Raw genomic sequence first — 56,475 nt, forward strand, 5'->3', positions numbered from 1 at the left:
CCCGAAGCCCGAAGCCCGAAGCCCGAAGCCCGAAGCCGCTCTTCATAGCGCCCCGAACCTGGCGCTCGAAGCCCGAAGCTAGAACTGCTGCAACGCCTGTCGATAGTCCAGGTAGTCCTTGCGGCGCTCCTGAAGGCGGCTGGCCATGCCGAAATCGCCCTCGCGCTTGGCGTTGTCCTCGGCGATATCGAGCTGCTTGATGGCGCGGTCGATGTGCCCGGTCAACTGCAGTTCCTCGGCGCGGGCCAGCAGCCCCCATGTCTTGTGACCGCTGCGCCCCGCGGCCTCGGCGAGCAGTGAGTAGACGCGCGGATTCTCGGGCTGGCGACGACTCAGGTCGCGCAGCGCGGCGAAGGCTTCGCCGGGGTCGCGCTGCAACAGCGCGCGGGCGTGTATCAACTGCGCCGGCAGGTAGCCGGGCGTCAGCCGCAGGATGCGCTCGCCGCGGGTCAGGGCGGCCTCGTAGCGGCCGGCGTCGAGGGCGATCTGCGCGGCGCTTGTGGGGATCAGCGTCAGGTCGGGCCACGCGTCGGCCAGGCTGTCGAGCTGGGCGAGGGCGGTATCGATGCGGTTGCCGTGGGCGTCGGTCAGCGCCTGAAGATAGTCGAGCGCCGCCTGGGGCGGGTCGTCCTGGCGCAATTCGCTCATCGCCTGGGCCGGGTTGTCGCTGTTCAGCGCGAGCAGGGCGCGGGCGCGGATCATCGCATAGCTGGGGTCCCGGGAGTCGCGGCGCGCGGTCCGCGAGGCCGTCAACTGATCGGCCCGCGCCTGGGTATCGCTGATGCGCGATTCGGTGACCGGGTGGGTGAGCAGGAATTCCGGCGGGTTGCCGCCCTGCAGGCTGGTCAGGCGCTGCATGGCACGGAACATCGCCGGCATCGCCTCGGGATCGAAGCCGGCCTCGTCCAGGGCCTCGAGGCCGACCCGGTCGGCTTCCTGCTCGAAGCGCCGCGAGTAGGCCAACTGGTCCTGAATGAAGGCCGCCTGCGACCCCATCATCGCCGCTACCCCGGCATTGCCGGCGCCACCGGCGGCGAGCACCATGCCGGCGAGCATCGCCGCCATGGTCGGTAACTGGGTTTCCTCGGCGCGCTCCATGCGTCGCGCGTAGTGGCGCTGCGACAGATGGCCGAGTTCGTGGGCGAGTACCGAGGCGAAGGCGTCCTCGCCACTGGCGAAGGCGAACAGCCCCTGATTGACGCCGATCACGCCGCCCGGCACGGCGAAGGCGTTGAGCATCCGGCTGTCGACGAGGGTGACCGTCCAGTCGAGATCGCCGATATCGCTGTAGGGCAGCAGCCGGGCGATCAGCGATTCGACGTAGGTTTCGGCGATCGGGTCCTGCCAGGTGTGGGTCTGGGCGCGGAACTGGCGCAGCCAGGCGCGCCCCAGGCGATATTCCTCGCCGCCCGAGACGCTGGCTCCGCCGCTGCCCAGCGCGGGCAGCGAATCGCCGCCGGCGGCCTGGGCAACCGGTAACGGCGTGAGGACCAGCAGTCCCGCCAGCAACCCTGACTTCACGACACTCGACATGGCCTTCCTCGTCATCTTCACGCGTTCATGTCCGACATTGATTCACCGGACAAAGTGCCTTTAAATCGAGGCGGTTTTTCATTTTCCCGGGAGGTGGCATGGCCCTGCAACCCACTGATCGACTCGATGCGCGCGGCCTGGCCTGTCCGCTGCCGTTGCTCAAGGCCAAGCAAGCGTTGGCGCGCCTGACGGTGGGTGACATTCTCCACGTGGTGGCGAGCGACCCGGGATCGTGGCGCGACTTCGAGGCCTTCGCCGCGCACAGCGATCACGAACTGCTGGAGCGCGACACGCGCGATACAGACTATCACTACTGGATACGCAAGGGCGGTACCCAAGCATGACCATGAAGGAGGTCTTCAAGACCTGGCTCGAACGCTACTTCTCCGACGAGGAGGCGGTCGTCCTGTTGCTGTTGCTGGTGCTGGGCTTTGCCGCGGTGTTCTGGCTGGGCAAGATGCTGGCACCGTTCTTTACCGCGCTGGTGCTGGCCTTTCTGCTGCAGGGGATCGTCAGCTGGCTCGAGCGGCGCGGCCTGCCGCGGCTGCTGTCGGTGCTGCTGGTGTTCCTGATATTCGTCGGCGCGCTGCTGGCGCTGGCGTTGATCGTGCTGCCGCTGGTGTGGAACCAGCTGCTCGAACTGGTCCAGGAAAGTCCGCGAATGTTCGCCAGCGTACAGGGCCTGCTCGACGACATGCAGGCGCGCTACCCGACGGTGATCACCCCGGCGCAGATCGACGACTGGATCGCCACCGCCGGGCGCGAGGCGACCCAGCTCGGCCAGCGGGCGCTGACCCTGTCGCTGGCCTCGCTGGGCAACCTGCTGGGACTGATCATCTACCTGGTGCTGGTGCCGATCCTGGTGTTCTTCCTGCTCAAGGATCGCGAGCCGCTGATCCGCTTCATGCTCTCGCTGCTGCCGCAGAAGCGCACCCTGATGACGCGCATCTGGTACGAGATGGACGACCAGATCGCCAACTACATCCGCGGCAAGGCGATCGAGATCGCCATCGTCGGCGGTGCGGCATACATCACCTTCTGGTGCTTCGGCCTGCCCTATGCGGCGCTGCTGGGGCTGATGGTCGGGTTGTCGGTGCTGGTGCCCTACATCGGCGCGGCGGTGGCGACACTCCCGGTGGCCGCGGTGGCCGGCTTCCACTTCGGGCTGAGCGACCAGTTCCTCTACGTGATCGTCGCCTACGGCGTGCTGCAGGCCCTCGACGGCAACGTGCTGGTGCCGGTGCTGTTCTCCGAGGCGGTCAACCTGCATCCGGTGTCGATCATCCTCGCGGTGCTGTTCTTCGGCGGCATCTGGGGGTTCTGGGGGGTGTTCTTCGCGATCCCGCTGGCGACCCTGCTCAAGGCGCTGGCGCGTGCCTGGCCGCGCAGCGTCGCGCAGCGCGACCGGCCGTTGCACCAGGTCGACCTTCAGGACTGAACCTTGCCCTGGGCATGCAGCTCGCGGGCCGCGTCGAGCACCTCGGCGACGTGGCCCGGTACCTTGACCTTGCGCCATTCGCGGGCCAGCTTGCCCTCGGCGTCGATCAGGAAAGTGCTGCGCTCGATGCCCAGATGCTCCTTGCCGTAGAGCTTCTTGAGCTTGATGACGTCGAACTGGCGGCACAGCGCCTCGTCCTTGTCGGAAATCAGCTCGAAGTTGAAGTCTTGCTTGGCCTTGAAGTTCTCGTGGGCGCGCAGGCCATCGCGGGAGACGCCGAGTATCACCGTGTCGGCGGCGTCGAAATCGGCCTTGTGGTCGCGGAAGTCGCCGCCCTCGGTGGTGCACCCCGGCGTGCTGTCCTTGGGGTAGAAGTAGATCACCACCTGCTTGCCGCGCAGCTGCGAGAGGGTCACGGTGGTATCGCTGGTGGCCTGGGCGGTGAAATCCGCGACCGGCTGGCCGACGCTGACGCTCATGGCTGGACTCCTGTATGAATGGGCGTCGTCGATTACACGCAAGCACGGGATCGCTGTAAAGCCCCGGCGGCGGTAACAAGCATCTGTACAGGCTTTCGTCGCCTGAGTACCATTTGGTGCCTGGACCGGGCATTGATCACGTGGGTTATCGGCGGGTGGGGCTTAAGGACCGACTCGGCCGCTTCACAGGAGAGCATCGCAGGATGATCACAGGCAGCATCGTCGCGCTGGCGACCCCGATGAAAACATCCGGTGAGATCGACTGGGAGGCGCTGCGCCGCCTGGTGGGCTTTCATCTCGAAAACGGCACCGACGGCATCGTCGCCGCCGGTACCACTGGCGAGCCCACCACCATGTCGTTCGCCGAACACTTCGACGTCATCCGCACCGTGGTCGAGGAGGTCGACGGGCGCATCCCGGTGATCGCCGGCACCGGCGCCAACGCCACCTCCGAGGCCGTCGAGCTGGCGCGCTACGCCAAGGAGGTCGGCGCCGACTATTGCCTGTCGGTGTGCCCCTACTACAACAAGCCGACCCAGGAAGGCCTGTTCCAGCACTTCAAGGCGGTCGCCGAGGGCGGCGACCTGCCGGTCATCCTCTACAACGTGCCGGGGCGCACCTGCTCGGATCTCTACAACGAGACGGTGTTCCGGCTTGCCGAGGTCGACAATATCGTCGGCCTCAAGGACGCCACCGGCAATCTCGAGCGTGCCGAGGAACTGGTCGAGCGCCTGCGTGGCAGCGGCTTCGCGCTCTACTCCGGCGACGACCCCACCGCCTGCGAGTTCATGCTGATGGGCGGGCACGGCGATATTTCGGTGACCGCCAACGTCGCGCCGCACGCCATGCACGAACTGTGTCGGGCCGCGGTGGCCGGCGATACCGAGCGCGCTCACCAGATCAATACGCGGCTGATGCCGTTGCACACCGCGCTGGGCGTCGAGGCCAACCCGATTCCGGTGAAGTGGGGGCTCAACCGCATGGGCTATGCCGACCCCGGGATCCGTCTGCCGCTGACCTGGCTGTCCGAGAAATACCACTCCACCGTCGGCGAGGCCCTGCAGCTGGCCGGTGTGCTGGACGATTGAGGCCATCCCTGGCCCGCACCCACAAGAAGGTAGAAGCATGAACCCCGTCTTCACATGGATGCCGCTGATCGTGGCCGCCGCCGTTGCCCTGAGCGGTTGCGGTCGCGATGGCTACTATTACGACCGTAGCGACGAGTACCAGGCCGCCGATATGAGCCAGCCGCTGGAGCTGCCCGATTCGCGCCGTTCCAGCCGCTATCAGGACGCCATGCCGGTGCCGGACGCCAGCAACGACTTCGTCGCCGAAGGCGATTTCGAGGTACCGCGCCCGCAGCCGCTGGCGGGCAGCCGCGACGAGGAGCTGCCCTATGTCGAGCTGCGCGAGGCCGGCGGCGACCGCTGGCTGTTGGTCAACACGTCGCCGGGCGGTGTGTGGCCGCAACTGCAGGGGTTCGTCGAAAGCCGCGGTCTGACGATTGCCAGCATGGATGCGTCGCAGGGGCGCATAGCCACCGAGGAAGCCGATTTCCGAGTCCGCCAGGGGCTGCGCAGCGGTACCAGCGAAGTGCGCTGCAGCGCGGCGGACGCGGCAGGGCAATGCCTGACAGCGCTGCAGGGCTATCTCGATAGCCGCAGCGAGCAGGCCGGCGGTGTCTCGCTGGCCGCCCAGAGCCTGTCCCAGGAGGAGCGGGTACGCCTGCTCAAGCGTGACGACCGCTGGCAGTTGCAGCTGGCGCTGGGCATCGATCGGGCCTGGTCCGAGCTGCATTATCAACTGTCCAACAACTTTACCGGCGAGGGGCGCAAGCTGGTCGACCAGAATCGCAGCGCCGGCGACTTCCTCGTCGATTACACGCCGCGCGAGGACGACGGCGGCTGGTTCGACTGGTTCGGCGACGATGCCGAGCCGCGCCGCTACCGCCTGCATGTCGCTCCGGCGGGGGCCGGCGAGAGCCGCGTGACGGTCGCCGCGGCGGACGATCGCGCGCTCGCCGACAGCGAGGCTCGCGCGGTTCTCGATGCCCTGGCCTCGACGCTGCGCTGATGACCGAGCGGGTGCACGAAGCGGCCCGCTTGCCCGGCGGGCAAGCCCTGAGCTTCGCCTCGCTGGGCAGTGGCAGCAAGGGCAACGCCACCCTGGTCAGCGACGGCGAGACCCACGTGCTGGTCGACTGCGGCTTCGGCCTGCGCGAGACCGAGAAGCGCCTGGCGCGCCATGGCCTGCACCCCCGTCAGCTGGCCGCGGTGCTTGTGACCCACGAGCACGGCGACCACATCAGTGGCGTCGGTGCCCTGGCGCGGCGCCACGGCCTGCCGGTCTACCTGACCGCCGGCACGCTGCTGTCGCGGCGTCTCGGCGAGGTACCTCGGCATCGCTTGATCGTGCCCCAGGCACGCTTCGCCATCGCCGGGCTCGAGATCGACCCGATAACGGTGCCGCACGATGCCCGCGAGCCGGTACAGTTTCGCTTTCATGCGCGCCAGCGCACGCTCGGCGTGCTCACCGATCTGGGTCACCCCACCGAGCATGTGATCGCCAGCTTCCAGCACTGCGATGCGCTGCTGCTGGAGTGCAACCACGACCCGCGAATGCTCGTCGAGGGGCCCTACCCGCCGCATCTCAAGCGGCGCGTCGGGGGCAACTGGGGGCACCTGGCCAATGCCCAGGCCCGGGCGCTGCTCACGTGTATCGGCCTCGACCGCCTGCAGCGCATCGTCTGCTCGCACCTTTCGGAGCACAACAACCGCCCGGAGCTTGCCCGCGAGGCCTTGGCGGGGCTGCTCGACGGCGACGAATCGCGGCTGGTGGTGTCCGCCCAGGATCGCGGTTTCGACTGGCAGGTCGTCGCGTGAACGTGGCCATGGGTCAGGTGGGCGGCGACTCCTTCAATGACGCTTTCAGAGAAACTCCCCATGGAAAAACGTGACGCGCTGTACGCCGGCAAGGCCAAATCCGTCTACCGTACCGACGACCCCGAGCGCCTGATCCTGCATTTTCGCGACGACACCAGCGCCTTCGACGGCGAGCGCGTGGAGTCGCTGGCCCGCAAGGGGATGGTCAACAACAAGTTCAACGCCTTCATCATGGGCAAGCTCGAGGCCGCGGGCATTCCCACCCACTTCGACGGCCTGGTGTCGGATACCGAGTGCGTGGTCAAGAAGCTCGAGATGATCCCGGTCGAGTGCGTGGTGCGCAACCTGGCCGCCGGCGGTCTGGTCAAGCGCCTGGGGGTCGAGGAGGGGCGCGAGCTCGATCCGCCGACCTTCGAGCTGTTCCTCAAGAACGATGCCCAGCACGACCCAATGATCAACGAGTCGCTGGCCGAGACCTTCGGCTGGGCGACCCCCGAGCAGCTGGCCCGCATGAAGACGCTGACCTTCCAGGTCAACGATGTGCTCAAGCAGCTGTTCCTCGATGGCGGCATGCTGCTGGTCGACTACAAGCTCGAGTTCGGGATGTTCGACGGCGAGATCGTGCTCGGAGACGAGTTCTCGCCGGACGGCTGCCGGCTTTGGGACGCCGAGACCCGCGAGAAGATGGACAAGGACCGCTTCCGCCAGGGCCTCGGCGGGGTGATCGAGGCCTACGAGGAAGTGGGCCGGCGGCTGGGCATCGCCTTCGACTGAGCGACGTCCCGCAGCGCGTTCAAAAGCGGCCCGCGGGCCGCTTTCACCGTTTAGGGCACCGTCTGGACGCATGGCTCAGCGAACGTCGGCCGCTGCCAGCGGAACGATCTCGACGACCTCGAAAGCGATCTCCCGCGTTGTGTCGTGCTGAACCCGGAAGCGTACGTCCACATCCCGCAGCGCCACGCCGTAGCGGCGTGCATCGTGACCGCCCCGGTAAGCCGGGCGCGGGTCCTGGGCGAGCACCTGTTCGATCAGCCGGCGCAGCGAGGCGCCGTCCTCGCGCCGGGCCAGATGGCCCTCGGCGGCATCATTGAAGTTCACGCGGTACCGAGTCGGCGGCGCGGGAGCGAAGCCGGCCCCGGCGTCGGGGCGCGATTCGGCCCACGGCAGGTAGGGCTTGATATCGAGCACCGGGGTACCATCGACCAGATCGTGACCGCGCAGGTGCAGCCGCACGCCGCCCCGGGTCTCGATCTTCACCAGTTCGACCAGCGACAGGCCCAGGCGATTGGGCCGATGGGTGCTGCGGGTGGCGAACACCCCGAGCCTGGCGTTGCCGCCCAGGCGTGGCGGGCGCACCAGCGGTGTCCAGCGCTCGGGGCTGCGATGGAAGACGAAGGTCAGCCAGAGATGACTGACGCCCTCCAGGCCACGCACTGCGTGCGGTTCGTCGAAGGGCGGCAGCATCCGCAGCACCGCGCGTGCCTCGTCGGCCAGGCCGGGCTGGCGGGGGATGCCGAACTTGTCGGGATAATCGCTGGCGATGCGGCCGATGGCCTGCATCGTGAAGGTGGCGTCGGGCGCCGAGTCGGTGTCTTGCATCGGCTCATTATGCCGGCCGGGCGCTCGCCCGGCGAGCCTGGCTTTCGTCCGGTTGGTTAGTACACTGAGCGAGCCGGCGGTGGTACGCCAGTCTTGCTTGCTTGCCAAGGAGGCAGCCATGTCGCAGCGGATACGTTACCGGGCGGCCTTGAGTCGCGATGCCGCGGATCAGGCCGAGGTGTTTCACCACGCGGTCATGCAGGGCGCAGCGGGTCGCTACACGCTGGCGCAACGCGAGGCCTGGGCCGGCGCCCTGCCGCGCGAGGCCAGCGCCTGGGTCGCCCGCCAGGCGCTATATACTACCCTGGTGGCCGACTGCGATGGGCGCTGTGTGGGGTTCGTGGAGCTCGACGTGACCGAGGGGCGCATCGAAACGCTGTATGTCTGGCCGTCGCTGGGGCGTCGCGGCATCGCCACCCAACTGGTGGCGCTTGCCGAGCAGGGCCTGCGCGAGCGGGGGGTGGCGCGGCTGCGCATCGAGGCCAGTCTGATGCTTGCCGACGCGCTTGAGCGGCGCGGCTGGCAACGCGTCGGCGACGAGTGGGTCGAGCGCGGGGGCGAGTCGTTGCCGCGGATCAGGCTCGAGAAGGCATTCGACGAAGCCTAGTTCGGCGGGATTCCGCTCGGCGGGATTCCGCTCGGCGGGACTCCGCTCGGCGGGACTCCGCTCGGCGGGACTCCGCTCGGCGGGACTCCGCTCGGCGGGACTCCGCTCGGCGAGTGACGCGGCTGTCTGCACTCAGCGGGTCTCCACGTGCTCGATGCGCATCGACAGATCGATCGCCTTGACGTCCTTGGTCAGCGCGCCGATCGAGATGCAGTCGATGCCGGTGGCGGCGATCGATTCCAGCGTGGTTTCGCTGACGTTGCCCGAGGCTTCGAGGGTCGCCTTGCCGGCGGTGAAACGTACCGCTTCGCGCAGGTCGCCGAGCGAGAAGTTGTCGAGCATCACCACATCGGCACGCGCCTCGAGCGCCTGGGCCAGCTCGTCGAGGTTTTCGACCTCGACTTCCACCGGCAGGTCGCGGGCAATGTCGCGTGCCTCGCGCACGGCCGCGGCGATTCCACCACAGGCGGCGATGTGGTTCTCCTTTATCAGGAAGGCGTCGTAGAGGCCGATGCGGTGGTTGTAGCAACCGCCGCAGGTCACGGCGTATTTCTGCGCCAGGCGCAGCCCGGGCAGCGTCTTGCGGGTGTCGAGCAGACGCACGCCGGTATCGGCGACGCGATCGGCATAGTGACGGGCGCGGGTGGCGGTGCCCGACAATGTCTGCAACAGGTTGAGCGCCGGACGTTCGCCGGTCAGCAGGCTGCGCGCGGGGCCGGCCAGCTCGAGAAAGCACTGGCCGGCCTGCAGGGCGTCGCCGTCGGCGGCATGCCAGGCGAGATCGACGCGATGGTCGAGCCGCCGGAACAGCTCGTCGACCCAGGCCACCCCACAGAGCACCGCGTCCTCGCGGGTGATCACCCGGGCGGACGCCCATTGGCGCTCGGGGATCAACTGGGCGGTGATGTCGCCGGGGCCGACGTCTTCGGCCAGCAGCCGGGCGGCGCTGGTGCGGATCTCTTCGGCGAGGGCCTCGTAGTAGCGCATGGCTTTCCTTGCTCGGTGGTGTGCGACAATGCGTTCATTATAGGGAATGCAAAGCGCTTACGGCAGGGGAGGCAGCGTGCAGGTAATCCAGGGTTGGCTTCGTGGAGCGCGTCGCGTCGCGTCACCCAACTGCAACGAGCGCCCGCAAGGCGAGATATCGGCGCTGGTGATCCATGCCATCAGCCTGCCGCCGGGCGAGTTCGGCGGCGATGCGATCGAGCGGTTGTTCACCAATCGCCTGGATGGCGCGGCGCACGCCTACTTTCGAACGCTCGAGGGGTTGCGTGTTTCGGCTCACCTGTTGATCCGCCGCGACGGCGAGCTGGTGCAGTTCGTGCCCTTCGAGCGGCGTGCCTGGCACGCCGGGCGTTCGCGCTGGTTCGATGGCGAGCGCGAACGCATCGAGCTCAACGACTTCACTATCGGCATCGAGCTCGAGGGCGACGATGTCCAGCCCTACCGCGAGGCCCAGTACCGGGCGCTGGCCCGGGTGGTGGCGAGCCTGATGAAACGTTACCCGCGATTGACCGCGCAGCGCATCACCGGCCATGCGCGAATCGCCCCGTTGCGCAAGAGCGACCCCGGCCCGAGCTTCGATTGGGCCTATTTTCGTCAATGTTTGGCCGCGGAAAGTGGATTTTGTAGCTAGGCTACACTCAATGCTCGAAGGACGAGGCCATCGGTAAGTGGCTAATGTTGCTATGCAATATGCAGGGGTGGAAAGCGTTTCCAAAGTGCCGCCAATTGGCAGACAGGCACGTTTGCGGTATCTTCGGGCCGGCATTTGTGACTATCGCCTGCATATCTGTAAAGCGATTACATACCCTGTTTGACGGAGACACGACCCCCAGAAAGGTCGGCTCGCACTGAAGAGCGCCCAATGTCGCCACATGTCGTGTGGGGGCAGACTGACACCTTATCTTCATTCGGAGACACGTCTTATGAGTCTGGAGGCAAGAGAAGATATCGATCCGACCGAAACCTCGGAATGGGTTGATTCCCTGGTATCGGTCGTCGATCGGGAAGGCGAGGAGCGTGCTCAGTATCTGTTGAGTCGTCTGGCCGACCGGCTGCGCCGCGACGGCAGGGTCCCGCCGTTCTCTGTGACTACGCCCCATCGCAATACCATTCCGGTTCATCGCGAGGCGAAGATCCCCGGCGACATGTTCATCGAGCGCAAGCTGCGCTCGGCGATTCGCTGGAACGCCATGGCACAGGTCCTGCGTGCCAACAAGAAGCACAAGGGGCTGGGCGGTCACCTTGCCAGCTATCAATCCTGCGCGACGCTCTACGAAGTCGGCTTCAATCACTTCTTCCGCGCCGACGACGGCGAGCACAAGGGCGATCTCATCTATATCCAGGGCCACGTGACGCCGGGTATCTATGCGCGCTCCTTCCTCGAGGGCCGTCTCACCGAAGAGCAGATGGATGGCTTTCGCCAGGAAGCCGACGGCGAGGGGCTGCCGTCCTATCCGCACCCCTATCTGATGCCGGACTACTGGCAGTTCCCCACCGTATCCATGGGGCTTGGGCCGATCCAGGCGATCTACCAGGCGCACGTCATGAAGTACATGGACTCGCGCGAGCTGACCGACATGCGCGACCGCAAGGTCTGGGCGTTCCTCGGCGACGGCGAGTGCGACGAGCCTGAATCGCTGGGCGCGCTGCACCTGGCGAGCCGCGAGCAGCTGGGCAACCTGATCTTCGTGATCAACTGCAACCTGCAGCGGCTCGACGGCCCGGTGCGCGGCAACTCGCGGATCATGGACGAGCTCGAGGGTGTGTTCCGCGGTGCCGGCTGGAATGTCATCAAGGTAGTCTGGGGCGGCCTGTGGGACCCGCTGCTCGAGCGCGACAAGCACGACATGCTGCAAAAGCGCATGGACGAGGCGGTCGACGGCGAGTACCAGAACTACAAGGCCAACGGTGGCGCCTATACCCGCGAACATTTCTTCGGCAAGTACGAAGAGACCCGCAAACTGGTCGAGGACTACTCCGACGAGGATATCTTCCGGCTCAATCGCGGCGGTCACGATCCGCAGAAGGTCTACGCGGCCTATCATGAGGCGGTCAACAACGCCGGCGATCGACCCACCGTTGTGCTGGCGCATACCGTCAAGGGCTACGGCATGGGCGGCGGCAGCGGCGAAGCCGACATGGAAGCCCACCAGATCAAGTCCATGGAGCACGAGGCCCTCAAGGCATTCCGCGATCGCTTCGGCGTGCCGATCTCCGACAAGCAGCTCGAAGATGGCAATGTCCCTTACTATCGGCCGGATGAAGACAGCCCGGAGATGAAGTACCTGCATCTCCAGCGCGAGAAGCTCGGCGGCTTCCTGCCCAAGCGGCGTACCGACTACGAGGCCCTCGAGATTCCGGGGCTGGACGACAAGATGTTCGCCACCCAGACCAAGGGCTCGGGCGAGCGCGAAGTCTCGACCACCATGTCGTTCGTGCGCGTGCTCAACGGGCTGGTCAAGCACAAGCAGCTGGGCTCGCGGGTGGTGCCGATCATTCCCGACGAGGCGCGTACCTTCGGCATGGAGGGCATGTTCCGCCAGCTGGGCATCTACGCGTCCGGCGGCCAGAAGTATGATCCGGTCGATGCCGGGCAGATCATGTACTACCGCGAGGACAAGAAGGGTCAGATCCTCGAGGAGGGCATCACCGAGGCCGGCTCGATGTCCGCCTGGCTGGCCGCGGCGACAGCCTATGCCAACCATGACCTGACGCTGATCCCGTTCTTCATCTACTACTCGATGTTCGGCTACCAGCGCGTCGGCGATCTGGTCTGGGCCGCCGGCGACCTGCAGGCTCGCGGCTTCATGATCGGCGGCACCGCCGGGCGCACCACCATCAACGGCGAAGGCCTGCAGCACCAGGACGGCCATAGCCATATCCTGATGTCGACGGTGCCGACCTGCCGCTGCTACGACCCCTGCTATGGTCACGAAGTCGCGGTGATCCTGCAGGACGGCATGAAGCGGATGTTCCAGGACCGTGAGAACTGCTTCTACTATCTGACGGTGATGAACGAGAACTACTCGCACCCCGAAATGCCGGAAGGCTGCGAAGAGGGGATCGTGCGCGGCATGTATCTGCTCCGCGAGGGCGAGGCGGGCAAGAAGAAGGCGCCGCGGGTGCAGCTGCTGGGCAGTGGCACCATCCTGCGCGAGGTCGAGGCCGCCGCCGAGATGCTGGCCGACGAGCATGGCGTCGTCGCCGACGTGTGGAGCGTGACCAGCTTCAACGAGCTGCGCCGCGAAGCCCTCGACTACGATCGCAATGAGTTCCTGTCGCCGGACGACAAGCGTGAAAAGCCCTGGGTCGTGCAGCAACTGGAGGGTCGCGAAGGCCCGGTGGTCGCCTCGACTGACTACATGAAGCTCTATGCCGATCAGATCCGGGCCTGGGTGCCCGGCGATTTCCACGTACTGGGGACCGATGGCTACGGCCGTTCGGACACGCGCGAGGCGCTGCGGCGTTTCTTCGAGGTGGATCGCTACTACGTCACGGTAGCCGCGCTCCGCGCCTTGGCCGAGCGCGGCGAAGTCGACCGCAAGGTCGTTGTGGATGCCATGAAGAAGTATGGCATCGATCCGAGCAAGCCGAACCCGGTGAACTCCTGAGGCGCCTGCGAACGGCTGGACAGGTGTCGGGCGCGCTACGCTGAAGAGAAGTTGTCGAGCGTAGCCCGCCTGGCCTGCACGATTTGCGCCTGCGGCGAGCATGATTAGAAAGGAGCGCGACCTTGAGTAGCGAAATCATCAAAGTCCCCGACATCGGTGGCAGCACCGACGTCGAAATCATCGAGATCGCGGTGTCCGAAGGTGACCAGATCGCCGCCGAAGACACCATGATCACCCTCGAGTCCGACAAGGCCAGCATGGACGTACCGGCGCCCAAGGGCGGCAAGGTGGTCAAGGTACTGGTCAAGGAGGGCGATACCGTCTCCGAGGGCGACGACATCCTCGAGCTCGAGGCCGAGGGTGGCGGCGATAGCGACGAAGCGGAATCGAAAGACGCGAGCGATGCCGGCGAGAAGCAAGAGTCATCGGCCAAGCAGGATGAGAAGAGCGCCGATTCCGGTTCGTCCAGGAGCGACGCCCAACCGGCCAAGAAGTCGGGCGGCAAGCGTACCGTCGAGGTCAAGGTACCCGATATCGGCGGCAGCGAGGATGTGCCGATCATCGAGCTGGCGGTTGCCGAGGGCGACGAGGTCAGTGAGGAAGATCCGCTGATCACGCTGGAATCCGACAAGGCCTCGATGGATGTGCCCAGTCCCTACAGCGGCAAGCTCGTCTCTCTGGCGGTCAAGGAGGGCGACACCGTCTCCGAGGGCGACCTGATCGGTACCATGGAGATCGCCGGCGACGCGGACGGCGAAGACGAGCCCGAGCAACCCAGCGCTGAAGAGACGGCCGACGAGACCGACGAATCTCAGAGCGACGAGGGCGAAGAGTCAGAAGAGTCGGAGGAAGAAGGCGAATCCCAGCGCAAGGAGATCCGCGTCCCCGATATCGGCGGCAGCGAGAACGTGCCGATCATCGAGCTGGCGGTCGCCGAGGGCGACGAGATCAACGAGGAAGACCCGTTGATCACGCTGGAATCCGACAAGGCCTCGATGGACGTGCCGAGCCCCTTCAAGGGCAAGCTGGTCGAGCTCGCCGTGAAGGAGGGCGACACCGTCTCCGAGGGCGACCTGATCGGTTATATCGAGGTGGCCGGCACTCCGGTGGCGGGCAGCAAGCCGGCCAAGCCCAAGCAGAGCGAGTCGCCCAAGAAGGAAGCGACTTCCGACAAGGGCAGCGACAAGAGCGAGGCCAAGTCGCAGCCCAGGGCCGATTCCAGCGCCAAGGAGCAGGCCGCGCCGGCCGAACAGCCGCGCGACGGCAAGCTGGTGCATGCCGGCCCGGCGGTGCGCATGCTGGCGCGCGAACTGGGCGTCGACCTGGCGCGGGTCAAGCCCAGCGGTCCCAAGGACCGTGTGCTCAAGGAAGACGTCCACGCCTACGTCAAGCAGGCGATGAAAGCCCAGCAGGAGGGCGGCGCTGCGGCTCCGGGCGCAGCACCGGCTGCCGGCGGCTCGGGCATCCCGCCGATCCCCGATGTCGACTTCAGCCAGTTCGGCGAGGTCGAAGAGAAGGCGATGGGCCGGCTGATGAAGATGGGCGCGACCAACCTGCATCGCAGTTGGGTCAACCTGCCCCACGTCACCCAGTTCGACGAGGCCGACATCACCGAGCTGGAAGCCTTCCGCAAGTCGATGAAGGCCGAGGCCGAGGCCCAGGGCGCCAAGCTCACGCCGCTGCCGTTCTTGATCAAGGCCTGCGCCTACGCGCTGCGTCAGTATCCGCAGTTCAACGTCAGCCTCAAGAGCGACGGTGAGACGGTGGTGTGGAAGAAGTACGTGCACATCGGCATCGCCGTGGACACGCCGGACGGCCTGATGGTGCCGGTGATCCGCAACGCCGACCAGAAATCGCTGATCGAGCTGGCCAAGGAGTCCGTCGAGCTGGCCGGCAAGGCGCAGAAGAAAAAGCTCAAGCGCGAGGAGATGCAGGGCGGCTGCTTCACCATCTCCAGCCTCGGCTCGATCGGCGGCACCGCCTTCACGCCGATCGTCAACGCGCCGGAAGTGGCGATCCTGGGGATCTCCAAGTCGCAGATGAAGCCGGTCTGGAACGGGGCCGAGTTCGCGCCGCGGCTGATGATGCCGCTGTGCCTCTCCTATGACCACCGTGCGGTCAATGGCGCCGATGCGGCACGCTTCACGGCGTTCCTGTCGCAGGCATTGACCGATATCCGGCGCATGCTGATGTGATCGGCTGACACCGCTCGGATCCTGCTGGCACGCAGCGGACATAAACGGCGCTCCATCGGGGCGCCGTTTTTTTTCCGCCCGGCTCGATGCCTCGCCGACGGCCATCGGACGAGGGGCGGTGGTTCAGTGTCATCGCGCGGTTCGCTATGCTAGGAGGAGCAAAGACAAGGGCTTGCCAAAAGAGCTGCGGTCCGGTCATTCACCGTTTCAGGATCTACCCATGGCGCTTCCCCAAGGCTTCCTGCCATTGACCGACATCCCCGCGGCGCTGCATCCGCGGCTGGCCCATCTCGAGCGGCGGCTGAACGAGTCGCTCCGCGAGGCCGACGCTCGTGCCGAGCGCGACGGGGAGGAGCCTCCGGGCGAGGCCTGGGCGGCACTGGCGGAGGCGCGCCGGGGCGAGCTGGCCCGGGTACTGGCGGTTTCCAACCTGGTCGCCGAGAGCCTGATCCGCTTCCCCGGCTGGCTGGCTTATCTGGACGCCGAGGGCGAGCTGGACCGTGCTCCGGACCGCGAGCAGTGCGACCGGCTGCTGGCCGACGCCCTCGAAGGCGCTGCCGACGAGAGTCAGCTGCACGCCGTGCTGCGGCGCTTTCGACGCGCACGCATGCTGGGCATCGTCTGGCGCGATCTGACACGCCCCGAGGATGTCGACATGTGGCTGACCGCGGCCAGTGTCTCGCGGCTCGCCGAAAGCGTCCTCGAGGGCGCCCTCGGCTGGCTGGAGACGCATTTCGCGCCGCGCTGGGGCCTGCCGGCGCCGACCGCCGACGGCGAGACCCAACGCCTGGTGGTGCTGGGCATGGGCAAGCTGGGGGCCGGCGAGCTCAACCTGTCGTCGGATATCGACCTGATCTTCGCCTACCCCGAGAAGGGGGTCACCCGGGGCGGCAAGCGCGAGTACGACCACCAGGAATACTTCACCCGCCTGGGGCAGAAGTTGATCGGCGCCCTCGACGCCGTCACCGCCGAAGGCTTTGCGTTTCGCGTCGACATGCGGCTGCGCCCGCTGGGCGATGGCGGCCCGCTGGTCGGCAGCTTCAACATGCTAGCCAGCTACTATCAGGACCAGGGCCGCGAATGGGAGCGCTACGCCATGCTCAAGGCGCGCCCGGTGGCCGGCGACATCGATGCCGGCCGTGCACTGCTCGCCGAACTGCGGCCGTTCGTGTATCGCAAGTATCTGGACTTCGGAGCGATCGAATCGCTGCGCGAGATGAAATCGCTGATCAACCGCGAAGTGCGGCGCAAGGGCATGGCCGGCAATATCAAGCTGGGGCCCGGTGGCATCCGTGAAGCCGAGTTCGTGGTCCAGGCCTTCCAGTTGATTCGCGGCGGCCGCGACACCGAGCTGCAGGTTGCCTCGCTGAAGGCGGCACTCGAGTGCCTGGCGCCGCTCGAGCTGCTGCCCCAGGCGGTGGTCGATGAGCTCCTCCCGGACTACGCGTTTCTGCGCGATCTCGAGCATGTCCTGCAGGCGCTCGACGACCGCCAGACCCAGACGCTGCCCGACGACACGGGCGAACGCGAGCGGGTGGCGCTGGGGATGAGTCGTGGCGATGTGCTGTTCGACGACTGGCCGGCGCTGGTCGCCCGGCTCGACGAGGTACGCGAGCGCATCCGCGGGCACTTCGACGCGGTGATCGCCGACCCCGAAGAGGACGCCGAGACGCCGGTGACGGACGAAGAGGCTGACGAATCGACCGTGCCGCTCGACGAGTGGCGCGCCTTGTGGCGCGGCGAGCTGCCCGAGGGCGAGGCGCAGACGCTGCTCGACAGGGTGGGCTTCGACGCGCCGACGTCGCTGCGCCGGATCGCCGGGCTGCGCGAGTCGCGCGCCGTGCAGGGCATGCAACGGATCGGCTTCGAACGCCTCGATGCGCTGATGCCCCTGCTGATCGATGCCGCGGCCGGCAGCGAGGCGCCGAGCACCGCGCTGGAGCGTGCCCTGCCCCTGGTCGAAGCGGTACTGCGGCGTACCGCCTATCTGGCCCTGTTGCGCGAGAACCCCGAGGCGCTGGGCCATCTGATGCGGCTCTGCGGCGCGAGCCCGTGGATCGCCGAGCAACTGGCGCGGCATCCGGTATTGCTCGACGAGCTGCTGAATCCGGCGACCCTCTATTCGCCGGCCGACAAGGCACGCCTGGCCGACGAACTGCGCCAGGTGCTGGCGCGGATCCCCGAGGAGGACGAGGAGGCCCAGCTCGAGGCGCTAAGGGTCTTCAAGCATGCCCAGGTGCTGCATGTGGCGGCGTCGGACGTCGCCGGGGCGCGCACGCTGATGAAGGTCAGTGACTACCTGACTTTCATTGCCGAGGTGGTCCTCGACCAGGTGCTGGTCATGGCCTGGCGCACCCTGATCCGCAAGCATGGCCGCCCGCAGCGGCGCGATGGGTCCCGGGTCGACCGCCATGTGCCCGAGTTCCTGATCGTCGGCTATGGCAAGCTGGGCGGCATCGAGCTCGGCTACGGCTCGGACCTCGATCTGGTGTTCATCCACGATGGCGCCCTGAAGGGCAGCACCGATGGCAAGCGGCCGATCGACAACCCGGTGTTCTTCACCCGCCTGGGACAGCGCATCATTCACCTGTTGACAGCGGTGACCCCGGCGGGTGCACTCTACGAGGTCGACATGCGGCTGCGGCCCTCGGGCAACTCGGGGCTGCTGGTCAGCAGTCTCGATGCCTTCGCCGATTACCAGCGCAGCCAGGCCTGGACCTGGGAACACCAGGCGCTGGTGCGGGCGCGGGTCGTCGCGGGCGACGGCTCCGGCGCGGCGGAATCGGCCGGGGACGCCTCGCTCAAGGCGCGCTTCGCGTCGATACGCGGCGAGGTACTGGCCCGCAGGCGCGACCCGCAGACGCTGCGCGACGAGGTGGTGGCGATGCGCCACAAGATGCGCGATCACCTCGGCAGCCGGGCCAGCGAACGCGAGGCGGGGCGCTTCGACATCAAGCAGGATGCCGGCGGCATGATCGACATCGAATTCCTCTGCCAGTACGCGGTGCTGGCGATGAGCCATGACGAGCCGGCGCTGCTCGAGTTCAGCGACAACATGCGCCTGCTGGAAACGCTCGAGGCGACCGGCCGCTTGCCCCCCGATGACGCCGGGGCGCTGCGCGAGGCATACCTCGCCTACCGTGACACCAGCCATCGCCAGGCATTGACCAAGCAGGGCGGACGCGTGGCGGCGGATGACGTCGCGAATCACCGCAGGGCCGTGAGCGATCTCTGGCACCGCTGGCTGGAGCCAACCGAATGAGCTCCTCGGCGCCTTCGGCAGGGAGCGACACCGGAGTGCGGATTTTGGGCCGGTTTTGGCTAGGCTTGCTACAGGATAAGGACCGCCGGCCAGTGCTCGGCTAGTCTCGCCTGCCCGCATCGCGCGGGATTAATCACCTATCTACAGGGTAAGCCAAGGAGGGTTATGCTCAACTGGATCTCGGAGCACCACAATCTACTCAGTCTGGTCATCAGCTTTGGTACGTTGATGATCTGGTTGGTCTATGCGCAACTGCTTTATCTGGGCTTTCGCCGTCAGCGTCGGCCAAGGTTGATCATCAACCGCGGCAAGAAGAAGGACATCAACGCGCTGTGCATCATCAGCAACATGAGTGCCGAGTCGATCTTCATCGAGTACATCATCGCCACGCTGGATACGTCCCGGGGGCAGATCGTCATGGATGTGACCGACTTCGAGCAGCAGTACAGCGACGACGATGAACTGGAGAGCAACGAGGAAGAGAATCGCAAGTCGCGGCGTATTCTCAACGACTCTAACGTCAGGGAAAACACCCGCCAGGGGCCGCTGGGGTCGGGCGATTTCCTGCATATCGGTACCTTCAACGACCTGATTGCCCGGATGGCCAGGGACGAAGGCATCGAGATGGAGAACAACCGGCCCAAGGGCGACATGACGCTGGATAGGCTGACCATCCGTCTGGTCGGCATCTACGGTCCCGAGGACATGCCGGTGGGTGCCGAACGCTCGTTCGACCTGAAAGACAACGGCGAATTCTGCTCTCTTACGCCCTCCAGCTGGGACACCAAGCGCATGGCCTCGATGCGCCAGCGCCGTGAGCTGCGCAAGCAGATCCAGCGTTTCAATTCGACCAATTTCAGCGTATCCGCGACTTTTCAGGAACAAGAACAGGAACCGGACGACGGGAAGCCCCGCGACGCGCAGTGAATCCGTCCTGGCGCCGGCCACGCTTGGCGCCTCGGGAAACGGCTCAGAGCAGCGGCAGCCGATGGGCTTCGATGAACCACAATAGCGTACTCACGGTGACGAACGACAACAGCGTGGCGAGCATCAGCGAGGCGGTGCACAGCTCGCCGTGTCCGTAGCGTTGGCCGAGGATCGGGTAGACGCTGAGCATCGGCACGCTGGCGATGACGATCGCCGCGGTGGCCAGGGCCGGGTCGAGCGGTGGCAGCCACAAGAGCATCAGGAACACCGCCAGCGGATGCAGCAAAAGCTTGGCGAACACCACCTGGCCGACCTCGGAGAGCATGCCGCGCACCTGCAGCCCATAGAGGCTGCCGCCGACCACGAACAGCGCCGTGGGCCCTGCCGCGGTAGCCAGCATGTCTATGGTCTTGAACAGCGGCTCCGGCAAGTCGATACCGCTCACCGCGATGATCAATCCGGTGAAGATGGCGATCAGGATCGGATTGCGGGTCAGGCGACGCAGCGTCTTGCGCAGTGCGCTCCAGAACGAGCCCCCCTTTTGACGCCCGGCCTCGGCCAGCGCCAGGGCGGTGGGAATCAGCAACAGGTTTTCCACCACCATGTTGAGCGCCATGGCGATTGCCGCGGTCGGTCCCACGGCCATGGCCGCGATCGGGTAGCCTATGAAGCCGCTGTTGGCCGTCGAGGTGCCGAGGGCGAAGAGCCCGCTTTCGCCGAGCGGCTTGCCGCGCAGCCGGGCGAAGGCGAAAACCGCGGCGAATAGCCCCCCTGAACCAAGCCCATAGGCCGCCAGGTAGACGGGATTGAAGACCTCGCCGATCGGCTTCTGGATCAGCGCGCGAATGATCAAGGCCGGCAGCGCGAAACTGATCACGAAACCGCCCAGACTCTGAACCTGGTCCTTGCTGAGCAGGCGCGTCATCACGGCCAGGTAGCCGATACCGATCAGCAGGAAGATCGGCGTGGTGGTGGCGAAGATTTCGAGCACGGCAACATCCTTGTGGCGCGACGAAGAACGATATTGAGATCTGTAGACGACGGCACGGGCACCGGGTCCATGGGGCATCGCGGCAGGCGTAATCGATTCCTCGCCATTCGCCGGTCTGGCATCACATGTCACTGGCTTGCCGAGCCCGGCGCCGCACACGGCCGTTGCGCGAGCGAGAAGCCGTCCATCCCGGGCTGGGGCACTTGCCGAGTCGCCAAGCCTACCACACTGGTAGGGCGCCATCCCCGGTATTCCACGGTCCGCAGCGTCTGAAATGCGACAGCACACCGGTACCGGCCAGTGCGCTGTATTCGCGTGAGCCTGGAGAATCGCGGGTGCTCGTGTTCCGGGCACCCGCGGCGGTGGGCGAGGGGTTACTGCGTCTGCCGGGTGTATTTCTCGACGAGACGGCTGGCGTCGTCGTAAAGGGCCTGGCCGTCGAAGCCGGCATCAGTCATGTCGGCGATCCATTGCTGGATGGTGGCGTCGGCAGCCTCGTGCCACCTGGCCTGATCCGCCTCGGCGATATGGATCATCTGTCCTTCGCCGCGCGCGGCGATGTCGTCGATGGCGGCTTTCTCCGCCTCATCCATGACCCGTCCGATGCGTTGCGCTTCCCGGATACCGGCGTTGTCGTCGATGACCTTCTGCAGTTCGGGCGACAGGCTGTCGTACGTGTCCTGATCCATGGCCAGAATCATCATTGCGGTATACAGGCCCTGCTTGCCGTCGAAGAAGGTATGGTTCCGGGCGACATCCAGTACGCCCAGGGCCGAAGCGCTTTCGAACGGCAGCGTCAGGCCGTCGATGACGCCACGCGAGATCGCCTCCGGGATCTGCGGCATGGGCATGCCCACGGCCTTGGCGCCCAGGCGGGAGAAGTAACGATTCATGGTCTTGGAGGGAGCGCGAATCGCCAGGCCGTCGATGTCGTCGATGTCGCTCACGCTGGCATCCCTGGTGTGGATCTTGCCGGGCGTATGGGCGAACACGGCGAGGGGATAGACGCCCTCGAAGTCGTCCTGCATGTGCGCCATGGCGAACTCATGGGCCGCCATGCTGGTGGCTTCGCCGGTGGTTGGCAAAAAGGGCTGGTCGAACGCTTCGGACTCGGGGAAGCGGTTGGGGGTATAGCTCAGCAGGGTCCAGGCGATGTCCACCACGCCCTCCCTGGCCTGATCGTAGAGCGACGGTGCCGAGCCGCCCAGTTGCATGGCCGGGAAGATCTCGACCTGGATGGCGCCGTCGGACTGTTCCTCGACGCGCTTCGCCCAGGGTTCCAGGTATTGCGTCTGCACCGGAGTGGTCGGGGCGGCGAAGTGGTGCAGGCGCAGTGTCACGGTGTCCTGGGCCTGGCCGTTACCGGCCAGGGTGATGCCGCTGATAAGCGCGAGACCGGCGAGCGTCTGTCTTGTTGTCATCATCTTGAGCTCCATGGGAAAGGTGGCGTGCCTATACGTGCTGTCTAGGGGGGCTAGATGGGGTAATGCCGGGGACCGAGCTGCAGGGTCATCCAGCGCAATTCGGTGAACTCCTCGATGCCGGCCTTGCCGCCGAAGCGTCCGTAGCCGCTCGACTTGACCCCGCCGAACGGCATCTGCGGTTCGTCGTGCACGGTGGGGGCGTTGATGTGGCAGATGCCCGATTCGATGCGTTGCGCCACGCGCATGGCGCGGGCCGTGTCGCGGCTGAACACCGCCGCGGAGAGGCCGTACTCGCTGTCGTTGGCGATGCGCAGGGCGTCTTCTTCGTCCTCGACGCGCATCATCGCCACCACCGGGCCGAACGACTCCTCGCCGTACAGGCGCATCGCCCGGGTGACGCCGTCGACCACGGTGGGTTGCATGATCACGCCCTCGGCCTTGCCGCCGCAGGCCAGGCGAGCGCCGTGCTGCTGGGCGTCGTCGAGCAGGCCGTTGAGTTTCTCCCCGGCCTCGCGGTTGATCAGCGTGCCCAGGGCGTTGCCCTCGTCGCGGGGATCGCCGGCGCGCAGCGTCTCGGCCTTGCGGGCGAGCTTCTCGACGAAGGCGTCGGCCACGGCATCGACGACGATCAGTCGCTCGGTGGACATGCAGATCTGGCCCTGATTGAAGAAGGCGCCGAAGGCGGCGGCTTCCACGGCGGCGTCCAGGTCGGCGTCCTCGAGCACCACGAACGGCGCCTTGCCGCCCAGTTCCAGCAGCACCGGCTTGAGGTGGTGCGCGGCTTTCTCGGCGATGATGCGGCCCACCGGGGTGGAGCCGGTGAAGTTGATGCGCCGTACCGCAGGATGCTCGATCAGCGCCTCGACCACCTCGGCGGCCTGGGGCGGCGCGTTGGTCACGACATTGACGATGCCGTCGCCCAGGCCCGCCTCGACGAGCACTTCGCCGATCAGGTGATGGGTGGCGGGGCACTGCTCCGAGGCCTTGAGGATAACCGTGTTGCCGCAGGCCAGCGGCGTGGCGATGGCCCGCGTGCCGAGGATGATGGGCGCGTTCCAGGGGGCGATGCCGACCACCACGCCACAGGGGACGCGTACACCCATGGCCAGGCTGTCGGGGACGTTGGAGGGAATCACGTCGCCGCCGACCTGGGTGGTCAACGAGGCGGCCTCGCGCAGCATGTTGGCGGCCACCATGACGTTGAATCCGGCCCAGCCCGGGGTGGCGCCGGTCTCGTCGACCATGCGCGCGATGAAGTCGGCCTGACGCGCCTCCATGGCGTCGGCGGCGGCGAGCAGCTTGGCGCGGCGCTCGCCGGGGCCGGTCGCCGACCAGGCGGGAAAGGCCCGGGCAGCGGCCTCGGCGGCGGTGCGGGCATCGCTGGCGGAGGCCGCCGCGGCGCGGGTCACGACCTCGCCGCTGAGCGGGTTGGTGCGTTCGAAGGTGGCGTCTTGCCGGGCGGCGCGGGTGTCGCCGCCGATCAATAGGCTGAGATCCATGTCGTATCCCCGTTCTGATAGCGTGATTGTTGTGAAGCGGGCGTCCGCCATCCGGCGCACGCCCGGGGCACGGGCCGCTCAGCGACGATAGCTTTCCAGGCCCGGCTTGATGCTCTTGTCGTCGAGAAACTGCTTGAGGCCCTGCTCGCGGCCCTGCTCCGGGTCGAGCTGCTGCGCCTGGTCGAGCTTGGCGTAGAGGTACTCCTCGTTCTGCTCCCAGGTCAGCTCGCGGCACATCTTGAAGCCGGTCTTGGCGGCGCGCAGGACGACGGGGTTCTTGTCGCGCAGCGTGGCGGCCAGCTTGTGGGTGGCCTCGCGCAGTTCGGCGCGCGGCACGCTCTGGTTGACCAGCCCCATCTCGGCGGCCTGCGGGCCGGTGAAGGTTTCCCCGGTCATGATGTAGTACAGCGCCTGGCGATGCCCCACGGTGTCCGCCATGGCCTTGCTGACCAGGTTGCCCGGCGGGATGCCCCAGTTGATTTCGGATAGCCCGAACACCGACTCGTCGGCGGCGATCGCCAGGTCGCAGGCGACCAGCGGCGAGAAGGCGCCGCCGAAGCACCAGCCGTTGACCATGGCGATGGTGGGCTTGGCGTAGTGACGCAGCAGTTTCCACTGCCAGGTGGAGGCGTCGCGGCGCACCTTGACCTGAACGATCTCGGGGCTGGCGTCGATCTCGCGGAAGTACTCCTTGAGGTCCATGCCGGCGGAGAAGGATTCGCCCTCGCCGGTCAGCACGAGCACGTGGGCGTCCTGGTCGAGCTCGACGGTCTCGAGCACGTCGATCATTTCGCGGTTGAGGGTGGGGCTCATGGCGTTGCGCTTCTCGGGCCGGTTAAGGGTGACCCAGGCGATGCCGTCCTCGACGTCGACCTTCACGGTTTGCCAGCGGTTCGTGTAATCGCTCATGTCAATTTCCTGTCAAAAGAGTATCAATCAGGTTGGTATTTATCCTGCCAAGCATTCTCGGGTTTTCCCTCGAGTCACTGGGCAAGGGGTTGGTGGATGCGACTGGAGTATCGGGCCAGGGCGCAATGAAAATCGGGTTGGAGTCCGTGAGATCGCATCATGGGACATGGTGAGTCGCCTCGATCAATAGAGTAAGTAGACGAAGCCGAGCGAAATGGCCGGGAAGGCCACTAGCATCACGATGCGGATGACGTCGGCGGCCAGGAACGGCAGGATGCCCTTGAAGGTCTCGGTCAGCGGCACGTGGGGCGCCATGGAGTGAATGATGAAGATGTTCAACCCCACGGGCGGCGTGATCATGCCGACCTCGACCACCACCAGCGCCAGGATGCCGAACCAGATCGCCACGTCCGCGGCGGGCATGCCGAAGTCCATGCCCGTGACGATGGGCAGGAAGATGGGCACCGTCAGCAGGATCATCGACAGGCTGTCCATGAAGCAGCCGAGGATCAGGTAGCACAAGAGAATGCCTGCCAGCACGATCCAGGGGCTGATCTCCAGGCCCACGATCCAGCCGGCGGTGGTCTGGGGGAGCTGGGTCAGGGCGAGGAAGCTGTTGAACACGCTGGCCCCGAGGACGATGAAGAAGATCATCGCCGAGGTGACGGCCGTCTCGAGCAGGCAGTCGCGCAGGCCGTTCCAGCGCAGCCCGCCCCGGGTGATCGCCAGGGCCCCGGTGGCCGCCGCGCCGACGGCGGCGGCCTCGGTCGGCGTGAAGATGCCGGTGTAGATGCCGCCGATCACGATGATGAAGATTGCCGCGCCGGGCCAGACCTCCCACAGCGAGCGCCAGCGTTCGCCGCGCGATGCCTTGGCCTTGTTCGGCGCGCTGGCGGGGAAGAAGCGCACGTACAGGGAAATCGCCAGCATGTAGCTGAAGGCCGCGAACAGCCCCGGCACCAGGGCGGCGGCGAACATTTCGTTGATGTTCTGTTCCGCCAGGATGGCGTAGATGACCAGTACCACGGATGGGGGAATCAGGATCCCCAGCGTGCCGCCCGCTGCCAGAGCGCCGGTGGCCAGGCTGCCGCGATAGCCCTGACGCTCCATTTCCGGCAGTGCCACCTGGGTCATGGTCGCGGCGGTGGCCAGCGACGATCCGCAGATGGCGCCGAAGGCACCGCAGGCGCCGATCGTCGACATGGCGAGCCCGCCGCGACGATGCCCCAGCCAGTCGTTGGCGGCCTGGAACATGGCCCGCGAGAGGCCGGCCCGCGCGGCGAACTGGCCCATCAGCAGGAAGAGGGGAATGATCGATAGCGTATGGCTCGAAAAATGCTCGTAGGGGAGCGTCTTCAAGCCATTCAGAATGCCCATCGGCCCGGTGATCAGCATCGAGCCGACGGCGCCGACGACCAGCATCGACAGGCCGATGGGAATCCGGGCCCCCATCATGGCCAGCAGCAAGACGAAACCGCCCGTGCCCAGGGTGATCGGTGACATCATGCGTCTCCTTGGGCCGGGGTGTGGTGCTGCCTGTCGCGTGTGACCGTCTCGAGGGCGCGGTAGAGGCAGACCAGCGTCAGCAGGGCGAAGCCGGCGATACCGCCGACGTAGCCCCACCACAGCGGGATGTCCAGGAGCATGCTGGTTTCCATGTAACGCTGCTTGTCGAGCAGGCCATGGTAAAGGCGCCAGGTCATCACTCCCGCCACGACCAGGAACAGCGCTTCCGCGACGAAGGCCAGCAGGCGCTGCACGCCGTGCGGCGCGCGCATCACCAGAATGTCCACCGTGACATGGCCGCCGCGCAGATGGCAGTACGGCAGGAACAGGAACACCGCGATGGCCGTACCCATTTCAACGAGCTCGTAGTCACCGGTGATGGGGCCGATCCAGGCGAGGGCGGCCATGTCGCCGATCAACGGCAGGCTGGACGCCCAGCGTCCGGCAATGCTGGCCACGGTCATCAGCGAGAGCGTCGCGACGATCAGGCCACCGGTGATCGCGGCGAGCCGGCAGGCGGTTTCGAGGCCGCGGCGCAGGCTGGTGATGCGGGCGTTGGATGTCGTCGCTAGGCTGCTCATGATCATGTCTTTATGGATTGTGTGGGTCGGCCCGGGTGCGAGATGACGGGCATTTTTAGTTGCTTTGTATAATTAAATGTCCATGAGTGACGTGCAAGTCATGACGCGGCAATTTTCCCTGAATTGCGCCTAAAGGATTAGTCGTCTTGCGTTTCCGGCACATAGATCTTGCGCAGCAAGGTCAATAACTGGCGCCTTTCGATTTCGCTAAGTGACTGAGTCGCTTCAAGATCGCTGCGCTCCGCCAAGCCTTTCAAGCGCTCGACCAGCGCCTCGCCGCTCTTGGTCAGGAAAATGCCGTGCGAGCGACGGTCGCGCTTGCAGCGCACCCGCAATGCCAGGCCGCGCTCCTCGAGACTGTTGATCAGACTAACGACGCGTGGCGGGTCGATACTCAATGTCTGGGCCAGGCTGGATTGCGTCACGCCCGGGTAGCCTTCGATGACCACCAGCGAGGAGAACTGCGCCGGACGGATGTCGTGCTCGCGCATGGCTTCGTTGAAGTGCTTGAAGACCTTGAGCTGCGCCCGTCGCAGGGCATAGCCCAGGCGCTCCTCGAGTACCAGCCCTTCGACGGTGGTCGGGTAGGCCTCCTCGAGGGCGGTCTGCTCGGGAGGGGAGGTCCTCTTGGATGTCGTCATGGGAGGTTCCTTGTTCGACAGTATAGTTAATACAATAAATTAAATGGTTCAGGCCATTGTTTCCGATATCGACATGGATAGGCAATACCGGTGGCCATTGGCGCCTTTGTGTGCGTCTAAAGTCTCATGTGACGCGTCTGGCCAATAAAATAGTTAGCTATTATAACTATAGTCATCGACAGCGTCGTCTCGCTGGCTAACGAATCGCTGAACAGCAAGATCCCTCTCAGACTAATGGAGCGCCTTTCATGTCGTCCCCTTCCGGCAACCGGTCCGTGTCACGTTCCGTGAGCGATGCCTCCCCGCAAGCGTATTGGCTGCACGGCGGCGATGTGCCGGATTATCCGCGCTGCATGACCCGGCGCCTCGCGCACTGGGCCGGCGAGACACCGTCGGCAACGTTCTTGGCCGAGCGCGAGGGGGCGCAGCGTACCTGGCGGACGCTGACCTTTGGCGAGGCGATGCCGCTTGTGACCCGGCTGGCGCAGGCCCTGCTGGATCATGGTCTATCGGCGGAGCGGCCGTTGATGGTGCTGTCGGGCAATGGCATCGATCATGCGCTGCTGGCGTGTGCCGCGATGCACTTGGGGATTCCCTATGTGCCGGTATCGCCGTCGTATGCGTTGCTCTCGGAGGACTTCGCCAAGTTGCGTCATGCCGTCGAACTGGTGACGCCGGGGATGATCTTCGTCGACGACGAAGCGCGTTTCGACGCCGCCCTGGCGGCGGTTTGCGACGCCCGGGTGACCTGCGTGGCGACGCTGCCAGCCCGGCGGGCGCTGGCGCTGGAGACGCTGGCGGCGACGCCGGCGCGGGCCGAGGTCGATGAGGCTCATGCCCGGGTGACGCCGGAGAGTATCGCCAAGTTGCTGTTCACCTCGGGGTCGACGGGCATGCCCAAGGCGGTGATCAACACCCAGCGCATGCTGTGCAGCAACCAGACCATGCTCGAGACACGCCTGGCGTTCCTGTCGCGGCGCAAGCCGGTCCTGGTGGACTGGCTGCCCTGGCACCATACCTTCGGCGGCAACACGATCCTGGGCATGGCGATCCACAACGGCGGCTCGCTGTACATCGACGACGGCAACCCCACCGCCGAGGGGGTACGACGCACGGTGGACAACCTGCGCGAGGTATCGCCGACGTTCTATTGCAACGTGCCCAAGGGCTTCGAAGCCCTGGTCGAGCATTTGCGCGACGACGACGCCCTGCGCGCGGCCCTGTTCCGCGATCTCGAGATGATGCACTTCGGCGGCGCCGTGTTGCCGGTGCATGTGCGCGAGGCCCTGGATGCCTTCGGCGAGCGGACGCTCGGGCAGCGCGTGCCGATGCTGACGGGGCTGGGCTCCACCGAGGCGTGTCTGGCGTTCTGCACCGAGGAAGCCAGCGACACGCCGGGCTTGATCGGCCGCCCCGTACCGGGGATGTCGCTCAAGCTGGTGGCGACGGACGACAAGTGGGAGGCACGCCTCAAGGGGCTCAATGTCACGCCGGGCTACTGGCGCGATGCCAAGCGCAGCGCCGAGGCCTTCGATGACGAAGGCTACTACTGCACCGGGGACGCGATGCGGCTGGCCGATCCCGACCGTCCCGAGCGAGGGCTGATCTTCGACGGCAGGTTGAGCGAGAACTTCAAGCTCGTGACCGGCACCTGGGTCAATGTCGGCATCCTGCGCCTGCGGCTCATCGAGCACTTCGCCCCGCTGGTGCAGGACGTGGTGGTGGTCGGCGAAGGGCGCGACGCCCTGGCCGGCCTTGTGGTATTGAACGTGCCGGCGTGCCGGCAGCACCTGGGCGATGCGGCGCCGTCATCGCTCGTCGAATTGGCGCACGACGACACCTTACATCAATGGTTCGCCCGGCGCCTGGCGGCGCATCGCAGCGGGCAGTCCAGCTCCATGCGCCTTGAGCGCCTGTTGCTGCTGGATCGGCCGCTGTCCGTCGACCGTGGCGAGCTGACCGACAAGGGGTCGGTCAATCAGCGGCTGGTGCGCGAGCGTTATAAGGAGCTCGCCGAGTGCCTGTATGCCGAGCCGCCCCGCGACGCGCGCGTGATCCTGCCGGGCTCGCCGGTGTCGTGACGTTTCCGGCTTGCCTCCACGCGACCGTTGTGTCACCACTCTTAAATCGAAATGGATGAAACGGTCGAGACGTGACGATGAAATTCCCTGTACGCATCCTAATGGTCGGTGAAGGGGCCATTGCCGCGATTCACATGCAGGCCCTGGGGCATGTTCCCGCCGCCCGTGTCGTGGCCGTCGCCGGCGGCGATGAGCGCAATACGCGTCGCTTTGCCGAGACCTGGGGCATCGAAAGCGTCTTCACCGATTATGCGCGTGCACTGGAGGCATCCGGAGTCGATGCCGTGATCCTGGCGACGCCGAGCCCGTTGCATGCCCGCCAGGCCGAGCAGGCGATCGATGCCGGTAAACATGTCCTCTGCGAAATTCCCATGAGCCTGAACCTGGCGGATGCCGAGCGCATGACGCGGCGAGCCCGCGAGGCAAGTACCGTCGCCATGGTGGCCCACACACGTCGCTTCAATGCACCGCATCGCGAAATGAAGCGTCGTCTTCGTGCGGGGGAATACCATCTTCAGCATCTGGTGAGCGAGACGTATTTCCTTCGTCGCGAAAACCTCAACATGCAAGGCGAACCGCGCGGCTGGACGGATCATCTGTTATGGCACCATGCCTGCCATAGCGTGGATCTCTTCGCCTGGTTGCTGGACGATGACGTCCTCGACGTCTGGGGAAGTCAAGGGCCACTGCATTCGGAACTTGGCATCGCCATGGACATGAACATCGGCCTGCGGGCGACCGACGGTACGCTGGCCACGCTGGCGCTTTCCTTCAACAATCACGGGCCCTTTGGCGGGTTTTATCGCTACATTGGCGAGGAAAACACCCTGCTGGCGTATCGTGACGAACTCAAGGACCACGAGGGAAATGCCGTACCGCTGTCGACACCTGGGTTTCACGCCCAGGATACCGAGTTCGTGACGGCTATCATTGAGGGGCGTGTCCCGGAGGCTTCGTTTCCTTCCTGCCTTCCTACCATGCGGATTCTCGATAAGCTCTCCCAGCACATGGTGTGAAACTCCTGCCTTCTATTGTCTTTTTCTTCTCCTGAAATGAAAAAGGCTGGCGTAAAGCCAGCCAAAATTACGATCGATCGCTATCGCCTCGACAGGCCCTAGAACTGGAAGGTGGCGCTGGCCTGCAGACGGCTGGCGTCGTCGGAGTCACCGTTGACCTGAGTGACATCGGCATGCTGGTACTCGAGACCGACGGCCAGGCGTTGATTGACATCCCAGATCACGTTGGCGAAGGCATAGTCGATGGTCTCGAAATGACTGCCGTAATTGTCGGGAAGATCCTGCTCGAGACGCGAGAAACCGGTGGAGCTGAACCAGTCGTCGGTCCAGTAATGGTTGAGGGAAACGCCGAAGGCGCGAGTCTCGATCGCCTCGAGTTCGTCATTATCGTTGACGTAGACATCGGGGGCATTGCGATGACCCGTGTTACCCGGGTTGCCCATGTAGTTGCCGATACCTTCGCCGTAGGTGGCACTGCCATGCAGACTCGTCATCGGCGTAAAGGGCAGGTTGAACTGCGCCTGCATCCCGTAGCCGGTGGTCTCGTCATCCACGCTATTGGTGTTGTCGTTGGTGGACAGTTGGCGTGCCACCCCGGACAGGGCGAAAAGGCGCTTGTATTCGTAGCGTACCGTCAAGTCGGGAAGCTGGCTCTCGCCGTCGGCGACACCGGCGTCATCCCGGACGATGACCGTGTCCGGATCCTCCACGGCGAATGACAGATTGCCTGCGCCAATCGGCTGGGTATAACGAAGCTGCGTCTGGCGTTCGAAGGCATAACCCTTGGGGTCACCCAGTGCCAGGGTGCGCGTGCCGCCGACGAAACTCATGAAGTTCGTCCAGGTGCGGCCGGCGAGGAAGCCATTGAGCTCGCCATAGGCATGACGCAGATTGAAGGAACCGTCGGGTATGAAATGCCCTTCGAAGTAGGTCGTCAAGCGGCCATAGTCGGTCAGGGTATGCGTGCGGAAGTTTAGGCGCGACTCATAGGCGGTAAAGTCGGTACGCCCATCGGTGCGATTCGACGGATTCATGATCGCATAGGGGTCGGTCGCCTTGCCGAGATCGTAGTCGAAATCGTAGAGCATATCGAGCTTGACGTAGCCGCCGAAGGCGATGTCGGTCTTGGTGCCCGGTATGTTGATCGTCGACCGATGGTTCCATGGGGGCCCAACACGGCTGGGCTCGCCGGTGACCACGGGTTGTCCGGCCTCGACCACATCGAAGGCATGGGCGGAAACCGTCGCCATGCCGGTCATACCCGAAACGAGTGAGACGCAAAGTGCGAGTTTGGTCAGTTTGAATGTTGTTATATTGGATCGCATTGGTGAGCTGCCCTTTGTAGGAAATTATGAGCGTTGTGCGCATGAACGAGTATGCGGTTATCAGGCGCGGAGAGAATTAATTTTTCATCGTCTCTCCATGCGTTTTTCTGATGGCGTGTAATGCACCTGGTGTGTTTTGCCCAGGAAGGAAGCGGTCCCGAGAGAGACTATTCACGGTGGTTTGGTTGGCATTTTTAGTTCCCCGGCTAATTGTTGGCTCGTTATTTTAAGTTCGCAATACGAACATTGATTCGTCTTGCGTATAGCAAAACTGAAAAAAAAAGCCCTTCCTGTCAATGCGGAAGGGCCGGATAATTGGTGTTGGCAAGGCAGCACCTTGTATTTAAGTCGTTTTTATACGCTTATACTTTGGTTGTGACAGTGAGGTTTTAATTGCCAATGCCTTTTTTCAGGTAGCGAAGAATGCGCTCGACGGGCCGTTCGAGTGTCGGCCGGATGACGCTCGACGAGGCATTGATCGTGTTGATAAGGTCTCTTCGCCGTACAAATAAATAGAAAATAGATGGGAAAACCCGCGCTGATCACTCAGCCGTGGACAAGCGTTCGAGGCCGGCTTCGAGATCGCCGAGGTCGGGTAGGGTGACGCTGTCGGACGGGAAGGGTGAATGACCTGTATCGTCGGCAAGGATGCCGACAAAATGCGTCCCGTTGGAGCGTGCGGCCCGGTAGTCGTTGTAGGAGTCGCCTATCATTACCGTGCGTGCCGCGGCGAAACCGTGGCGCTCGATCAGGTTGCGCAGCCCGTTGACCTTGTCCGGCGGTGCGCCGAGAACGTCGTCGAAAAGCTCGCTCAAGCCGCGTTGTTCGATCACCCGGCGCAGCTCCGCCTGGGGCGTCGCCGAAAGCAGGAATAGTGGCCGGCGGCCCCGCCAGCGTTTCAGAAATTCATGAGCGCCGGGCAGCATCGGCGCATCGGCGACCCGCGACTCGATATGCTCGGCGAAGGCCCGGGACAGCTCGCGGATGCGCGCCTCGCTGATCGGTCGGCCGAGGATGTGCGCTTCGATATGATGGAATTTCACGTCGCGTGGTTGGCCGCCGCCACGCGCGAGATAGGCATGGATGGCCTGGCGTAACGGTTCGGGCTCGTCGCGATAGAAGTCGGCGAAGGCGCTGCGCTTGAGCGTCGCCGAATCGAGGATGACCCCGTCGCAATCGAAGACCAGGGCATCGAAGCGATGTTCGAGAGGCTGCGCCATGAATGGACTCGTCATCATGCGAGCGGGCCCGGTTGAGGGCCCGCAGGATACGTGTCAGCGCGTCTTGCGTCTGGCTAGCATCGCCTTGAGCGGGGTGTTGCTCAATAGCAGCAGAACCACCGCCATGCTCAGAATCAGCGATAGCGGGTTGGTCACCAGGGCCAGCAGGAAGGCGCCGCTGTCGTCACCCACCGAAGACATCGCCTGGCGATAGGTCTCGTCCATCAGCGGGCCGAGAATCACGCCGAGAATGACCGGGCCCATCTGGAAGCGGAAGATCTTCATGAAGTAGCCCAGCAGGCCGAAGCCGAGCATCCAGTAGACCTCGGTCATGCTGCTGTTGAGCGAATAGCTGCCCACCACGCAAAGCACCAGGATCAACGGAATCAGGATCGCCTTGGGCAGTTCCACCACCTTGGCGAAGACCTTGATGCCGGTCAGGCCGAAGATCAGCAGGAAGATGTTGGCCAACGCCAGATTGCCCACCGTGAACCAGAAGATATGGGGTGTCTGGATCATCAGCATCGGCCCGGGATTGAGGCCATGGATGACCAGGGCGCCGATGATGATCGCGGTGACCGCGTCGCCCGGCATGCCCAGCGTCAGCATGGGCACGTAGGCGCCACCGACCGCGGCGTTGTTGGCGGTCTCGGGGGCCACCAGGCCCTCGTAGGCGCCCTGGCCGAATGGCTTGCTGGGATTCTTGACCGAACGCTTGGCATGGTCGTAGGCGAACAGCGAGGCGATGTCGCCACCGGTGCCGGGCAGTGCGCCGACGATCACGCCGATCAGTGAGGTGCGGATCGACAGCGGCAGGAACTTGAGCACCAGATGCAGCGAGGGAATGATCTTGTCGACGTTCTGGCGCACCGGCTTGACGTTGAGCTGGTGCAACTGGAAGAAGGCCTCGGCGACCCCGAACATGCCGATCATCACCACGACATAGTGAATGCCGCCCATCAACTGCATGCTGCCCATGGTGAATCGCGGGTCGGCGGTGACCGGGTCGAGTCCCACCAGGCCGATGACCGCGCCCAGCGAGGCGGCGAAGATGCCGCGCGACAGCGATTCGGCGGCCAGGCTGCCGACCAGCAGCAGGCCGAGCACGGCAATCAGGAAATAGTCGCGCGGGGCGAACTGCAGGGCCATGTCGGACAAATAGGGGGCGACGCTGGCCAGGACCAGCGTACCGAGCAGGCCCCCGATCACCGACATCACCGTGCTCAAACCGATGGCCTGGCCGGCTTCACCCTGCTGGGCCAGCGGATAGCCGTCGAACGAGGTCGCCACCGACGAGGGCGCGCCGGGAATGTTGAGCAGGATCGCGGTGCGCGAACCGCCGTAGACTCCACCGGTATAGATGCCCACGATCAACGCCAGGGCATCGTTGACATCCCATGCGAACGTGAAGGAGATCAGGATCGAGGTGGCCATGGTCACCGACAGGCCGGGAATCGCGCCGACATAGATGCCGGCCAGGGTGCCGATCGCCGTCAGCATCAGCAGTGACGGGTCGAGCCACGCCATCAGGAAATAGGAAATCGAATCAGCCATGCTGGGAACCTCGGTCGATCAGGGCAGATACACCTGAAACAGCAGCTTGAACAGGGCGTAGATGATGGCTGTGGCGCCCAGGGTGATCAGGGCCGAGGCCAGCCAACGGCCGCGGCGCAGGTAGACCTGCGAGACGAACAGGAACAGTACCGTGGCGATCAGGAAGCCGACCAGTTGCAGCAGTACCAGGTAGCCGATCGCCATCGCCGAGAAGACGACGATCGGCAGCGGAAAGTGTTGCCGGGTGAACTGGCGGGCCTCGTCGAGGGCGCCCCGGGTATCCGGTTTGGGGTGATGGCGCTGGCCCCAGAGAATGGCCAGCATCGAGCCAGTCATGATCAGCCCGAGCATGATCGGAAAGGCGCCGGGCGAATTGATCGAAGCGAGCCCGGCGATCTGGTAGGCCTCGTAGAGGATCCCCAGGCTGAATAGCAGCAACAGCCCATTGAACGCCCGTTCGCCGGCCTTGAGTTGAGTGTCTTTGGACATGGAAGTCTCCACGCGGCGACGGCGGGGATAGCCCCGCCGTCGCCTGAACGGGTCTGATGGTTACGGCTTGGGGATGCCGACCTCTTCCGGCGAGACCTTGGCTGAACCGGCCTTTTGCAGTGCCCAGGCGGTCACCGACTGCCAGCGTTCGAGGAACTGCTCGGCTTCCTCGCCCTGCAGGTTCAACGCCTTGCCGCCATTTTCGGCGAGGAATCGCTGGAAATCCTCGTGGGCGACCCCTTTCCGGTAGGCATCGCTCAGCGTGGCGACGATCTCTTCGGGGGTGTCCTTGCGTACCGCGACGGCCCAGAACGGCCCCCAGGGCAGGTAGGACTCGATCTGCGGCAACGCGTCGGTGATCGGCGGGGTGTCCGGCAGTTCCTCGATCGACGCCTTGGTCAGCACGGCCAGACCCTTGAGCCGGCCGGAGGCGATATGCTGCTGGGCGGCGGCCAGGCTCAGCGGCATGAAGTCGATGTGTCCGCCGAGCATGGCGGTGATGCCGGGGCCGTCGCCGCCGAAGGTGACGTTGCGTACGTCGAGACTATCGACCGAGTTGACCATCGCCAGCACGGTGCTGGGCAGGCCGCCGGCGCCGGTGCCGCCCATGCGCAGCTCGCCCGGGTGCTCGTGGGCGTAGTCGAGCAGGTCGCCGAAGTTCTGCCAATCCTTGTCGGCCGGGGCGGCGATCACCACCAGGCCCTGGCCGATCACGTTGATCGGCGTCATGGCGCTGTAGTCGAAGTCGGCCAGACCCATGATCGGGTAAAGCTGCGGGTTTTCGGCACCATAAAGGACGGTATAGCCGTTGGCCGGTTTCTGCATGACGGTGTTCATGCCGATCACCCCGGTGCCGCCGGGACGATTGTTGAGCACGATGCTGGTACCCAGTGCTTCCTCGACATGAGGCGTCAGGCTACGGGCGACATTGTCGGTGGCGCCGCCGGCACCCCACTGGATGACCCCTTCGACGTTGCGCTCCGGGTAGTCGGCGAAGGCGGGCGAAACGGCGGCCAGGGTTCCGGCCGAGAGCGCCAGGCCGGTCAGTAGTTGCTTGATCATGAGCTGTTATCCTCCAGGCGGTGCGACGCGTTGTTCTTTAGCGTGTGTGCGGCATCGTCGCAATGGCATTGTGTTCGATAGGCGAATCGTCGTCCTATCTGCGAACAAGCTAGAGACGGCTTGCAATGCTGTCAATCGCCGAACACTCCACTAAGACCAATGTCGAAGCAAATGTGGAACGTCGTGCCAGAACTGCTTCGCAGGCGCTCGAGGTCCCGGTTCAAGGGGGCTCGACGGGTGAGCGCGCTTGACAGGATTGTGCTCGAGCAGTCCATAATGCGAACTATCGAACGCTATGCGAACAATGGGTCGTTCAGCGCCCGCTACCCTGCATGGGGCGTCAACGTCGACGACGCTATCTGGCCCGGCGAATCAGGAGAGTATGTCATGCGAGCCATAGCCACTGTATGCCTTAGCGGTGATCTGCGCAGTAAGCTGGAAGCCGCCGCGCGCGCAGGCTACGACGGGGTGGAGATATTCGAGAACGACCTGCTGTCCTTCGATGGCTCGCCAGGCGACGTGCGCGTGTTGTGCGAATCGCTCGGCCTGCGGATCGTCGCCTTTCAGCCGTTTCGCGACTTCGAGGCGATGCCCGAGCCGCAGCGCCGGCGCAATCTGGAGCGCGCCGAGCGCAAGTTCGACCTCATGGAGGAGCTGGGCACCGACTTCCTGCTGGTCTGCAGCAACGTTTCACCGCAGTGCATCGACGACATGCAGCGGGTGGTCGACGACCTGCGCGAACTGGCCGAGCTGGCCGGCAAGCGCGGCCTGCGCGTCGGCTTCGAGGCGCTGGCCTGGGGGCGCCACATCAGCGACTACCGGGTGGCCTGGGAGGCGGTGAGGCGCGCCGATCATCCGGCGCTGGGGGTGGTGCTCGACAGCTTTCATATCCTGTCGCGCGGCTTCGAGCTCGACACCCTGGCGGGAATCCCCGCCGACAAGATCGCCTTCGTGCAGATCGCCGACGCACCGCTGCTGGACATGGACGTGCTGCAATGGAGCCGGCACTTCCGCTGCTTCCCCGGCCAGGGGCGGCTGCCGCTCGAGGCGTTCATGCAGGCGCTGGCCAGGACCGGTTATGACGGGCCGCTGTCGCTGGAGATCTTCAACGACGCCTTTCGCGCCGCGCCGAGCGACGCCACCGCCAAGGATGGACTGCGCTCGCTGATCTGGCTCGAGCAGTCCGTCGCAGGGGCGCCCTGGTCGCAACCGGCCCCGGCGCAGCCCGAGTACCGCGGCATCCACTTCATCGAGTTCACCCTCGACGAGGAGAGTGCCGCGCCGCTCGGCGAATTCCTCTCGGCGCTGGGCTTCCGGCACATCGGGCGGCACCGCTCCAAGAACGTCGAGCTGTGGCGCCAGGGGGACATTCATCTGGTGCTCAATTTCGAGACCGACAGCTTCGCCCATACCTTCCGCCTGCTGCATGGCACCTCGGTATGCGCGGTGGGCTTCCGGGTCGGCGATCTCGACACCGCCATGGCCCGGGCGCGCATCTATCAGGCACCGCTGTTTCGCGGCCCGGTGGGCGAGGGCGAGATGCAGATTCCCGCGCTGCGCGGGATCGAGGGCAGCCTGGTCTACCTGGTCAACGATGCCCAGGCCCGCGACGTGCAGTGGCGAACCGACTTCATGCTGTTCGACGACGCACATGACGAAGGGACCGGACTGCTCAACGTCGATCACATGTCCTATGTGCTGCCGCCCACCCAGCAGCTCGGCTGGCTGCTGTTCTATCGCACCGTGTTCGGTTTCGCCGCCGGCAGCGAACACGAGATCGCCGATCCCCGCGGCATGATGATCAGCCAGACGGTGACCAGCCCGGAGGGCTCGATTCGCCTCCCGCTGAACGTCTCGTCGGCCTCCGACACCCAGTCCGGGCGCTTCCTATCGGAGCATCAGGGCGGCGTGCAGCAGATCGCCTTCGCCACCGGCGAGATCTTCGCCACCATCGATGCCATGCGCGCCCGAGGCCTGCCGATGCTGCGCATCCCGGCCAACTACTACGACGACCTGGCGGCGCGGTTCGATCTCGACGACGGCCTGCTCGAGGCGATGCGTGCCCGCAACATCCTCTACGACCGCAACGACGACGGCGAATTCTTCCACGCCTATACCGAGACCTTCATGGGCCGGTTCTTCTTCGAGGTGGTCGAGCGGCGGGGCGACTATTCGCAGTTCGGTGCGGTAAACGCCCCGATCCGCCTGGCCGCGCAGGCGGCGCAGCGCTGAACGCAATCACCGCTAGGCAACCGGGGGCTCGCCAGGGCGGCTCCCGCAATGGAGACAGTGCATGAAACTCGGTCTGATCGGCAGGGCGATCATGAATTCCAGCTCGCCGGACCTGCACGTCCGGCTGGGCACGCTGACGGGCATTCCCGCCAGCTACGATCTCTTCGATGCCAACGAACAACCCATCGAGTCGCTCGACAGCCAGGTCCGCAAGGTGATGGCGCAGGGCTATCGCGGCGTCAACGTCACCTACCCCTACAAGGAAGCCGCGCTCCAGGTGGCCTCGGCGGCGGGCGAGGGCGCGCGACTGGTCGGCGCGGCCAACACGCTGATCTTCGAGAATGGCACGGTCCAGGCCGAGAACACCGACTTCACCGGCTTCATCAGTGGTTATCGGGCGACCCTCGGCGAGCGCCCGCCGGGTCGCGTGCTGCTGGTGGGCACCGGCGGCGTGGGCAAGGCGGTGGCCTTCGGCCTGGGCAAGCTGGGTGCCGAGGAGATCGTCCTGCTCGATCTCGACCCCGAGAAGTCGCTCCGGCTCGCCGAGGAGTTGACGCGCGCCGGCTTCCCCGCGTCGACGATCACCGCCGAGCAGGTTGAAACAGCCGCGGCGCGCTGCGACGGGCTGGTCAACTGCACGCCGATCGGTCACGAGAAGAGCCCCGGCTGCCCGTTTCCCGTCTCGGCTATCCAGGGCCATCAATGGGTATTCGACGCCGTCTACGTGCCGGCGGTGACCGAGTTCATCGCCGCGGCGAAGGCGGTGGGCGCGCAGGTGGTCAGCGGCGTGAGCCTTTTCGTGTTCCAGGGTGTCGATGCCTTCAAGTTCTTCTGCGAAGATGCCGACAAGCGGGCGCTGGTCGAGGAGCAGGCCGCGGCGCTGTTTGCCCACTACAAGCGTGAACTGATGAAGGAGAACGAGGCATGAGCGCGTCCAAGGTGCTGGTCCTGCATGGCCCCAACCTCAACCTGTTGGGTACCCGCCAGCCGGAGATCTACGGTCACGAGACGCTGGACGACATCAACAACCGCTTGTACGAGAAAGCGGCAGTGAACGGCTGGGACATTCGCTGCCGGCAGAGCAATCACGAGGGCGAGCTGATCGATGCCATCCAGGCCGCGCGCACCGACGGTACCGCGCTGATCGTCATCAATCCGGCCGCCTACAGCCACACCTCGGTGGCGCTCCTCGACGCCCTGAACGCCTTCGACGGCAAGGTCGTCGAAGTTCACCTATCGAACATCCACAAGCGCGAGGCGTTCCGTCATCACTCCTACGTCTCGCTGCGTGCCGACGGCATCATTGCCGGGCTGGGCAGTCGCGGTTACCTGCTGGCGCTGGACGCGTTGCGCGACTAGTTCTCCGGCTACGCGCCGCTTGTCTTGAACCCCCTGAGATCGCCCTGAGGCGGCCGGTGACCGCGTTCAGGGCTTGCCATCGAGCAGACGCCGGCTGGCTGTCAGCGCCCCGCGGGCACGCGCCAGTGCGCTCACGCCGCGTTCGCGCAGGGCCTGGGTGGGGATCTCCAGGCTCAGCGGCCCGTCGTGTGGCAATACCGCCAACAGCCCGGCCAGGTCGATGTCGCCCTCGCCGGGAAAGCAGCGCGCCTGGCGGGCCTGGCGAATGATCTCGTCCATCGAATCGGGGCGTGGCCCGGCCACGTCGCACAGCTGCGCGTAGCGCATCCAGTGGCGTGGCACCTCGGCCAGCTCGGCGAGCCGGCTGCCCGAACGCTCGAAATGGAAGGCATCGACCAGCAGCCCGGCGTTGGTACGGTCTGCCGTGGCGACGATGCGCCGGGCCTGGGAAAGATTGCGGACGCCGGTCCAGGGCATGAACTCGAGGTGCGGGTGGAGGGCGAAGCGCTCGGCCAGCTCGCACAGCGCGGCGAAATTGTCGGTCAGGCGGGCCTCGTCGTCATCGTTGCCGGCGACCAGCACTTCGCTGGCGCCCAGTTCGGCGCCGGTTTCCAATGCCGCCGCGAAATCGCGGGCTACGTCGGTTTCCGGCTTCAGGCGCAGGATTTCCACATCGAGCACCCTGATCCCGGTGTCGCGCAACCGTGCCCGGGTCCGGCGACGCAGGGCGGCATCAATGATCAGCGGGAAGTGATGCTCCTCGGGGGTGGCGGGGATCAACCGCAGGCCGACCCGGTCGTAGCCGGCCCGTGCCGCCACTTCGACCATCTCGGGCGGCGAGAGTTCGAGCACGGTCAGCGCGGCCAGCGAAAAACAACGCTCGTTCATGGCATGTCTCGCGTTTTCGAAGGAGTGCCGGTCAGGGCGTCTGCGTCGAGTCCCGCTGCGTGACGCGCAGCGATGTAGCCGAAGGTCATCGCCGGCCCCAGGTTGACGCCACCCGCGGGGTAGAAGCCGCCCATGATGCTGGCCATGTCGGTACCGGCGGCGTAGAGCCCGGGAATTGGCCGGTCGTTAGCATCGAGCACCCGGGCGCTGGCGTCGGTCACGAGCCCGGCGAAGGTGCCGAAACTGCCGGGCACCACCTTGACCGCATAGAACGGCCCTTTCTCGATCGGCGCCACACAGGGGTTGGGCCCATGTGCCGGATCGCCCTGCTTGCGATTGTAGGGCGTCGAGCCGCGTCCGAACTCGGGGTCCTCGCCGTGGCGGGCCGAGGCGTTATAGGCCTCGACGGTCCGGGTTAGCCCCGGCGGATCGATACCGCAGTGTGAGGCTAGCTGTTCGAGGGTGTGCCCGCGCTTGAGATAGCCGCGGCGGATCCAGTGCCCGAACGGTACCGGCACCGGGCGCACGATGCCCAGCCCGTAGCGACGCAGGAAGCGGTGATCGCAGACCAGCCAGGACTCGACCGGCTGGTCCTCCGGCACCGCCTCGATCAGCGCCGCCACATAATCGTAGTAGCCGTGGGCCTCGTTGACGAAGCGCCGGCCGTCGGCCAGCACACCGATCACTCCCGGCTTGCCGCGATCGATGATGTGCGGGAAGTGGCCGACCCGACCGTCCCGGTAGGGTACCGCCGAGACCGGGCACCAGGCGGCGGGCGAGGCCAAGCCGGTACTCACGTGGCCGCCGGCGGATTCGCCCAGGGCGGTGCCGTCGCCGCACGCCGATTCGGGAGGCAGCGCCAGGTGTTCGCGGCCGGTCGGGGTGCGCGGGAAGTAGCGCCGGCGCCGTCCGATGTCGTGGGGAAAGCCGCCCGCGGCGAGCACCACACCGCGCCGGGCGCGCAGCGTCACCTCGCCGTCGCGGGTTGCCACCGTCACGCCGTCGACGCGGCCGTCGTCGATGGCCAGGCGTTTGGCCGGCGAGGCGGTCCAGGTTTCCACAGCCAGCGCATCGGCGGACCTGACCAGCCGCCCGATCAATGCCACGCCGTTGACCCAGTGCATCGCCCGGCCGTAACGGGCGAGCTGATAGAGGTGACGCGTGAAGCGCTGGGTCACGTAAGCGGCCGAGCGCAGCGAGTGGGTCACGGTGAGAAACGCCGCCAGGTCAGCCCCTGCCTGGATCGGCATGCCCAGGAAGGCGGTCTCGGGCATGGTCCGGCGGATGTCCGCGACGCGCCGGCCGAGCTGGCGGGCATCGAAGGGCGCGGCGATCACCGAGCGTCCGCCGCTGCCGGCGCCGGGGGTGTCGCCGTGAATGTCGGGGATGGCGTTGCCGTCCTGGAACTGCAGCGCGGTGTGCGCCTGAAAGAAGTCGACCATGCGCGGCGCGGCGCGGCGTCGAGGAAGGCGTCGATCCTTGCCGCGTTGAAGCGCTCGCCGAGTTCGTGACGCAGGTAGCTGCGTACCGTCTCGACGTCCTCGTCGATGCCCGCCTCACGGGCGAGGCGGTTGCGGGGGATCCACATCCAGCCGCCGGACCAGGCGCTGGCACCGCCCAGCACGTTCTCCTTTTCCACCACGATCACCTCGAGACCGTGATGAGCGGCGGTCACCGCGGCCGAAAGCCCGGCGGCTCCGGAACCGACCACCACCAGGTCGCAATGACGCTCTCGCGCGGCCATGACTCAAGCCTCCCAGGGGTAGTGGGGCTGGCTTGTGCGGCCTCTCGCGGCGGCCCGCTCGACGGCATCGATCAGTGCCAGGGTGCGGGCGGCGTCCTCGACGCCGATCAGCGGCAGTGCCTCGCCGCGTACCACGGCGATGAAATGGGCGAACTGGCGATCCAGCGCGGTGCTGGCGTCGGGCGTGACGGCTTCGTCGACCAGCGGGGCGTGCCAGTGCGGCTCGTCGGCATAGCGCCAGAGGCGGAGCTGGGGCAGGGCCAGCGCGCCGGTGGTTCCGGCGAGCAGATAGCAGGGCTGGTCGGGCTGCTGCGGATAGGCGGAATTCTCGCCGCTGGCCAGCTCCCAGCTCCACGGTGCGCTGGCGGTGTCCGAAGCGTTGAGCGTACCCAGCGCACCGCTGGCGAAGCGCAGCGTCAGCGCCACGGTGTCGGCATAGGGCAAGCCACGCAGCCGTTGGCTGGTCATCGCCTGGACCTCGATGATCTCGCCGCACAGGTGGCGCAGCAGGTCGAGGTCGTGAATCAGGTTGGTGTGCAGCATGCCGTTGCCGGGGGTGCGCCGCCAGGGTGCGGCGAAGTAGTCGTCGGGTTTGTGCAGCTGCCATAGCGCGGTGACGTTGGTCAGCTCGCCCAGCACGCCGTCGGCGAGCAGCTCGCGGGCACGGCCGATCAGCGGGTTGTGGCGACGGTGATGGCCGACCAGCAGCGGTGTGGAGTGGCCACGGGCCGCGGTGACGAGCGCGGCGACTTCCTCCAGTGACACCCCCACGGGCTTCTCGATCAACGCCGGCACGCCTGCCGCCAGGCAGTCGAGAGCGCCGGCGACGTGCAGGGCGTTGGGGGTGGCGATGATCGCGGCGTCGGGGCGTTCGGCGGCGAGCAGCGCGTGCGGGTCGCGATAGGCTGGCACCCCGAGTTCAGCGGCGAAGGCCTGGCCGCCATCGCCGGGGTCGGCGATGGCGCAAAGCGCGGCGTCGGGCTGACGGGCGATCGTCGCCTGGTGCTGGCGACCCATGGCGCCGGCGCCCATCAAGGCGATGCGCAGGGGTTGGGAAGCGGGCATCGTGAAACTCTCCAAGGAGTGTTTGGAGAAACTAGAACGAGGTTCCGAAATATGCAATACGTACGCTTGTTCGCAATTTTCGTTGCTGTGCCGATGCAGGTATCAGGGAATGGGCAGCCGGTGCGCCTCGATGAGCCACAACAAGGTGCTTACGCTGGCGATGACGATCGCCGCCGTGGCCAGTGCGGGGTCGAGCGGCGGCAGCGGGCAGTGCGAAATTGATCATGAAGCCGCCCAGACTCTGGACCTGGCTCTTGTCGAGCAGGCGGAGCACCACGGCCAGGTAGCCGATACCGACCAGCAGGGAAATCGGAGTGGTGATGGCGAAGATGTCGAGCACGGCAACGTCCTTGTCGGGGGCGAGTCACTCGGTGAAAAGCTGCGATGACTGGCTGCAGTGCGAGAGTTCCTCGACGGCCTGCAGCAGCTTGGGGGCCAGCTCGTGCATGCGGCTTTCGGTGAGCCGCACGCTGGGCCCGGCGACGCTGATCACGCCGATCGGGTGATGCTTGATGGGGTGGCGGATGACCGCGCCGAAGGCCGAGGTGCCCAGCGCCGAGCTGTCGACGCAGCAGGTGTAGCCGCGCTCCCGAGCCAGCGCCAGACGCTCGAGCAGCTCGGCGTCGGTGCGTGGCGCGTTGGGGCCGAAGCGCTCGGGATCGTCGTCCTGGCGGGCGAGCAGGGTCAGGGCGGTGTGGTCGTCCAGGCTGGCCAGCCAGGCCTGCCCCGAGGCGGTATAGCGCAGCGGTGCCTCACGGCCCATGTCGGGATCGTAGCGTAGCCCGGTGCGGGAGCCCTGGGCCTTGGCGATCCAGGTCTGGCGATCGCCCTCGATCACCCCCAGGCGCACCAGTTCCCCGGTCTCGGCGGCCAGCCGGTCGAGGATGGGTTGCAGTACGTCGCTGGCGCCGGTGCTGCCCAGGTAGCGAAAACCCAGTGCAACCAGTCGGGTCGACAGCCGGTAATGGCCGGTGCGGGTCTCCTGGCGGGCGTAACCCAGCCGGATCAACTCGTTGCAGATGCGATGCGCGGCGCTCTTGGGAATCTCCAAGCGTTCGGCCAGCCGCTGCAGGGGGATGCCGTCGGGTTCGCTGGACAGGGTCTCGAGTACCCGCAGTGTGCGTTCGATCAGGCTGCCGGCCATCTATCCTTCCTCATCAGCTTGACGGTTGGAGCGCGGTGAAAGACGTCAACTGACCTGGATGGCGATCTGACGGGTCTTTTCCTGCAGTAACGGCAGGAAGCGCTCGGTGAGCGTGGCCAGGTCGATGCGGGCGGCGTTGGTGCTGACGTTGAGGGCACCGAGCAGCTTGCCGTTGGCGTCGAACGCCGGCACCGCCAGCGAGCGCAATCCCGAGTCGAGCTCCTGGTCGACGATGCAGTAGCCCTGCTGGCGAACCTGGCGCAAGCGCACGCGGAGCTCGTCCTTGTCGACGATCGTGCGCTCGGTGTAGCGCTCCAGCGTGACCGTGTCGAGCAATGCCTCGAGCTCGGCCTCGGGCAGTTGCGCAAGCAGCACGCGACCCATCGAGGTGGCCGCCGCCGGCAGCCGGGTACCCACCGACAGGGTGATCGCCATCAGCCGGTGAGGCGCCGCCGAGCGTGCTACGTAGATCACGTCGCTGCCGTCGAGCACACCCAGCGAGGACGATTCGCCGATCTGCGCGGTGATGTCCTCGAGATGCTGCTGGATCACCGTGCGGTAATTGTTGGCCGACAGGAAGGCGTAGCCCAACTGCAGGATCCGCGGCGCCAGCTCGAAGTGGCGGTTCTGCTTGCGCACGTAGCCCAGCGAGTTCAGGGTCAGCAGGAAACGCCGCGCCCGCGCCCGGTTCATGCCGGTCTTGGCGGCGACCTCGCTCAGGGTCATGCGCGGATTGGCATGGTCGAACGCCAGGATGACATCCAGACCGCTGGCCAGCGCGGTGACGAAGTCCCGGTCGTCGGGGCTCAGCGGTTCATCCTTCAGGTGCGTTGTCATGGGCGCCACTCTTCCTGTGTTGCGTGTTAGCGGGAGTCTTGCTGAACAGCCTCGTGCCGGGAGTCCGAGCGCGTCGGGGGCAGGACACGTTGTCGTCGACTCGCTGTGACTCTAGCATAGAGTTCGAATTGCGAACATGTGTACGCCATTTCACCATTAGTGGCATGTCAACCGGAGAAAATGCGCATGTATGACCTGCTGTTACGCCACCCTTTCATGAGCGATGCCGGGCGCGAGGCGTGCCAGGCCACGACGCTGGTACGGGCGATGTGCGACGTCGAGCTGGCGCTCGCCGCCGAGCAGCAGGCGCTCGGACTGTTGCCGGCGGGCAGTGCCGAAGCGATGGCCGAACAGCTCGAGGGGGTCGACTTCGATATCGCTGCGCTGGCACGGGACACCGCCAAGGGTGGCAATGCGGCGATTCCCTTCGTCAAGCAGGCCCGGGCGGCGCTTGCCGACGACTTGAAAGGGGCCTTTCACCGTGGCGCGACCAGCCAGGACATCGTCGACAGCGCGCTGATGCTGCTGCTCAAGCCGCGCCTTGAGCGCTGCTCGCGACTGCTCGGGCAGAGTCTCGCCGATGGCGCGGCGCTGATGCAACGCCATCGCGACACGCCGATGATCGGTCGCACGCTGATGCAGCAGGCGCTGCCGATCACCTTCGGCGCCAAGGTCGGCCAATGGCTGTGGGGGCTGCATCAGGCCCGCCAGCGCCTCGACACGGCGATCGACAGCGGTCTCTACCTGCAGTTCGGCGGGGCGGTGGGCGTGCATTCGGGGCAGGGCGAACACGGCGTCGCGCTGATGGAGGGCATGGCCCGGCGACTGGGGCTCAGCGAACCCTGGCTGCCGTGGCACACCGATCGTCAGCCGATCCATGCGCTGGGCTGCGCGCTGGATGGCGTCGCCGTGGCCGCCGAGAAGATCGCCCTCGACGTGGCGCTGATGACCCAGACCGAAGTCGGCGAGCTGGCCGAGCCGGCCGAGGCCGGTGTCGGCGAGTCGTCGTCGATGCCGCACAAGCGCAACCCGGTGGGCTGCGCGCGGATCCGTGCCGCGGCGCGCCAGATTCACGGTGCCTTGAGCGTGCTCGTCAACGCCGGCGCCCAGCCACTGGAGCGTGGGCTGGGCGAGTGGCACGCCGAATGGGCGCCGCTGGTCGATGGCGTGCTGCTGTTGGAGGGGGCGCTGGAAACCCTCGGCCACCTGCTCGCGGGGCTGGAAGTCGATACGCAGGCCATGGCGCGCAACCTGGAGGTGACCGGGGGGGCGATCATGGCCGAACCGGTGGCGCGGGTGCTGCAGACGGTCCTGAACAACGACGACGCCAGGCGGGTGGCCCGCGAGGCCAGTGAAGTGGCGCGTCGCGACGGGATCGCCTATGCCGATGCGTTGCTGGCCCATGAGCGGGTCGCGGGCAGCAACATCGATGCCGCGGCGCTACGCGAGGCGGTGCGTCCGGAGTTATACATTGGTAGCAGTCGAGCGCTCGCCGAGCGTGTGGGCGAACGTCTCAAGGGCTAAGAAGAGGATTGTTTTAAAAGCCGTTTCAGGGATCCGGGGAAACAGCGACGGGCCGCGCAGACGGCCCGTTCGCGTTTGACGCGCCGAGCGGATCTGGATTAGCTTGTTCGTATTGCAAACCTGTGTTCACCAGACGAACATTATGCGTTGAGAGACGATATCATGGCCGAATTCCTCAACCTGCATGACGCGGTGGCGCGCTACGTCGACGACGGCGCCACGGTGGCCATGGAGGGCTTCACCCACCTGATTCCATTCGCCGCCGGTCACGAGATCATTCGCCAGGGCAAGCGCGACCTGACCCTGATCCGCATGACCCCCGACCTGATCTACGATCAGTTGATCGGCGCCGGCTGCGTCAGGAAGCTGATCTTTTCCTGGGGCGGCAATCCCGGCGTCGGCTCGCTGCATCGGCTGCGCGACGCGGTGGAGAAGGACTACCCGAATCACGTCGAGATCCTCGAACACAGCCACGCGGCGATGGCCTGCGCCTACGAGGCCGGCGCCTCGGGTCTGCCGCTGGCGGTGCTGCGCGGCTACGTGGGCAGCGACCTGCCCAAGGTCAACGACCAGATCAAGTTCATCGAGTGCCCCTTCACCGGCGAGAAGCTCGCCGCGGTGCCGTCGATCCGCCCCGACGTCAGCGTGGTTCATGCACAGAAGGCCGACCGCAAGGGCAACGTGCTGGTCGAGGGGATCATCGGCGTGCAGAAGGAGGCGGTGCTGGCGGCCAGGCACAGCATCGTCACCGTCGAGGAGATCGTCGACGACCTGGGCGCCACGCCCAACGCCTGCGTGATTCCCGGCTGGGCGGTCAGCACCGTGGCGGTCGCCGAGAAGGGCGCCTACCCGTCGTACGCTCACGGCTACTATCCGCGCAACAACCGCTTCTACAAGGAGTGGGATGCCATTGCCCGCGATCGCGGCGCCTTCAACGAATGGCTCGAGAAGAACGTCCTCACTGCGGGAGGAGATGCCTGATGACGACCCAATACACCTCTGCGGAAATGATGACCGTCACCGCGGCGCGGGCACTGGAAAACGGCAGCACCTGCTTCGTGGGCATCGGCCTGCCTTCCGAGGCGGCCAACCTGGCGCGGCTGACCCACGCCCCCGATGTGGTGCTGATCTACGAATCCGGCACGTTGCAGACCAAGCCCGAGGTCCTGCCGCTGTCGATCGGCGACGGTGAACTGTGCGAGACCGCCTTGACCACCGTGTCGGTACCCGAGATGTTCCGCTACTGGCTGCAGGGCGGCAAGGTCGACGTGGGCTTTCTGGGCACCGCGCAGATCGATCGTTACTGCAACCTCAACACCACCCTGATCGGCGACTACACCGCACCCAAGGTGCGCCTGCCGGGGGGCGGCGGGGCGCCCGAGATCGCCACCAACGCCGGCGAGATCTTCATCACCCTCAAGCACTCCACGCGCACCTTCGTCGACGAGGTGGACTTCGTCACCACGCTGGGCTTCGGGCGTGACGGCAAGGGCCGCGATGGCGTGCCCAATATCGGCAAGGGCCCGACCCGAGTGATCACCGACCTGTGCGTGATGCGCCCCGACCCCGACACCAGGGAGCTGGTGGTCGTCTCGCTGCACCCGGGAGTGAGCGCCGCGCAGGTGCAGGAGGCCACCGGCTGGGAGATCCGTTTCGCCGAGACGCTCGAGACCACCGAGGCGCCCAGCGAGAAAGAGCTGAGCGTGCTGCGCGAACTCAAGGACAGGACCGACCGCCACCACGCCGGCGAATAAGTTCGGCTGGAACGGCCTGCGCTCGACCATACGGCGTTAGAAAGCACTTCGGAATACTCATTGACACATACGTCAACTCCGTTTCCTCACTGCTTTCTGCCTTGTCTGGCCATCGCTCGCCGCGTTTCAGCTCGAATTATTGATAAAGGAGTGCGTTATGACTGACGTCTATCTGTGTCATCCGATCCGCTCGGCGGTCGGCAAATTCGGCGGGGCGCTTGCCGGCGTGCGTCCCGACGATCTCGCCGCGGACATCTTTCGCGCGCTGCTCGCCCGGGCCCCGGATCTCGATCCGGCGGCCATCGACGACGTGATCATGGGCTGCGCCAACCAGGCCGGCGAGGACAACCGCAGCGTGGCGCGCATGTCGCTGCTGCTCGCGGGGCTGCCGACCAGCGTGCCCGGTACCACCATCAACCGGCTGTGCGGGTCGAGCATGGACGCCATCGGCACCGCGGCGCGCGCCATCCGCGCCGGCGAGGCCGAGCTGATGATCGCCGGCGGCGTCGAGTCGATGTCGCGGGCGCCGTACGTGGTCGGCAAGGCGCCGACGGCGTTCTCGCGCGGCCAGGTGATGGAGGACACCACCATCGGCTGGCGCTTCATCAACCCGCTGCTCAAGGAGCAGTACGGGGTCGACTCGATGCCCGAGACCGCGGAGAACGTCGCCGAGCAGTTCAACATCTCCCGCGAGGACCAGGACAGGTTCGCCTACGCCTCGCAGCTCAAGACCAAGCGGGCCCTGGACAGCGGCCGGCTGTCGCGCGAGATCGTGCCCATCGAGATTCCCCGCCGCAAGCAGGAGCCGCTGGTCTTCGATACCGACGAGCACCCGCGCGAGACCACCCTCGAGAAGCTTGCCACGCTACCCACGCCGTTCCGGGCTGCCGGCTCCAGCGTGATGGGCTCGGTCACCGCGGGCAACGCTTCGGGGGTCAACGACGGTGCGGCGGCAATGTTCGTCGCCAGCGAGGCGGCGATGAAGCGCCACAACCTGGTGCCGATCGCGCGCATCCACGGCATGGCCACCGCCGGCGTGGAGCCGCGGATCATGGGCATCGGCCCGGTGCCGGCGACGCGCAAGCTGCTCGATCGGCTGAACATGAGTCTCGACCAGCTCGATCATATCGAACTCAACGAGGCCTTCGCCTCGCAATCGCTGGCCTGCCTGCGCGAGCTGGGGCTCAAGGACGACGACCCGCGCGTCAACCCCAACGGCGGGGCGATCGCGCTGGGCCACCCGCTGGGCATGTCCGGGGCGCGCCTCATCACCGCGGCGGCCCACGAACTTGCGCTCAGCGACAAGCGCTTCGCGCTGTGCACCATGTGCGTGGGCGTGGGGCAGGGGATCGCCACGGTCATCGAACGGGTTTAAGGAGGCTGCAATGGCATTTCTCGACATCAATGGCCGCAGCGTCGCCTACCGCCTGCTGGGCAGCGAGGCCAACCCGCTGATGCTGCTGGCGCACCCGCTGGGCATGACCCAGGCGGTGTGGGACGACGTGCTGGCCCGGCTGCTGCCGCGCTACCGCGTGCTGACCTGGGACCTGCCGGGACACGGTGCCAGCCAGGCCTGGCCTGCGCAGGGCGGCGATATCACCGCGGCCGACCTGGCGCTCGAGGCGCTGGCGCTGGCGGATCACGCCGGCGGCGGACGTTTTCATTTCGTCGGCACCTCGATCGGCGGCGTGGTCGGCCAGCAACTTGTCGCCGCCCATGCCGAGCGGCTGCTGTCGGCGACCCTGACCAATACCGGTGCGGTGATCGGCACTGCCGAGCTGTGGAATACCCGTGCGCGGCGCGTGCGTGAAGAGGGTCTGGCGGCGATGGCCGAGGAGATCGTGCCGCGCTGGTTCGCGCCGGCGCTCGTCGCCGCCGATCCGGCGTTGAAGGCCGGCTGGTGCGTACAGATGGGGCGTGGCGATGACGAATCCTACGCCCGACTGTGCGAGATGCTGGGACGCGACTCCTTCACCGATCGGCTGCACGGCAAGTCGGTCAGCATCCAGCTGCTGGGCGGCGGCGAGGACATGGCCACGCCGCCGGCGACGCTCGAGGCGCTGGCCGAGGAGTGCGATGGCGCGCCGCTGGAGATCTTCGACGGCGTCGGTCACGTGCCCTCGGTGGAAGTGCCCGAACGGCTGGCGGCCGTGTTGCTGGCAACGCTCATGGTGGACCCGGGCGATGTCGGCGAGCGGGGCGTCGATTACGCGACGGGCCTGGAGACCCGCAAGCAGGTACTCGGCGAAGCGCACGTGGCCCGCGCGTCGGGCAAGGCGACCAGCCTGGACGCGCCCTTCCAGCAGATGATCACCCGGCTGGCCTGGGGCGAGCTGTGGAGCAACGACGACCTGACGCGACGCGAGCGCAGCATGATCACCACCGGGATTCTCGCCGCGCTGGGCCGTGAGGAGCTGGAGCTGCATCTCAAGACCGCTCAGCGCATCGGCCTGTCCGAGGCCGAGTTGCGCCAGGTGCTCATGCATGTCGCCGTCTATGCTGGCGTGCCCGCCGCGAATCATGCCTTTTCGCTGGCCAAGCAGCTGGGCTGGGGCAACGGGTCGTGAAAGCGAATTCCGTGCGACCGCCATCGCCGAAAAGCGGTGGTACAACCGTGAACCCAGCCAGGTCTTTTTCGATAACAAGAGGAATCAACGCCATGAACCGTACGCTAACCTGCATGCTCGCCCTTTCCCTGACGGCTGCCGCCGTCTCCACCGCCCAGGCGGAAACGACGCTGCGCATGTCGCATTTCTGGCCGGGTGCCTCCGCCATCAACAAGCAGATCTTCGAGGCCTGGGCCGAGCAGGTGGAGAAGGACGCCAATGGCGAGCTCGAGATCGAGAACTATCCCTCCCAGACCTTGAGCCAGGCCGACGAGACTTACGACGCCGCGGTCAACGGCATCGCCGACATCGGGATTACCGCTCAGGGCTACACCAACGGTCGCTTTCCGCTGAGCCAGATCGTCGAGCTGCCGGGCGTTGCCGAGTCGGCCCCTCAAGGCGCCTGCGTCCTGCAGACGCTCTACGACGATGGCCAGATCGCCGGCGAGTACGACGATACGCATGTGCTGTTCATGTTCACCACGGGACCTGGCTATATCCACACCCAGGAGACCGACGTGCAGAAGCCCAGTGACCTCGAGGGGCTGCGCATCCGTCGGCCCACCGCGGTCGCCGGCGACATCCTCGAGAACATGGGGGCACAGCCGGTGGGCATGCCCGCCCCGGAGATCTACACCTCGATGCAGCGCGGCGTGATCGACGGGCTGAGCTTCCCCTGGGAGGGCATGAAGACGTTCCGGCTCAACGAGCTGGCCGAATACCACACCCAAGTGCCGTTCTACACGCTGATCTTCGTGGCCACCATGAGCCAGCGCACCTACGACAGTCTCTCTGCCGAGCAGCAAGAAGCCATCGACGAGAACTCGGGCATGAAGTGGGCCGACAACGCGGGCGAGGTCTTCGCTTCGATCGATGCGGCCGGCAAGCAGGAGGCCGTAGAGGCGGGGCACACCATCCGGGTCATCGACAACCCGCTGGAGGATTCCGCATGGCAGAAGCCGCTCGAGGCGGGGATCGAGAACTACCTTGCCGACCTCGAGTCCCGCGGCCTCGACCAGGCGCGTGATGTCTATCACGCCGCGCTGGAAGCGCGTCAAGCCTGCTCAGCCGAATAAGGTCTAGGAGAGAACGGTATGCAGCAAGGGCTCACTCGGCTCAGCCACTGGCTGGGTTCCCTGTGCAGACTCATAGCCGGCGTGGCGCTGCTGGCATTGTTGTCGGTCACCATCCTCGATGTGGGGTTGCGCTATCTGAGCCGGCTGACCGAGGGCGCGATCTCGCTGAGCGTCTCCGGCAGCGTGGAACTGGTCAGCTATCTGTTGCTGTTCTCCCTGCTCGCAGCCATGGCCGCGAGCGTCGAGAAGAGCCAGGTGGTGGTCGAGGCGCTGACCCATCGCATGAACGAGGCGCTCAAGACGCGTCTGCATGGCTTTTATCTGATCGGGTTCGCCGTGATGGGGTTCATTCTCTGCACGGGACTGATCGATTCGGGCATGAGCGCGCTCGAGCATGGTGAGGTCACGCAGGACCTGCGCATTTCCATGGGACCCATCTATCTTTTTGCCGCCTTCCTGAGTGCGTTGCTCAGCTTGCGCAGCCTGCTGCATGTGCTGCTGAGCGGTGTCTTCGGTCAAGAGGAGGAAACCGCTCATGGGGAGTGAAATGATCGGCGGCATCGGCCTGGCCTTGCTGCTGGTGCTGATGATGCTGCGCGTGCCGGTGGCGCTGACGATGCTCATCGTCGGCGTGGTGGGCTTTGCGCAGGTCATCAACATCGGCGCGGCCCTGTCGATGGTCAAATCCGTGCCCGTGGAGGTGCTGTCGAACTACAGCTTCAGCGCGGTGCCCATGTTCATCCTCATGGGCGTGCTGGCCGCGCACTCGGGAATGGCGGGCAAGCTGTTCAATTCCACCCGCGTTATCTGTGGCGGCTGGAAAGGCGGCCTGGCCATCGCGGCGATCGGTTCTTGCGGCATCTTCTCGGCGATTTCCGGTTCCTCTCTGGCTACCGCGAGCACCATGACCCGCGTCGCGCTGCCGGAGATGGAGCGTTACGGCTACAACCGCGGTCTTGCCACGGGCGCGCTGGCCGCCGGCGGCACGTTGGGCATCATGATTCCGCCGAGCATCGCGCTTTTGATCTACGCCATTCTCACCGAGCAATCGGTGGGCGACATGTTCATGGCGGGGCTCATTCCCGGGCTGATGGGGCTGCTGTTCTATTCCCTGGCGATCACGGTGGTGATGCGGCTCAATCCCTCGTTGGCCGTGGCCGGCGAATCCACCTCCTGGGGAGAGAAGGTCAGGTCCCTGGTGGGCCTGGTGCCCTTCTTCGGGGTCTTTCTGCTGCTCATCCTGGGGATCTATTACGGCGCCTTCACGCCCACCGAGGGGGCGAGCGTCGGGGCCTTCGCCACCTTGCTGTATGCCGTGGTCAAGGGCATGCGGGCCAGGGGATTGTGGCAGTCGGTACAGGAGACCCTGGCCTTGTCGGCGGTGGTGTTCTTCATGCTGGTCGGTGCCGAGACGCTGGGCTACTTCATCTCGGTGTCGCGGATCTCCTTCACCATCAGCGACTTCCTGTTCAGCCTGGATCTCACTCCGATCGTCGTGCTGCTGTGCATCCTGCTGCTGTATTTCGTGCTCGGCATGTTCATGGACTCCATCGCCATGCTGGTGATTACCGTGCCGGTGGTGTTTCCGATCATCCAGAGCGTGGGCATCGATCCGGTGTGGTTCGGTATCGTGACGGTACTGACCGTCGAGCTGGGCCTGATCACGCCACCGGTGGGGATGAACGTCTTCGTCATCAAGGCCATGGCCCCGCATGTGGGATTGGGTGAAATATTCAAGGGGGTCGCGCCCTTTATCGTCGCCGATTTCGTGCGCCTGGCGCTATTGATCGCTTTCCCCGTGCTCAGCCTGTTTCTGATTTGATTCCAGCAGGAAACCGACTCGCTGAATCGACAAATCCACACGCCAGCAATCAAGAAACGATGAGGTATCAACAATGAAAACAATCTATCATGCCGCCGGTCTGACCCTCGGATTGGCCCTTTTGCCCAGCTTGGCACAGGCGGAAACCCTGCGCCTGGCGCATGTCTGGCCAGGAGGCTCCAAGATCGACAAGGAGATCTTCCAGGCCTGGGCCGACAGCGTGGAGGAAGCCTCGGAGGGCCGCCTGGAGGTACAGGTATTCCCCGGCCAGACGCTGGCCAAGTCGGATGCCACCTACGAAGCGGTGGTGAACGGCATTGCCGATATCGGCGCCACGGCGCAGGGCTACAACTCGGGGCGTTTCCCCCTGACGCAGGTCGTCGAGGTGCCCGGTGTTTCCAACAGCAGTCGGCAAGGTTCCTGCGTGCTGCAGAAACTCTACGATCAGGGCGACCTCGACCGGGAGTACTCGGACACGCATGTGCTTTTCCTGTTCACGACCGGGCCGGGTTATCTGCATGCCAAGGACAAGCGCCTCGAGAAACCCGGTGACCTGGAAGGCATGCGCCTGCGTCGGCCGACTTCGCTGGTCGGCGACATGATGGCGGATCTCGGCGCGCAGCCCGTGGGCATGCCCGCCCCCGACATCTACACGTCGCTGCAACGCGGCGTCATGGATGGCTTGAGTATCAACTGGGAAGGCGCCAAGACGTTCCGGGTCAACGAGCTCGTCAACTATCACACCGAGGTGCCGCTGTACGATCTGGCACTGATCGCGACGATGAACCAGGACGACTACGCCAGCCTGCCGGACGATCTCAAGAAAGTCATCGATGACCACAGCGGCATGGAATGGTCGATGAAGGCCGCCAGCGTCTACGACGAATTGATCGAGGAAGGACGTCAGGAAGCGCTCGATGCGGGTGATGAAATCATCACCGTCGAGAATCCGCTCGAAGATGCCGACTGGGGGCCCGTGCTCAAGGACACCATCGATCGTTATGTCAGCGGTTTGCAGCAGGATGGACTGCCCGGGGAACAGACATACGATAGTGTCATGACTCTCAAGGCGTCCTGCGACGCCTGATCGCCTTGGCGTGGCCCGCTAGCGTGTTTCCGGCGGGCCTTGCCGAGCGTGGGGATGGTCGATGGCGTCAATGACGGTATGGCGAAACCACTCCTGCGCCGACGAATCGTCGGCCTGGCGTGACCAGTAGAGCGCGACCTCGACCGGGGGCACCTCGAAGGGTAATTCCACCTGCTTGAGGTCCGCCTGCTGGGTGAAAAGGCCTGCGATCTGCTCCGGCAGTATCGCCAGCAGCGCTGAACCTTCCAGGATCCGAGGCAAGGCGGAAAAGTGGGGCACCACGACGCTGACCTTGCGCCTGATATTACGCTCCCGCAAGACATCCTCGACCAGTCCATGACCCGAGGTGGGCGAGACCTGGGCATGGTCCTCGCGGCTGAATTCTTCCATGCTCAATGTATCCCCGATGCGCGGATGTCGCCGGCTCAGCAAGCCGACATAGCGCTCCTTGATGATGGCCCGCCTCCCCAGGTCGGGTGCTCGAATGTCACGGCTGCATACGATGGCATCGACGCTTTTACTGTCGAGCCATGCCGTGACTTTTTCTATCTCCAGCGGGACGACTTCCAGCTCCACCCGGGGTGCAAGCTCGTGCATGCGTCGCAGGATAGGGGGCAGGAGCGTGGTTTCTCCCAGGTCGGTCAAGGCGAGGCGAAAGCGTCGTTGCGACTGGCCGGGGTCGAAGTGTTGATTGTCACTGAGGGTGTGCTCGATCTGCGTCAATGCCTGGCGGAGCGAAGTATAAAGGCGCATGGCGCAAAAGGTCGGGACCATGCCGTCGCGCGTTCTCGAAAAGAGGGGGTCGTTGAAAAGCTCGCGCAGGCGGGAAAGGGAATAGCTGACCGAGGGTTGTGTCACATTGAGCTTGTGAGCCGCGAGAGTGACACTTCCCGATTCATAAAGCGTCACGAATGTCCGTATGAGATTAAGGTCTATAGGGCGCATTCGAATAAGTCCTGTTTATCTTGTTTAGAAAGAATAATGATTTGAGTGATGTTGGCAAGGAAACTATCGTTCAATGACACGACGTTTCGAGGTGGTTATGCCAACCGTTCACTCCGCGACTTATGACTTGTTGCGCCGCCAGGGGATGACGACCGTTTTCGGCAATCCCGGTTCCAACGAGTTGCCTTTTCTCAAGAATTTTCCCGCCGATTTCCGTTACATCCTTGGCCTTCACGAGGGGGTTGTGGTCGGCATGGCGGATGGCTTCGCGCTGGCCAGCGGTTCGCCGGCGCTGGTCAACCTGCATGCCGCCGCCGGCTCCGGCAATGCCATGGGCGCGCTGACCAACGCCTGGTACTCGCATTCGCCGCTGGTGCTGACCGCGGGGCAGCAGGCCCGCTCGATGATCGGCGTGGAGTCGATGCTGGCCAATGTCGATGCGCCGCAACTGCCCAGACCACTGGTCAAGTGGAGCTATGAGCCTGCCTGCCCCGAGGACGTGCCACGAGCCCTGAGCCAGGCGATTCATACCGCGCGGCTGCCGGCGCGCGGGCCG

General features: G+C 65.5%; 51 protein-coding genes (1 of these 51 only partly in view). 28 read left to right on the forward strand and 23 right to left on the reverse strand.

Annotated elements, in window-relative coordinates; all coding sequences use genetic code 11:
- Nucleotides 1–78: 78 nt before the first annotated feature.
- Nucleotides 79–1,533: a M48 family metalloprotease gene (locus HR9077_RS17170; RefSeq protein WP_136068483.1), complete on the reverse strand. Its 1,455-nt coding sequence runs from the start codon at nt 1,531–1,533 to the stop codon at nt 79–81.
- A 98-nt stretch (nt 1,534–1,631) separates the two neighbouring features.
- On the opposite strand from HR9077_RS17170, the gene HR9077_RS17175 reads away from it, so the two are divergent.
- Complete coding sequence (locus HR9077_RS17175; protein ID WP_136068485.1) at nt 1,632–1,877, forward strand: sulfurtransferase TusA family protein; 246 nt, start codon at nt 1,632–1,634, stop codon at nt 1,875–1,877.
- Entirely contained in the window at nt 1,874–2,971 is a 1,098-nt protein-coding gene (locus HR9077_RS17180) for an AI-2E family transporter (protein WP_136068487.1), read from the forward strand. Before HR9077_RS17175 ends, HR9077_RS17180 begins: the two co-directional genes overlap by 4 nt.
- Here the strand turns inward: HR9077_RS17180 and HR9077_RS17185 are convergent.
- Nucleotides 2,962–3,450 carry a peroxiredoxin gene (locus tag HR9077_RS17185; RefSeq protein ID WP_136068489.1) on the reverse strand — a complete coding sequence of 163 codons (489 nt, stop codon included), beginning with the start codon at nt 3,448–3,450 and terminating at the stop codon, nt 2,962–2,964. The genes HR9077_RS17180 and HR9077_RS17185 overlap by 10 nt on opposite strands.
- A 203-nt stretch (nt 3,451–3,653) precedes the next feature.
- Between HR9077_RS17185 and dapA the strand changes: the two genes are divergently transcribed.
- The 4 genes from dapA to purC are packed head-to-tail and all read left to right on the forward strand — an operon-like array spanning nt 3,654 to nt 7,106.
- A complete protein-coding gene (dapA, locus tag HR9077_RS17190; protein ID WP_136068491.1) occupies nt 3,654–4,538 on the forward strand; it encodes a 4-hydroxy-tetrahydrodipicolinate synthase in 885 nt (294 codons plus the stop codon).
- Nucleotides 4,539–4,575: 37 nt separating this feature from the next.
- Nucleotides 4,576–5,523 (forward strand): outer membrane protein assembly factor BamC, encoded by a 948-nt coding sequence (locus tag HR9077_RS17195; RefSeq protein ID WP_136068493.1) that lies wholly within the window; start codon nt 4,576–4,578, stop codon nt 5,521–5,523.
- On the forward strand, nt 5,523–6,332 hold the full coding sequence (locus tag HR9077_RS17200; protein ID WP_136068495.1) for an MBL fold metallo-hydrolase: 810 nt from the start codon (nt 5,523–5,525) through the stop codon (nt 6,330–6,332). The genes HR9077_RS17195 and HR9077_RS17200 overlap by 1 nt, the downstream gene beginning before the upstream one ends.
- 60 nt (nt 6,333–6,392) lie before the next feature.
- Nucleotides 6,393–7,106 carry a phosphoribosylaminoimidazolesuccinocarboxamide synthase gene (purC, locus tag HR9077_RS17205; RefSeq protein ID WP_136068496.1) on the forward strand — a complete coding sequence of 238 codons (714 nt, stop codon included), beginning with the start codon at nt 6,393–6,395 and terminating at the stop codon, nt 7,104–7,106.
- 75 nt (nt 7,107–7,181) lie between these two features.
- Here the strand turns inward: purC and tsaA are convergent, their stop codons facing one another.
- Complete coding sequence (tsaA, locus tag HR9077_RS17210; RefSeq protein WP_136068499.1) at nt 7,182–7,931, reverse strand: tRNA (N6-threonylcarbamoyladenosine(37)-N6)-methyltransferase TrmO; 750 nt, start codon at nt 7,929–7,931, stop codon at nt 7,182–7,184.
- Nucleotides 7,932–8,049: 118 nt separating this feature from the next.
- Here tsaA and HR9077_RS17215 point away from each other — a divergent pair, with 118 nt between their 5' ends.
- Entirely contained in the window at nt 8,050–8,538 is a 489-nt protein-coding gene (locus tag HR9077_RS17215) for a GNAT family N-acetyltransferase (protein ID WP_136068501.1), read from the forward strand.
- Nucleotides 8,539–8,670: 132 nt separating this feature from the next.
- Here the strand turns inward: HR9077_RS17215 and nadC are convergent, their stop codons facing one another.
- Nucleotides 8,671–9,525: a carboxylating nicotinate-nucleotide diphosphorylase gene (gene nadC, locus HR9077_RS17220; RefSeq protein WP_136068503.1), complete on the reverse strand. Its 855-nt coding sequence runs from the start codon at nt 9,523–9,525 to the stop codon at nt 8,671–8,673.
- Nucleotides 9,526–9,601: 76 nt separating this feature from the next.
- Here nadC and ampD point away from each other — a divergent pair, with 76 nt between their 5' ends.
- The 5 genes from ampD (at nt 9,602) to HR9077_RS17245 (ending at nt 19,538) form a co-directional block, all read left to right on the forward strand.
- Nucleotides 9,602–10,174, forward strand: a complete 573-nt coding sequence (gene ampD / locus HR9077_RS17225; protein WP_136068505.1) for a 1,6-anhydro-N-acetylmuramyl-L-alanine amidase AmpD — start codon at nt 9,602–9,604, stop codon at nt 10,172–10,174.
- Between the two features lie 292 nt (nt 10,175–10,466).
- Entirely contained in the window at nt 10,467–13,154 is a 2,688-nt protein-coding gene (gene aceE / locus HR9077_RS17230; protein ID WP_136068507.1) for a pyruvate dehydrogenase (acetyl-transferring), homodimeric type, read from the forward strand.
- Between the two features lie 122 nt (nt 13,155–13,276).
- Nucleotides 13,277–15,349 (forward strand): pyruvate dehydrogenase complex dihydrolipoyllysine-residue acetyltransferase, encoded by a 2,073-nt coding sequence (gene aceF, locus HR9077_RS17235; RefSeq protein WP_136068509.1) that lies wholly within the window; start codon nt 13,277–13,279, stop codon nt 15,347–15,349.
- Between the two features lie 220 nt (nt 15,350–15,569).
- On the forward strand, nt 15,570–18,611 hold the full coding sequence (glnE, locus tag HR9077_RS17240; RefSeq protein WP_136068511.1) for a bifunctional [glutamate--ammonia ligase]-adenylyl-L-tyrosine phosphorylase/[glutamate--ammonia-ligase] adenylyltransferase: 3,042 nt from the start codon (nt 15,570–15,572) through the stop codon (nt 18,609–18,611).
- Nucleotides 18,612–18,776: 165 nt separating this feature from the next.
- Entirely contained in the window at nt 18,777–19,538 is a 762-nt protein-coding gene (locus tag HR9077_RS17245; protein ID WP_136068513.1) for a hypothetical protein, read from the forward strand.
- A gap of 43 nt (nt 19,539–19,581) precedes the next feature.
- On the opposite strand, the gene HR9077_RS17250 is transcribed toward HR9077_RS17245, so the two are convergent.
- From HR9077_RS17250 to HR9077_RS17280, 7 genes are all read right to left on the reverse strand, one after another.
- Nucleotides 19,582–20,529, reverse strand: a complete 948-nt coding sequence (locus HR9077_RS17250; protein WP_136068515.1) for an AEC family transporter — start codon at nt 20,527–20,529, stop codon at nt 19,582–19,584.
- A gap of 374 nt (nt 20,530–20,903) precedes the next feature.
- Complete coding sequence (locus tag HR9077_RS17255) at nt 20,904–21,953, reverse strand: TRAP transporter substrate-binding protein (protein ID WP_136068517.1); 1,050 nt, start codon at nt 21,951–21,953, stop codon at nt 20,904–20,906.
- 50 nt (nt 21,954–22,003) lie between these two features.
- Entirely contained in the window at nt 22,004–23,452 is a 1,449-nt protein-coding gene (locus HR9077_RS17260) for an aldehyde dehydrogenase (protein WP_136068519.1), read from the reverse strand.
- A gap of 78 nt (nt 23,453–23,530) precedes the next feature.
- Nucleotides 23,531–24,361 carry a p-hydroxycinnamoyl CoA hydratase/lyase gene (locus HR9077_RS17265; RefSeq protein WP_136068521.1) on the reverse strand — a complete coding sequence of 277 codons (831 nt, stop codon included), beginning with the start codon at nt 24,359–24,361 and terminating at the stop codon, nt 23,531–23,533.
- A gap of 183 nt (nt 24,362–24,544) precedes the next feature.
- Entirely contained in the window at nt 24,545–25,864 is a 1,320-nt protein-coding gene (locus HR9077_RS17270) for a TRAP transporter large permease (protein ID WP_136068523.1), read from the reverse strand.
- Nucleotides 25,864–26,448 (reverse strand): TRAP transporter small permease, encoded by a 585-nt coding sequence (locus HR9077_RS17275; protein ID WP_136068524.1) that lies wholly within the window; start codon nt 26,446–26,448, stop codon nt 25,864–25,866. The genes HR9077_RS17270 and HR9077_RS17275 overlap by 1 nt, the downstream gene beginning before the upstream one ends.
- Nucleotides 26,449–26,585: 137 nt before the next feature.
- A complete protein-coding gene (locus HR9077_RS17280; RefSeq protein ID WP_136068526.1) occupies nt 26,586–27,089 on the reverse strand; it encodes a MarR family winged helix-turn-helix transcriptional regulator in 504 nt (167 codons plus the stop codon).
- Between the two features lie 275 nt (nt 27,090–27,364).
- Between HR9077_RS17280 and HR9077_RS17285 the strand changes: the two genes are divergently transcribed.
- Nucleotides 27,365–29,170 carry a feruloyl-CoA synthase gene (locus HR9077_RS17285; RefSeq protein ID WP_244613326.1) on the forward strand — a complete coding sequence of 602 codons (1,806 nt, stop codon included), beginning with the start codon at nt 27,365–27,367 and terminating at the stop codon, nt 29,168–29,170.
- A 77-nt stretch (nt 29,171–29,247) separates the two neighbouring features.
- A complete protein-coding gene (locus HR9077_RS17290) occupies nt 29,248–30,186 on the forward strand; it encodes a Gfo/Idh/MocA family oxidoreductase (RefSeq protein WP_136068700.1) in 939 nt (312 codons plus the stop codon).
- A gap of 98 nt (nt 30,187–30,284) precedes the next feature.
- On the opposite strand, the gene HR9077_RS17295 is transcribed toward HR9077_RS17290, so the two are convergent.
- The 5 genes from HR9077_RS17295 to HR9077_RS17315 all read right to left on the reverse strand — a co-directional run bounded on the left by HR9077_RS17295 (nt 30,285) and on the right by HR9077_RS17315 (nt 35,836).
- Nucleotides 30,285–31,436 carry a DcaP family trimeric outer membrane transporter gene (locus HR9077_RS17295; RefSeq protein WP_244613328.1) on the reverse strand — a complete coding sequence of 384 codons (1,152 nt, stop codon included), beginning with the start codon at nt 31,434–31,436 and terminating at the stop codon, nt 30,285–30,287.
- A gap of 617 nt (nt 31,437–32,053) precedes the next feature.
- Nucleotides 32,054–32,731 (reverse strand): HAD family hydrolase, encoded by a 678-nt coding sequence (locus HR9077_RS17300; RefSeq protein WP_136068532.1) that lies wholly within the window; start codon nt 32,729–32,731, stop codon nt 32,054–32,056.
- 54 nt (nt 32,732–32,785) lie between these two features.
- Complete coding sequence (locus HR9077_RS17305) at nt 32,786–34,285, reverse strand: tripartite tricarboxylate transporter permease (RefSeq protein ID WP_136068534.1); 1,500 nt, start codon at nt 34,283–34,285, stop codon at nt 32,786–32,788.
- An 18-nt stretch (nt 34,286–34,303) separates the two neighbouring features.
- Nucleotides 34,304–34,774 carry a tripartite tricarboxylate transporter TctB family protein gene (locus tag HR9077_RS17310; protein ID WP_136068537.1) on the reverse strand — a complete coding sequence of 157 codons (471 nt, stop codon included), beginning with the start codon at nt 34,772–34,774 and terminating at the stop codon, nt 34,304–34,306.
- A 60-nt stretch (nt 34,775–34,834) separates the two neighbouring features.
- Nucleotides 34,835–35,836 (reverse strand): Bug family tripartite tricarboxylate transporter substrate binding protein, encoded by a 1,002-nt coding sequence (locus HR9077_RS17315; RefSeq protein ID WP_136068539.1) that lies wholly within the window; start codon nt 35,834–35,836, stop codon nt 34,835–34,837.
- Between the two features lie 387 nt (nt 35,837–36,223).
- On the opposite strand from HR9077_RS17315, the gene HR9077_RS17320 reads away from it, so the two are divergent.
- The 3 genes from HR9077_RS17320 (at nt 36,224) to aroQ (ending at nt 39,427) form a co-directional block, all read left to right on the forward strand.
- The gene (locus tag HR9077_RS17320) at nt 36,224–38,068 is read left to right on the forward strand and encodes a bifunctional sugar phosphate isomerase/epimerase/4-hydroxyphenylpyruvate dioxygenase family protein (protein ID WP_136068541.1); all 1,845 of its coding nucleotides are present in this window, start codon (nt 36,224–36,226) and stop codon (nt 38,066–38,068) included.
- A gap of 61 nt (nt 38,069–38,129) precedes the next feature.
- The gene (locus HR9077_RS17325; protein ID WP_136068543.1) at nt 38,130–38,996 is read left to right on the forward strand and encodes a shikimate dehydrogenase family protein; all 867 of its coding nucleotides are present in this window, start codon (nt 38,130–38,132) and stop codon (nt 38,994–38,996) included.
- On the forward strand, nt 38,993–39,427 hold the full coding sequence (gene aroQ, locus HR9077_RS17330) for a type II 3-dehydroquinate dehydratase (RefSeq protein ID WP_136068544.1): 435 nt from the start codon (nt 38,993–38,995) through the stop codon (nt 39,425–39,427). The genes HR9077_RS17325 and aroQ overlap by 4 nt, the downstream gene beginning before the upstream one ends.
- A 66-nt stretch (nt 39,428–39,493) precedes the next feature.
- Here the strand turns inward: aroQ and HR9077_RS17335 are convergent, their stop codons facing one another.
- The 4 genes from HR9077_RS17335 to HR9077_RS17345 are packed head-to-tail and all read right to left on the reverse strand — an operon-like array spanning nt 39,494 to nt 43,124.
- A complete protein-coding gene (locus tag HR9077_RS17335; RefSeq protein WP_136068546.1) occupies nt 39,494–40,315 on the reverse strand; it encodes a sugar phosphate isomerase/epimerase family protein in 822 nt (273 codons plus the stop codon).
- Entirely contained in the window at nt 40,312–41,757 is a 1,446-nt protein-coding gene (locus HR9077_RS17340) for an FAD-dependent oxidoreductase (RefSeq protein ID WP_244613330.1), read from the reverse strand. The genes HR9077_RS17335 and HR9077_RS17340 overlap by 4 nt, the downstream gene beginning before the upstream one ends.
- Nucleotides 41,649–42,059: an FAD-dependent oxidoreductase gene (locus tag HR9077_RS22250; protein WP_244613332.1), complete on the reverse strand. Its 411-nt coding sequence runs from the start codon at nt 42,057–42,059 to the stop codon at nt 41,649–41,651. The genes HR9077_RS17340 and HR9077_RS22250 overlap by 109 nt, the downstream gene beginning before the upstream one ends.
- Before the next feature lie 3 nt (nt 42,060–42,062).
- The gene (locus HR9077_RS17345; RefSeq protein ID WP_136068548.1) at nt 42,063–43,124 is read right to left on the reverse strand and encodes a Gfo/Idh/MocA family protein; all 1,062 of its coding nucleotides are present in this window, start codon (nt 43,122–43,124) and stop codon (nt 42,063–42,065) included.
- A gap of 130 nt (nt 43,125–43,254) precedes the next feature.
- Here HR9077_RS17345 and HR9077_RS21940 point away from each other — a divergent pair, with 130 nt between their 5' ends.
- Nucleotides 43,255–43,512 carry a hypothetical protein gene (locus HR9077_RS21940; protein ID WP_168380987.1) on the forward strand — a complete coding sequence of 86 codons (258 nt, stop codon included), beginning with the start codon at nt 43,255–43,257 and terminating at the stop codon, nt 43,510–43,512.
- Here the strand turns inward: HR9077_RS21940 and HR9077_RS17355 are convergent.
- Together HR9077_RS17355 and HR9077_RS17360 are read right to left on the reverse strand one after the other, a co-directional pair.
- Entirely contained in the window at nt 43,489–44,268 is a 780-nt protein-coding gene (locus HR9077_RS17355; RefSeq protein ID WP_136068550.1) for an IclR family transcriptional regulator, read from the reverse strand. The genes HR9077_RS21940 and HR9077_RS17355 overlap by 24 nt on opposite strands.
- A 45-nt stretch (nt 44,269–44,313) precedes the next feature.
- On the reverse strand, nt 44,314–45,105 hold the full coding sequence (locus tag HR9077_RS17360; protein ID WP_210725958.1) for an IclR family transcriptional regulator domain-containing protein: 792 nt from the start codon (nt 45,103–45,105) through the stop codon (nt 44,314–44,316).
- Between the two features lie 186 nt (nt 45,106–45,291).
- On the opposite strand from HR9077_RS17360, the gene HR9077_RS17365 reads away from it, so the two are divergent.
- From HR9077_RS17365 to HR9077_RS17405, 9 genes are all read left to right on the forward strand, one after another.
- On the forward strand, nt 45,292–46,629 hold the full coding sequence (locus HR9077_RS17365; protein ID WP_136068552.1) for a class-II fumarase/aspartase family protein: 1,338 nt from the start codon (nt 45,292–45,294) through the stop codon (nt 46,627–46,629).
- Between the two features lie 162 nt (nt 46,630–46,791).
- Entirely contained in the window at nt 46,792–47,610 is an 819-nt protein-coding gene (locus HR9077_RS17370; protein ID WP_136068554.1) for a CoA transferase subunit A, read from the forward strand.
- Complete coding sequence (locus HR9077_RS17375; RefSeq protein WP_136068556.1) at nt 47,610–48,383, forward strand: CoA-transferase subunit beta; 774 nt, start codon at nt 47,610–47,612, stop codon at nt 48,381–48,383. The genes HR9077_RS17370 and HR9077_RS17375 overlap by 1 nt, the downstream gene beginning before the upstream one ends.
- Nucleotides 48,384–48,540: 157 nt before the next feature.
- A complete protein-coding gene (gene pcaF / locus HR9077_RS17380; RefSeq protein WP_136068558.1) occupies nt 48,541–49,758 on the forward strand; it encodes a 3-oxoadipyl-CoA thiolase in 1,218 nt (405 codons plus the stop codon).
- 10 nt (nt 49,759–49,768) lie between these two features.
- The gene (locus HR9077_RS17385; RefSeq protein WP_136068560.1) at nt 49,769–50,950 is read left to right on the forward strand and encodes an alpha/beta fold hydrolase; all 1,182 of its coding nucleotides are present in this window, start codon (nt 49,769–49,771) and stop codon (nt 50,948–50,950) included.
- 92 nt (nt 50,951–51,042) lie between these two features.
- A complete protein-coding gene (locus HR9077_RS17390; RefSeq protein ID WP_136068562.1) occupies nt 51,043–52,065 on the forward strand; it encodes a TRAP transporter substrate-binding protein in 1,023 nt (340 codons plus the stop codon).
- Nucleotides 52,066–52,083: 18 nt separating this feature from the next.
- Entirely contained in the window at nt 52,084–52,611 is a 528-nt protein-coding gene (locus tag HR9077_RS17395) for a TRAP transporter small permease (RefSeq protein WP_136068564.1), read from the forward strand.
- A complete protein-coding gene (locus tag HR9077_RS17400; protein ID WP_136068566.1) occupies nt 52,601–53,887 on the forward strand; it encodes a TRAP transporter large permease in 1,287 nt (428 codons plus the stop codon). Before HR9077_RS17395 ends, HR9077_RS17400 begins: the two co-directional genes overlap by 11 nt.
- Nucleotides 53,888–53,960: 73 nt before the next feature.
- On the forward strand, nt 53,961–54,974 hold the full coding sequence (locus HR9077_RS17405) for a TRAP transporter substrate-binding protein (RefSeq protein WP_136068568.1): 1,014 nt from the start codon (nt 53,961–53,963) through the stop codon (nt 54,972–54,974).
- A gap of 18 nt (nt 54,975–54,992) precedes the next feature.
- Here HR9077_RS17405 and HR9077_RS17410 read toward each other — a convergent pair whose 3' ends face one another.
- Entirely contained in the window at nt 54,993–55,919 is a 927-nt protein-coding gene (locus HR9077_RS17410; protein WP_136068570.1) for a LysR family transcriptional regulator, read from the reverse strand.
- A gap of 73 nt (nt 55,920–55,992) precedes the next feature.
- Here HR9077_RS17410 and mdlC point away from each other — a divergent pair, with 73 nt between their 5' ends.
- Nucleotides 55,993–56,475: the 5' end (the start) of a benzoylformate decarboxylase gene (mdlC, locus tag HR9077_RS17415; RefSeq protein WP_244613336.1), read on the forward strand. 1,128 nt of this gene lie beyond the right edge of the window; 483 of the gene's 1,611 nt are visible here — the first part of the coding sequence; it begins with the start codon at nt 55,993–55,995; the stop codon falls past the right edge of the window.

The organism is Modicisalibacter radicis (genome assembly GCF_900961225.1).
Lineage (GTDB): Bacteria > Pseudomonadota > Gammaproteobacteria > Pseudomonadales > Halomonadaceae > Modicisalibacter.

Bases quoted from the DNA above. Each gene is read 5' to 3' on its own strand.
- HR9077_RS17170 (WP_136068483.1), bottom strand. From the start codon at position 1,533: ATGTCGAGTGTCGTGAAGTCAGGGTTGCTGGCGGGACTGCTGGTCCTC.
- HR9077_RS17175 (WP_136068485.1), top strand. From the start codon at position 1,632: ATGGCCCTGCAACCCACTGATCGACTCGATGCGCGCGGCCTGGCCTGT.
- HR9077_RS17180 (WP_136068487.1), top strand. From the start codon at position 1,874: ATGACCATGAAGGAGGTCTTCAAGACCTGGCTCGAACGCTACTTCTCC.
- HR9077_RS17185 (WP_136068489.1), bottom strand. From the start codon at position 3,450: ATGAGCGTCAGCGTCGGCCAGCCGGTCGCGGATTTCACCGCCCAGGCC.
- dapA (WP_136068491.1), top strand. From the start codon at position 3,654: ATGATCACAGGCAGCATCGTCGCGCTGGCGACCCCGATGAAAACATCC.
- HR9077_RS17195 (WP_136068493.1), top strand. From the start codon at position 4,576: ATGAACCCCGTCTTCACATGGATGCCGCTGATCGTGGCCGCCGCCGTT.
- HR9077_RS17200 (WP_136068495.1), top strand. From the start codon at position 5,523: ATGACCGAGCGGGTGCACGAAGCGGCCCGCTTGCCCGGCGGGCAAGCC.
- purC (WP_136068496.1), top strand. From the start codon at position 6,393: ATGGAAAAACGTGACGCGCTGTACGCCGGCAAGGCCAAATCCGTCTAC.
- tsaA (WP_136068499.1), bottom strand. From the start codon at position 7,931: ATGCAAGACACCGACTCGGCGCCCGACGCCACCTTCACGATGCAGGCC.
- HR9077_RS17215 (WP_136068501.1), top strand. From the start codon at position 8,050: ATGTCGCAGCGGATACGTTACCGGGCGGCCTTGAGTCGCGATGCCGCG.
- nadC (WP_136068503.1), bottom strand. From the start codon at position 9,525: ATGCGCTACTACGAGGCCCTCGCCGAAGAGATCCGCACCAGCGCCGCC.
- aceE (WP_136068507.1), top strand. From the start codon at position 10,467: ATGAGTCTGGAGGCAAGAGAAGATATCGATCCGACCGAAACCTCGGAA.
- glnE (WP_136068511.1), top strand. From the start codon at position 15,570: ATGGCGCTTCCCCAAGGCTTCCTGCCATTGACCGACATCCCCGCGGCG.
- HR9077_RS17245 (WP_136068513.1), top strand. From the start codon at position 18,777: ATGCTCAACTGGATCTCGGAGCACCACAATCTACTCAGTCTGGTCATC.
- HR9077_RS17255 (WP_136068517.1), bottom strand. From the start codon at position 21,953: ATGATGACAACAAGACAGACGCTCGCCGGTCTCGCGCTTATCAGCGGC.
- HR9077_RS17260 (WP_136068519.1), bottom strand. From the start codon at position 23,452: ATGGATCTCAGCCTATTGATCGGCGGCGACACCCGCGCCGCCCGGCAA.
- HR9077_RS17265 (WP_136068521.1), bottom strand. From the start codon at position 24,361: ATGAGCGATTACACGAACCGCTGGCAAACCGTGAAGGTCGACGTCGAG.
- HR9077_RS17270 (WP_136068523.1), bottom strand. From the start codon at position 25,864: ATGTCACCGATCACCCTGGGCACGGGCGGTTTCGTCTTGCTGCTGGCC.
- HR9077_RS17275 (WP_136068524.1), bottom strand. From the start codon at position 26,448: ATGAGCAGCCTAGCGACGACATCCAACGCCCGCATCACCAGCCTGCGC.
- HR9077_RS17280 (WP_136068526.1), bottom strand. From the start codon at position 27,089: ATGACGACATCCAAGAGGACCTCCCCTCCCGAGCAGACCGCCCTCGAG.
- HR9077_RS17290 (WP_136068700.1), top strand. From the start codon at position 29,248: ATGAAATTCCCTGTACGCATCCTAATGGTCGGTGAAGGGGCCATTGCC.
- HR9077_RS17295 (WP_244613328.1), bottom strand. From the start codon at position 31,436: ATGGCGACGGTTTCCGCCCATGCCTTCGATGTGGTCGAGGCCGGACAA.
- HR9077_RS17300 (WP_136068532.1), bottom strand. From the start codon at position 32,731: ATGGCGCAGCCTCTCGAACATCGCTTCGATGCCCTGGTCTTCGATTGC.
- HR9077_RS17305 (WP_136068534.1), bottom strand. From the start codon at position 34,285: ATGGCTGATTCGATTTCCTATTTCCTGATGGCGTGGCTCGACCCGTCA.
- HR9077_RS17310 (WP_136068537.1), bottom strand. From the start codon at position 34,774: ATGTCCAAAGACACTCAACTCAAGGCCGGCGAACGGGCGTTCAATGGG.
- HR9077_RS17315 (WP_136068539.1), bottom strand. From the start codon at position 35,836: ATGATCAAGCAACTACTGACCGGCCTGGCGCTCTCGGCCGGAACCCTG.
- HR9077_RS17320 (WP_136068541.1), top strand. From the start codon at position 36,224: ATGCGAGCCATAGCCACTGTATGCCTTAGCGGTGATCTGCGCAGTAAG.
- HR9077_RS17325 (WP_136068543.1), top strand. From the start codon at position 38,130: ATGAAACTCGGTCTGATCGGCAGGGCGATCATGAATTCCAGCTCGCCG.
- aroQ (WP_136068544.1), top strand. From the start codon at position 38,993: ATGAGCGCGTCCAAGGTGCTGGTCCTGCATGGCCCCAACCTCAACCTG.
- HR9077_RS17335 (WP_136068546.1), bottom strand. From the start codon at position 40,315: ATGAACGAGCGTTGTTTTTCGCTGGCCGCGCTGACCGTGCTCGAACTC.
- HR9077_RS17340 (WP_244613330.1), bottom strand. From the start codon at position 41,757: ATGGTCGACTTCTTTCAGGCGCACACCGCGCTGCAGTTCCAGGACGGC.
- HR9077_RS22250 (WP_244613332.1), bottom strand. From the start codon at position 42,059: ATGGCCGCGCGAGAGCGTCATTGCGACCTGGTGGTGGTCGGTTCCGGA.
- HR9077_RS17345 (WP_136068548.1), bottom strand. From the start codon at position 43,124: ATGCCCGCTTCCCAACCCCTGCGCATCGCCTTGATGGGCGCCGGCGCC.
- HR9077_RS21940 (WP_168380987.1), top strand. From the start codon at position 43,255: ATGAGCCACAACAAGGTGCTTACGCTGGCGATGACGATCGCCGCCGTG.
- HR9077_RS17355 (WP_136068550.1), bottom strand. From the start codon at position 44,268: ATGGCCGGCAGCCTGATCGAACGCACACTGCGGGTACTCGAGACCCTG.
- HR9077_RS17360 (WP_210725958.1), bottom strand. From the start codon at position 45,105: ATGACAACGCACCTGAAGGATGAACCGCTGAGCCCCGACGACCGGGAC.
- HR9077_RS17365 (WP_136068552.1), top strand. From the start codon at position 45,292: ATGTATGACCTGCTGTTACGCCACCCTTTCATGAGCGATGCCGGGCGC.
- HR9077_RS17370 (WP_136068554.1), top strand. From the start codon at position 46,792: ATGGCCGAATTCCTCAACCTGCATGACGCGGTGGCGCGCTACGTCGAC.
- HR9077_RS17375 (WP_136068556.1), top strand. From the start codon at position 47,610: ATGACGACCCAATACACCTCTGCGGAAATGATGACCGTCACCGCGGCG.
- pcaF (WP_136068558.1), top strand. From the start codon at position 48,541: ATGACTGACGTCTATCTGTGTCATCCGATCCGCTCGGCGGTCGGCAAA.
- HR9077_RS17385 (WP_136068560.1), top strand. From the start codon at position 49,769: ATGGCATTTCTCGACATCAATGGCCGCAGCGTCGCCTACCGCCTGCTG.
- HR9077_RS17390 (WP_136068562.1), top strand. From the start codon at position 51,043: ATGAACCGTACGCTAACCTGCATGCTCGCCCTTTCCCTGACGGCTGCC.
- HR9077_RS17395 (WP_136068564.1), top strand. From the start codon at position 52,084: ATGCAGCAAGGGCTCACTCGGCTCAGCCACTGGCTGGGTTCCCTGTGC.
- HR9077_RS17400 (WP_136068566.1), top strand. From the start codon at position 52,601: ATGGGGAGTGAAATGATCGGCGGCATCGGCCTGGCCTTGCTGCTGGTG.
- HR9077_RS17405 (WP_136068568.1), top strand. From the start codon at position 53,961: ATGAAAACAATCTATCATGCCGCCGGTCTGACCCTCGGATTGGCCCTT.
- HR9077_RS17410 (WP_136068570.1), bottom strand. From the start codon at position 55,919: ATGCGCCCTATAGACCTTAATCTCATACGGACATTCGTGACGCTTTAT.